The sequence below is a fragment of the Ferdinandcohnia sp. QZ13 genome (assembly GCF_031324165.1).
GTDB lineage: Bacteria > Bacillota > Bacilli > Bacillales > Bacillaceae_L > Ferdinandcohnia.
Window position 1 is genome coordinate 1,672,475 of record NZ_JAVIVW010000001.1, and the last position, 57,671, is coordinate 1,730,145.

Genomic DNA, 57,671 nt, shown 5'->3' on the forward strand with positions numbered 1-57,671 from the left:
GTTACGTAACGAAAATGTAGCAGATCTTGATAAATATTTAAAAACACATGATGTGAATGAAGATATATATGACCAAAGTTTATTATATTGGGCAGTTTATGAAAATAGTTATGCTTTTACACAAAGGCTAATACAACATGGAGTCAATGTTAATAAAAAAGATAAACTAAATAGAACAGTACTTCACATTGCCTGTTATTTCGGATTTTATAATATTGCTAAACTTCTATTACAAAATGGTGCAATAAGGGATACCACCTGTTTTGAAAGGGCATTGAGCGGCTGGGATGGTCATTATCAATCAGAAATAATTGATTTGCTTAGGAAATATGCTCCTTAACAATTAACTTCTATAGTTACCGATATGAAAATATACTAAAAATGTAGCGGGTAAAACATTTACTACTTTTATAGGAGAGAAAGGTGGACCATTATGAGTAGAACTAACGATAACAAGGAGTTTTGCCCACACTGTGGTGTTAATCTTAAAGTTCCTATACCTGAAGAATTACAACATCATTATAACGGAGCAACTCACGGCTCAAGAAAAATTGGCATTTCTAGCATGGAGTTTGATAGGGTGATCAAATGGCAATGTCCAGATTGCAAAGGGGAATGGGAGCGGGAATGAAAAGATACGTTGTTATAGGTTATGATAATAGAGGACATTATGTAATTGGTAAGGTCTTTGAGGATATAGATACAGCAAAAGAATATTATCGGTATTTAGATCATGAATTAACAGGAAAATTAATTGGAGAAGAACTCCGAAGTTTAGATTATATAGAATTATACGAAATGGATTATGTACCCAGCAAACCTTAATTAGCAAATGAGAATGACGGATCTTACTTGCTGATTTTCATAGTTGAACGGCTTCAGCTAATACATTTTGTCTAATACTCCAATGAATATCATTTTCTGTGACGACATCAACGCTTACACCAAGCAAATCCTCAAGTTCATGTTTAAATCGAATCAGATCAAATAAACTTCTTTCTGCATTAATTTCGACAAGTAGGTCAAGATCACTATTCGGTTTATCTTCAAGCCTCGCAACGGATCCAAATACTCGTATATTTTCAATTCCGTGCTTGTATCCAATTTTTAATATTATATTACGCTTTTCTTTAAGAACATTACACAACATGGTATAGCCCTCACATTCACTAAGCTTCTTCTTCTAACTATACAAAAGTTAAAGAGGTCATTAATCATCTGTTGCCCGATTATCAACTAACTTTTGCAGGAATTCTTCCCACTTGTCGTCCTCTAGGTAGAATAAGTCCAAATAAGAAGATTCTGCTTCATCACCTAATGATCCTTTCTCTTTCATCATTCTTTGACCATATCCTTCGTTTTGTGAGGAATACATATGCTGCAGATTAGAGATTAATTGGTTAAATCTCACATCAGGCTGCTGCTCCCAAATCCTTTGTAAAAGTGACATAATTCTATTTATTCGTTCCTTCTCCCGCATATTCTCACCTCTATTTTCTTTGGTATTTATTATCTCAATTGTACCATCATAATGCTCCTTAACCCACCCAGCCTCTGTGTTATATACAATAGCGGTCTTATGGACTTTAGCATCAATTCTTGCGCGTTCACCTGTCATCTTCGCCCACTTATCAACCCATTCGAACTTCCTCTTATTTTCTGTCATAAAATAACTCTATCCCTTCCTACTTTGAAACTATATTACGTTATTTCTTAAAGCAACTGTAACACATTTTCAATACGTCTTCTCTTATTTGAATACAAGCTTCTGGAAATTATACAAAAAGAATAATACTATAATGATAAAAAATGGAGGTGAAAGTATGTTATCGAAACAGGAAATCCTTGAGGAACTGTCAAAAAACTTGAACACATGGAAATTAAAATATGGAGTCAAGCGAATTGGTGTATTCGGTTCATATGTACATGAAGAACAAAAAGAAAATAGCGACATTGATTTGTTAGTTGAATTCAACGATTCGCACCTATCTTTTGATAATTATATAGAATTAAAGCTTGAACTTGAAGACCATTTTCAAAAGTCGATTGATTTGGTTATAGTAGATGATATTAAACCTGCTTTAAAACCAAGTATTTTAGGAAGTGCAAAATTTGTAACTAGTAATTAGGTTTAAGAGTAAACGTTAAATCATAAATAAAGGGTCCAAAAACATTGTTATAACAATAAAAAGCGAGAGACACCAATCCATATTTGAATTATGTCCCCAGTTAATCTGTTATTTATAGTTTTCTCCCTGTCAGCCGAACCAGTTAAGCTTGAGCTATTACTTTTTATTATTGACCATTTTCGTTAATTTTCGCATCGCTAGGATTAGATAACCGAATAGAGCCACTAATTCACTTAAAAACAGGATGATTAAAACCACTTTTGTAAGTGAATCATTATATGTGTTTGGAGGATAAGGCAATAATGTTACTGGATAAGCGATACCTACAATACCACTGTATATGAGGACAGCTAAACCACTCCAGACCCCATTAGGATTTCCATATTCGGTTAAAATCTTATCCTGTTCCATTTTATGAAGCTTTAAGACTGCTAGTTCCGTTTCGAGCTGTTCCTTTATTTTTACTTGTTCGCGATAATAATGATTCACTTGAGGTACTGTTTTATGTAGATTTGATAAAGATGAAATATCTGGAAGAAAAGGGTGATTCGAGTTCTTACTAGGCAATGATTCATAAATAAAATCATATGCTACTTCATACCAATCTAGTTTTTCAGGTTTGGAAACTTCAGTGGTTAATCTTTTTTTAAACTTATAAAAATCACTTAGAACTGAACCGAATTGCCTTACAAGGTCTTTTACCTCATTAAAAATAGATTTATATTCTCTAATATAAGGCTCCAGCTGTTCCAAACTTAATTCTGTAAATCGATCTTCTTTATGTATTTCTTCCAATGATTCTTTACCTATTGATAGTTCCTCAACATTATCTCTTATAAAATCAAATGCAGCTTCACCTATAATATATTCCTTCACTTGGGATAGCGTATCTTCTTTTGAAGTGATTTCATTATTTATTTCTCTTAGTTTTCTATTGATTCCATTTTGTTCACTGGAAAGTGTAATGACCCTACTAACTAGAAATCCTCCGATGATGGCAATTAATGCAGCTGTAGAAGTCACAATTGTTGAGATTAAAATTTCTAAATTCATATGGTCCTCCTTTCGATTACTTATTACGAAATCGAACTATTGTTAGACATTAAACCTTGCTTCTTTCCGCTTTCCCAAAATTATGTTTATATAAATTGTGTTGTACTTCACCATATTTTTCAATACCCTTTGTGTTAAAGAACATGACGGCTTTTCATCCAGTTATAAGTCGTTTATATATAATTATTATTTTATAATCAAAGCCATTTTGTTTCTTGTTTTTTAATCACAGTTTTTAGAAATCACGCCCATTTACTTTTATTTTTTTGGGCGTTCTTTTTAAGGAACCATCTTTTGCCTTCATATTATGTATTAGGTGAAATTTTTTGTCATGACAGTATATTTGGCGATTAGATTGATAAACCTGTAAGGAGTTATAATATATAACATTTTGAACATCTTTCATTGGAACAAAGGAATTTTCCAGCTCCAAATAATCCTTATGATAGGTTCGTTCATACATGATTAAAATATGCTTTTGTGAAATAGGTAGTGCGATTTCAATTCCTTTAGAATTGTATCCTTCGTATGACATTATTGGATGACGTTTATGAGCAACTTTAATTACAGGATTATCAGATGTATAAAATGGCATTGTGGTTTGGTTTACCCCTACTATCCAACAATGATTAGCCAAAGACTGCGCTAACATGAATGGAAAATCCCCTAATATAAACTGAGCATGTTCAACACTAGGAAATTCATGCTCTCTTTCTACGGTCATACTCCCATACTCATAGTCTTTATCGTGCATTTTTGCGAGTCTATCAACCATTGCTTGTAATGCCCCGTTTTGGGTTTCAATTAGGCTTTCACGGAATTCTTTAGATCTAACAATTTGATATGCAATAAGTAGTGATAGAGGATGACGTTCTTCTAAAGTTAGTGCTTCTGAAAATAACGGATTAGGATTTAATGTATACCGACTTCTAATATTTTCTAATAAGCTCTTATAAGGACCTTCAATTTCCGTAGAGAAAAAATCCTCAATTCCTTGTTCAATCGTTTTATAGCCATCTTGTTTTGTATCGAAACCCAATTTTGATAGCTCTTCTTCAAGTTTTTTCTTCTCATCTTCGGATATAACCTCAAATATCTCGTCAAAGGGAATATCATAAAAATACCTTTGCGATGCAATATTAGTAATATTACTAGAAAAAACAGCATCCGTTTCTTTATCGTAAACCCATAACTGACCTTTTTCATTTGAAAAGTACTTCAAGTACGACCTAGGTACATAGTGTTGATTTTTAACTTTTCCCATTAGTTGTCCCCCTTCCCGAACTGCCTATCTATTACTTCTCTCATAATATATTTTTCCGATTCATTATGTATAAATAATTATCTCATAAAGTTAGGTACAACGTTTGATATTTATGTTTTATTATAAATCAGGAACACATCCAAGAGTTTTTGTATGCTAAATATACCAGAGTTAATCCAGTTGTGATTCGGTATGGTATTTATGTTGATATTTAATATTTTCTCCGCATTATGTCTTCTTTAACTCTAGTACCCGATTTTACTGTATGCTCAGCCGGAAATTATTTCTAGTTGTTCTTTTTTATATCGAGATATGATAACGGTAGCTGGATAGAAGTGAGACCCACGTGGGACTTGTTTCCGTCAACTAAACAATTCACCCCTTCAGGTGATCAGATATAAACATTCGAAACACATTCTTCCGAACAAAATAAAGAGAGCAGCTACAACTGCAATTGACTCTTCGATTTTTTTACCAATTATTATAATAACGTTTAGATTAAAAAATGATTTCCCTACTTCTGCCAAAAGTCAGCCATAAATTCAATCGTTAATTTTTGTATTCAAAAACATAATAACTTCTAATACAAGAAAAGTAGCATTAAATGTCTTGTATAATAAGCTTCCAAATTCTATTAAGTATAAATCCCATTGCTTACTTCTATCCTTAAATCTTATTAATTGTAAATCAGAAATATATGTGTACGAATGATGGCCAATACTATTCCTGATTGAGTTATCTAATATAAAGGGAATATCAAAAATTTCATCAAAAGCATTTTCATCCTCAAAGAACTTTACTTTATTTCCTTTATTTTGTACCTTTTTATCATAGTCCTGAATATTTTTAATCTTTTTAAATTTACTTTGTGTTTCTTCATTAAATTTATTTCTATCCCCTCTATTAATAATGTTTTGCAATCCCATAAAAATTGGCAATACAGAGGACAAGATTTCAAATGCCTCAACATAATAATTTTTCAGCATTTCAAAGTTGGTTGTCAATACACCTTTTTTCTCTTTTATATCATCTATATTATGAGTTCCATATATCTCGGATAAAATAACTGGCCAAATAAGACGATAATATTCATTAAAGTTACCTAATAAATGAATAATGTCCTCATCTGAATTTAGTATTAATTCCTGTAAATCTTTTTTTAATTCTCTTACCTCTGTCGGGTAAAGTTTATTTGCTTTCTCTAACATACTTCTTAGAGTAATAATATCTTGTATTTGTCCACTTTCTGTCAGGAAAATTATAAATGGATTATATAACACTTCCATTATTTTCTTAGGGTAATCTATATTTAATACTGCTCCCATCACTACTGGCTCAACAAATTTATGTCTTAATAGTTGCCTATTCAAATAAACATAACTTTTATTTTTGTAGAGTTCCCATAACCTTAAAGTTACTGTAAATTGTTCCTCAAACTCTTCAGTTATATATTTTACAAAACTAGTTTTACTTTGTTTTATGTCAAAACTTGATTCATCCATCATAAATGGTGAAAACAACATTGTAGGATCTGAAATGTCAAATTTCTTTATTTTATCAGTAAAAAATTCTGTTGCTAATTGTAGCAAATGACTTTCAGTACCTTCACTTTCTGTAATATTAGCATTATTACATTTAAACTCTTTAATAAATCCATTTTCTATGTTTTCATTCCAGATTAAATGACCTTGAATGGTAATTTTACATTCAGGGCAGCTAAATGCAAATGGATTTTCAAGTTCATAACCTCCGTATACTTTTAGACGTACAACATTTCCACATACCTTACATTTCAGATTCAAATTATAGTTCATTTACTTTTGCATTTCCTTTCCATTAAGCACTGTTAATCAAGCATGGTTGCATCAGTTATGAGATAGTTGATTAAAAGCCGTGAATTAAAACCTTGGCATCGCTTCAACCGCATCTGCTAAATCAGTATATGAATCTTTTAAATACCTGCTGGTGGTAGCAATATTACTATGCCCAGCTAACCTTCTTACTTTCTCAATATCATTGTTAGTTGCTTTAAGCATCCATTTGCAAAACGTATGACGAAACATTAATAATAAAGTTCATAATAAATATAGTAATAGAATACATAGTATAATTAATTAGCAATAAAATACTCATTAGAAATTTTCTTTTAAAACCTTTACGTACCAAGGCTTTGCAGACACTATTATAATGAGGGGTCACCAATACTTTTCTCATCTAATATAAAATGATTCCTTGATAAAATACTATTTCTCTTTATAAATAAAAATATTCCCTTATAAGATAATTATTTCAAGGATAATATAAACCATATTTTGCAATGGAAATTTAAAGCTTCTTAACAGTTTATTGCACATATTAGGGTACTATTTACTTGTCAACAACTCTAATTGAAATTCCTAAACTAGAAAGGAAGATAATCCTATGAAATTAAGAGAACTTATTCCGAATGAAAATAAATTAATCGGACTACTCAAATTTTCAGATAAAAAATATTTAGAAGATTTATCGAGTGGGTTGCTTTATATGAATCAGTTTAAATTTTTCAAAGAACAAGAAGAAAAAGAAGGAAATCGAGGGCAAGGAGATAAGAACGAGTTAGCACTAATTTTAAATGATGTTGATTGGAAGTTAACGCCAATTGGTAGTGATGAAGTTGTTTTACAGGGGAAAGCTTCTGAATCAGTATTAAGAAGTGATGATGACCTTCAAAATCACCTGTATTGTGCAACAGCAATCACACCTGATGTCTTAGAAGTAATGAGCCTCAATAAAAAAACAGGGATTGCAAAAGTAAAACTCGTATTACCAGATGAAATGGTAGAAAAGGCAGAAAATGAGTTTGGTGACCACGTAGCACTAATTAATGTTGGAAAATTTTTCGAACGAGTAGATGAAGCTGCAAATAAAAAAGGAGTTTATATAGCATCGAACATTGTAAGATATGAAGATCAATCCATTAACCGTACAGAACGAATTAACGCTTTTAATAAAGGAAGTTTAGATCTTTACTTTGAAAAAGACATCTTCTTTAAATATCAGAATGAATATCGTTTAGTTGCCTTTGGAGGAGAACCATCTGGTCCTCTTCAACTTGAACTTGGAGATATTAGCGAGGATGTCTCGATTATTGAAACGAAACAATTACTAGAGAATGAATTGATTTTCACAGTTATCTTAGAAGAGTTGGAGGAGTAGAGAACCATTGGTACTTAAACGAACTGGTGCTTTAATTTAATAATCGTTTCAATGTAGTAAAAAAGGTTGGGGTCCAAATATAATGCCCCAACCTTTTCCATGCTAAATTTATTGTTATAATTACCGATATATTTAGATGAAATAAAATTTCACTTTATTCCTCTAACCAATTATAAAAAAGAATATCATTTTCTGGTTTTTTAGACACATATCTCTGTTTTTGAATACTTTTATCTTCTGACTGCCGACTCTTATTTGTAAGCAAACTTTGTTTTGCTAAATACAATACCCGATCTGAATCATTATCGTATGCTTCCTTCTCATAGTTATAAATTTGTTCAACTTTAAATCTAAACAGATACCAACTTCGATTCACTTTAGAAATTTTATTGTACAAATCATAATCCATAGCTTTTAAGTCATCGTCGAGCAAAATAATCCTATCCAAATATGCGTAATTAATAAAATATGATAAGTAAGGATTACTTTCTTGTAATATTGTAATTGCATGATCAGAATCAAATTTATCATTAGGAGATACAATACATTCTTTTTTAACCTGACTAAAAATACCTTTAATTTTCTTTTCAATACGAGGTATAACATAATAGTTTTTTAGGACATTTGGAAATTCCTCGTTTTTCATTAAACTTTCAAATGAATATGCTTTATTATCAAAGAAGTCGATTAAAGCATCCCTGTATATTCGAATTCCATCGATTTCAAGCTCTTTGTACAGCGCATCCTTAGTTGCATGGATTTTTTTCAAAACATCTTCACCATATATATCTATACTACAGCCATATTCCATAGCAATAGATTTCAAATCTAACAAAGTTGATAAACGAGTTGAATCAAATATATCCATGATTTGATCCTTGGATACCAGATCCTTAGATATACGAATATGGATGATTTTATTATTCTCTTCCTTTAAACTCATACGTTGTTTTCTTTGGCCTTTGTTTTTTCCAGCATAAACATTAATTTTTTCTTTAATGTCTTTTGTTTTATTATCAAGATACAATTTACTGTTACCAAGCCGCACTTCAAAAAATCCATCTTCAATTAATATAACAAGATTTTTCAGCATATCTTTATAACTAATAAATAGCGGTAATTTCACATTTCTTTGGTTTGTACGATTATTATATAAATGCTCAAGTGCAATTGAATGTTCTGTTCCCGGCATTTTAGCACTAAGAATATAATATAGAAAAATTAATTGACGTTTGTGCAATCCCAAAAAGTTTTCATTAGTGAAGAATTTATATAAATTGATATAATGGTAGTCTTTTCTAGATTCCTCTGAATTCACATTAAAAGTACTATAATAATAATCTTCCTCACTGTAAATCCATTTTTCTTTTTCTAAATTGTATAAAGCATCTTTAACTACTTTCTTAGACATTATTCCAGCATTTTCAATTTCACTAATTGTGATATTAATTCTACCATCTATGTCAGTTTTCGACGCTAATAATGGTAGTAGTCTCAATGAAACGGTAGGTAACTTACATAAATTATCTATTTGCATTAACATTTTTCTATTTATTTTTGTCATTTTTCAAATCCCCATTTCAATTTTAAAAACTAAAAAACCCCAAAACTACTGGTCTATATAAGACCTAGTAGTTTTGGGGTTTTCCCTTTTTTAATATTTAGTTAATACTAGACTATTGTATAATTAAAATTCAATAGCAAGCAGAATTCTAATTTATAATCTCATCGTCAGTCAGATTATAAAATTCAAGTCCTCTGGTAAGCAATACGTGAATTAGGACACTTATCTTTAGAGATTTTCTCTTACTGATGCTCTTAATTAGATCATAAATATCTTCTGAAAAGAAAATAGTTTTCTTCGTTTCTATTTTCTCTTGACTTCCAGATAAATAATCCTTATACAATATATAATCTGAATCGCATGATGGACTGCTCTGCTTATTGTTTATCTCATTTCTTTTAACAAAAGGCTTATCAATTGCTAATAGTTTAATGGTTTTGGTTATATCTCTATTTAAAGATATTTCTTTATTTGGACCAATATACTTCCATACTTTAGTATCAGCATCAAACTCAATAGCTGCGTTATTTAATTTTGTTTTTAGTAACTTTGCAGAAATACCTAGCTCAGATGCCAATTCTAATATTGGCTTTCCATTATTTAATTCTTCTATTACTCTGATTATTTTCATACAAGATTCCTCCTAAATGTTTTAAACATTATAATCGGAATCAAATCATATTCGAATAGGGATTTGTAAAAATATTTTTCTAAACTTATACTGATAAATTTCATAATCAGCAATGATATATACCAGATACTAACTCGTATCAAAATTGATATTACTTTTGGGACACCTATACACGTTAAGTTAACTAATTCCTGTTACAAGTATGGTATTTCAATTAGTTTCATACCTATAATTGGGTACGTTTTAAACATACCCAATTATAGGTATGCACGACGGCATAACCCTAAAGCCTATAAACCCTTGATACAAATGGATTTTTTCAGTCTATAAATTCAACTCCGACGTGACTATTATATAACTGCAGGTCCTAATCTGACCTAATTTCCTAATGCCCATGATCTATTCAAATTTAGGTCTTTCATTGTTTCTAATATAGCAAGTAAACGCGTCATATAGTGGCCCCACGTATATTACTTTGCGACAAGACTATAAACAAACATTTCATTTATTAGAATAATACTACGCGTTCGGTCGTTGCTCTAAATGATTGGATTACCACAGGATTCCATAGTTAATCGTCTGAATACAGAACTGTAGGTTAATGGACTACTTTCTGTTGCTAGCATAATATGAGTATTACTTATGTAAATATTAACATTAAGCATTTTAATACAAACAAAACCCCTGAAATGTTAAATCAACATTTCAGGGGTTTTTCGCTTTTATTTAGTTTGCAAATTAAACCAATATAATGAACTGATTTGGAACCAACTGGGGCCAAAAAATAATAGCACGGGGGAAGGAATAAAAAGATAGAAAAAAACACTACTTGAATAGTTTGCTAATTGAATAAAGGGAAAAATATATAAAGTGTATTAAAAAATCCAATACAGAATAACTAATTTTAATTAGGCCATTAAAAACACTTTCCCTTTATGTTTTTTATTCTCAACCTCTTCAATAGCATCTTTAATATCAAACAAAGGATACTTAGAACCAATTATATTTAAACGCAATTTATTCTGATTAACCAAATTAATTAAATGAATAAAAGTTTCTTGCCATTTTTCTACTGAAACATTGTTATTCCAATTCCGTAAATGGAATATATTCGCATTCACCTTTGCTTTATTTACAATAGCCGCCCAATTTACTTGTATCCCGGATAAAAGACCGATGGTAATAAAGTTACCATTAGGACGGACACTGAAAGCCAAATCGTTTCCAGACGATCCTCCAACAGAATCAATAGCAGCATCTGCACCCTTTCCATTTGTTAATTCCATTACTGTTTTGTGGAGTGGAGATTTAGAAGTATCTATCACATAAGATGCACCGAGATGAAGTAAATCTTCTGTATATTTATTATTTCTCGTCACTGCAATTAATCGAAAACCTAAAATCTTCGATAATTGAGCAAAAATATGCCCAATAGCAGATCCGCACGCATTAACCAATAAAACATCATCTGGTTTTAATTTTAATACTTCTGTACAAACCACCCACGCTGTAATTGGATTTATATACATTTGTGCTGCCGTAAAATCATCAATAGTATCAGGTATGCAAATTACATATTCTGCAGATGTTTTAACAAATTCTTGCCATGTACCTTCCCCACGGAGAGGTAACACACGTTTACCAATAAGACTTTTAGAAACTAAAGGGCCTACCTCTTCTACAATACCTACTCCCTCATAACCCGGAATATTTGGTAAAGAAATGCGGTGAGCATAAGATCCTCTAATTGGTATTAAGTCAGAGGGATTTATTGGGCGAGTTAACATACGAACAAGAACTTCATTATCTTTTGGTGGTTCAATGGTTTTATACTCAACTCTTAGAACATCTCTAGGACTTCCGAATTCATAGAATTTAATAATTTTTGCATCCAAAACTGTTAGTCTCCTTCAACAAAGTAATTTTATTATATCACTTTCAGCTAACGACCATCACCTTTACTTATTCAATGGCCCTAAAATTTAAAATGGGCGCTTACCCTTGCTCTACGGTTAAGCACCCAATTTAAAATATATAAATCTTACTCATGATAAGCAACCCTTCAACAATCTGCCTTTACGCTTCACCCATTCTACTAAGTAGAAGAATATATCCTATTGTGATAAGTGCAATACATTAAGTATTTTTTAAAGCCATTTAACAATACCATATTTTCCTTTTACCAAAAATAAAGCTCCTAATGATGGAATTTAAACAACATTAGGTGGATTTTCAAAGCTCTAGGCTATTGGTGTACCATTTTTAACTAGTTCATCTGGCTTCAAAAGTACCACATCACCTTCTTCTGGGACTCCTCCAATTACTAATACCTCCGATTTAAAACCTGCGATACGTCTTGGAGGAAAGTTTACTACTGCAACCACCTGACTTCCAATAAGTTGCTCTGGTTCATATCTCCGGGTAATTTGAGCTGAAGAATGTTTAATGCCGACTTCACCAAAATCAATTTCTAATTTTATTGCAGGTTTTCGTGCTTCTGGAAATGGTTCTGCTTTAATGACAGTACCAATTCTAATATCTAACCTCATAAAATCTTCCATTGTAGCCATGATTAATTCCTCCTATATAATAATTTCTAAATTCATTTCATACTAACTTACACGTTAATTAACTGCCTAAAACTTTTACTATAAAAGATTCAGTATTTATTTGATATTTCTACTAGTCTCAGAACTAACCCTCCTATTTCCTTTTAGAAACTTTTTAATAAAATAAATTTCTATATTTCCTGAAAGGAATAATCCAACTATCACCAAAAAAGTTGCTGTAATATCAAATACATTAATTGGTTCGTTTAAAAAAATGTTGGCTAATATATATCCAAAAACTGGTGTCATGAATAACCAATTGTTTGCTTTTACCGTATCTTGCTTCAATAAATAGAACCAAAGTATCATTGTCCCTATCGAAATAACAAACACTAACCATATTAGTGATCCATATAAATAAAAGTCTAAATTCAAAAAGTAAACATTCTTCTCCAGAATATAGGTTACAGGAATTAATAGGATTCCACCAATTAACACTTGCCAAGTATTAATAACGATGCTTGGTAACTTTAAATTCACTTTTTTGAAATAAACGCTCCCGGTTGCCATTGATGTCATTCCAATTCCTAAAATAACGAATCCATGTAAATTATTGTCACCGCCTGTAATTGTTGGCCATGTTGCTATTACCAATCCCATAGCAGCAATAATCATGCCCATCAATTCCCGAAAATAAATACTTCTCTTCAACCAGATAAATGACAGAAAGGCGACTATAAAAGGGTTTGTCGTGACAAATAAATTAAATATTCCGGCGGAAACATAATTTAATGCCCAAAAGGTTGCGCCTAGATAAATGGTTGTATTTAGTAATCCTAATATGATAAGTGACCGCCATTCTTTTAACTTTGGCCAAGGGTATTTATTCTGAAGTATATAAACGTAAAGAAATAGTAGTCCCCCAGCTATCAAAAAGCGAGTTGTAGCCAATACCAAAGGGGTAGTGGAGTTTAACCCAAATTTGGTAGCTATAGCCGCTGATGACCATAAAAATGTAAAAAACAAACCTAATAGTGTTTTCATTAATTTACTCCTAATAATAAATTAAAAAACACAACTGTGACTTGGACAAATCACAGTTATTAGGAAACACGTTCTCAATTACATTATATATTTATTATTTCAGATTTTTTTACCTATAATCGGGTTCTTTTTAACCAAATAACATTACGTTATTAGTTTTATTGTTTATTATTCGAACGACTTTTGAAAGCTCGCATAATAAAATAATCTAAACCGCCCCAAAGAAAAACAATACTGAAAGTCATCATCAATATGGCTCCCAATGTCATCAAATCATCCCCTTTACAAGTTTGATTTGATTTTATTGGAAATTAAAAATGATAGTTTTACCGGTAGGTGGGACTTACTTATCTTAAACGCTGTTTTCGGAATTGACTGGGTGTAATACCCTCGTGTTTTAAGAATAACCGAGTCAATGATGATTGATATTCTAAACCCACTTGGATAGCTATATGTAATAAAGACAAATTTGTATGAAGCAGCAAATCTTTTGCTTTATTCATACGAACTTCTTGTATATATGCAAATGGGGTTTTTCCAGTTTCTTTTTGAAACCACTCTGAATAATAAGAACGATTATAGTGTTCAAGCGATGCGAGCATTTCAATTGTTAATTTTTCACCATAATTTTCATGTATGTACTTAATGGATGTGGGCTGATATTCTTGAAGTAAATAATATGAAATGTACGGATAAAGCTCCTTTAGTGCTGTTGAATTTATTGGTTTTTGATTTATTTCGTTCTGGATTAAATACCTTATACCTTTCCATTGATCGTTAAACTCACAGGAAATAACCTTATTCTGAAATTCTCTTTTACTTAACATGAAATCGGGGATATCTAAAACCAAAAACTCATTTCGCTTAATTGAATGAAAGGTATGAGTATGTCTTGGAGGTATAAAAAGTACCATTTCATCATTTAACCGGAATTCATTTTCCCCCACCCGAATGGAAAGTCTTCCGTGCTGAGGTAAGATTAACTGGGCATAATAATGGGAATGAGTATCTTGATTTTGACCGTAAGTTCTTCTTTCTGCAAAAATGCTATTGATTAATTCCACCCTTTATCACTCCCTGTGTACATTCTAAAGGATAATCTGATTCAGGAACTAAAAACAGAATATCCCCCATCGGGTTTGTTTAAGTTTATCTAATAATACTATACAATTACTTTGTTAAAATTCCAAAAATCGTAGTTACATCAAAAATAGCAGAAGAATTCCAATTCAATCCTCTGCTATTTTTACTGTAATTTTGATGTTTAGTATTTATTAACTCTCACACCTTTTGGTTCAATAATATCTGAAATTAGAGTATAAACATTAGGTGGATATTCTGCAATGCGATGAACTAAATATAAGTACCATTCCGTACCATATGTAACATATACTTTGGATCGAACATCATCTTCCTTCAAAGTTTTTAACAAGTCTGGTCGAACGCCATCCAACATTTCCACTTCAACATTCTGACTTTGTAAATATCCCTGTGTCTTTAGTTCCATCAATAAGTTTTCATCATGAGTAGCAATGGAAAGTGGATGGTCACTTTCTACACACATTGAAACAAATTCAATGTACCGTTTATTTAATTCTTCGGATCTTGGTATAAATATACCTTCAGGTTCTTGATAAGCTCCCTTTACTAAACGGATTCTACCCGGCATCTGTAATAACTCATTAAGGTCCGTTAATGACCGATTTAGGTGGACTTGTAATGTTATTCCCACATTAGCATATATTTTTGAAACATCTCTATATATAGATAATATCTTATCCGTTTTTTGAGACTCCTCCATGCTAATCATTAATTGAATATCATTTTCTTGTGCTACTTTTGCTAATTCTTCCAGTTGGCTATAGGCTAATAAATCGGAAATCATCATGCCTATATGAGAAAGGTCAAAAGATACGGTTCCCTTGATTTTATTAGCCCCAAGATCCTTAATTAATTCCTCAAACTCTTTTTTTGCAAGCCTGCATTCATCCTCAGATGTAGTATTTTCACCTATGAATTCTAATGAAATTTGATACCCTTTGTTATACAAATAAATAGCCCGTACCATTCCTTCAGAGCGTGTTGTTCCAGCCACGAACAGGTTGGCACCTTTCATTAAAAGTGTAAAAAGTTCTTTTGAGTTCTGAAGATAAGCTTTTATTTCTTGGTTTCTTGCAATTGATTTTAATGCGTTGTAAAATCGTATTTCTTCAGTAAGCATAAAAAATCACATCCCCTTTCTAAGTAAAAATTACCATGTTAAAATGGTCTAAAGTAGAACCAATTATATGAATGTTTTATAGTACCAATTTTTACAAGGAGATTAAAAAGATGACATGGCTAACGGTTGATAGATCTCAAAAAGCACCATTAATACGACAAATCTATAAACAATTGAGAACAAAAATACTAAATGGTGAGCTTTCAGCAGGGTATCGTCTCCCTTCCACCCGGCAATTAGCAGAAGAACTGGAAGTTTCTCGTAACGTTGTTTTGGAAGCCTATGATCAATTACTAGCAGAAGGTTTTTTAGAAGGGCGTCTTGGGGCAGGCACATTTGTAGCTGAAGGAGCTTATTTAAAGAAGACTGAATCGAATACTTCTTATATGTTAGAAGGTAGCTTTTCAAAGGACAATAACACCATTATTGATTTTCGTTCCGGAATTCCAGCATTAGACCTATTCCCAAGAAAACAGTGGGGGCAACTAGCTAAACGTGTAAGTATTGAAACGGACCATTCTCTATTTGGCTATGATTCTCCAGAAGGTCGCATAGAATTAAGAACCGTATTATCAGACTATTTACTTAGAACAAGAGGTGTTGAATGCCATCCCGAACAATTAGTCATTACAACTGGAGCTACTCAAGCATTGACGTTAATTGCTAAATTGCTTATTTCAGCAAATGACAAAGTAATTATTGAGGATCCAATTACACATGAAATCCAAACGATTTTTCAATCTTATGGGGCTACCCTTCTTCCTATCCGAGTTGATAAAAATGGAATGGTTATAAGCCAAATACCTTACGGAATAAAACCAGCGTTTATCTTTGTTACACCATCTCATCAATTTCCCATTGGAGGAACTTTACCGATCCAAAGGAGGATTCAACTGATCGAATATGCTAGAAAAGTGGACAGCTATATCGTTGAAGATGATTATGATAGTGAATTTCGATACGAAGGGCCTTCTATCAGTTCATTGCAGGGGCTAGACCCTAATCGTACAATATACATTGGTACGTTCAGTAAAATACTCTCACCCGCATTACGGTTAGGATACTTAATACTTCCTCCGGAACTAGTTGAGCGTGGCCGTACACTAAAATATTTTAGTGACTTACATACACCATCTTTGGAACAACTTACACTTGCCCTGTTTATTAAAGAAGGTCACTTGGAAAAACATATATTCCGTATGAAGAAAATTTATCGAAAAAGAAGAGATTTTCTAAAAGAGCAGCTTTTTAACGAATTTGGGGATACTGTTAAGATACATGGTGATTCAACTGGACTACATCTAGTTGCAGAACTTGATGGGGTTCATTTTACGGATAATCTCCTATCAAAATTACATGATCATGGCATAAAAGTGTACCCTGTGGAACTGCATACGATTAACGAAGGTTTTTATTCAAATTATATTATTTTAGGCTTTGGAAATTTAGATGAAGTTAAAATAGCAGAAGGAGTAACAAAATTTAATAGAATCTTGCTAAAATAACAGAAATCAACTCAGTAGCTTTGAGTTGTTTTCTGTTTTGTTATTCCGTTTCCTAACTAAAGCTACCCGTTCGCTTAATAAGATTTTTTCTTTTTTTCCAGCTTATCACTTAATTGTTCAAAGTTTCCTACTGCATCAGGTAATGATAATTGCTTTGCTAATGTAATTCCTTTCTGTATAGAATTCCTAGCTTTTCAAATAAATTTGCCTTTATTTGAGCATCTGCAAGTGTATACCAATAGAACCACGCATCCATTTTTGATATTTTATCGTTATAAAATTTTTCAATTACAGGATAGTAACTAGAGTATAGTTCTTCATCTAGAACTAATTTTCCTCCATTCCATTTTAAAACATCTACAAAATATGTATCTGCAATGTATCTTTGCCAAACAGCTATACCAACTTTCTTATTACTTAATAGCTCCATCATATGATACGGAACTTCTGCTATCATCTTTAAAGAATTATTATTCCATTTAAAAATTTCTAGTTTATTTCCTGCTGAAGCACCAATTGTGACACCAAAGAGATACTCTTTAATACCATCACCAGTAATATCAGCAACACCTGAATAATCTAATCCTACCCCCTGTGTTTGGGTCTCCCAAGTCTTTTCCCATCTTTCATTTTCTTTTCTTAATACTATTACGCCATATTGTGAAGGATTTGGTTGTTTTTTTGCCTTTATTTCAAAAGTAATAATAATCTCTTCTAGTCCATCTTGGTTAAAGTCATAAAACAGATATGGTTTAGTCGATTTAGGTTCTTCAGGACTTACCAGTATTGAGTTTGGTGGTACAAACAAATTGATAATTTTCATTAGGTCTTTATTTAATTTTTCTTCAGCGTGAGTAAAAATGGGTGAAAGATTTAACAATATTGATACCCATATGGTAATTAATAAAATTTTTCTCATCAACAATCCCCTTTATTTAGCTAATATTAGAGATTATTGTTCCCTGATGTCCCCCTCAATATCAGTAACCTTTAGCAACTAGATTGCTATATAGCGAAATGGTACAATCCTTATTCAAGATAAGCACCCGTTGAATTTCAACGATATGTTTTTATGTGCTTATAGCTAATTAATTTACCCCTAGTATCTACAACAATTTCATCTTCCCCATAACTCATATGAGCGCGATAATAGGGATAAACTTTTAGCGTTATCTCGTATACACCGCCAACTCCATTAAGTTGCTTAATTTTGAGTATTTCTGTATCATACGAAGCCCAAGTAAGACCTTCTGGTGCATTCTTATCCTCTTTATAAATTTCAGCAATTGCTTTATCTACTGGTTGTCTAAGAGTATTTATAAGTGCATATTTAAGCGTTTCACAAAGTTCTGTATCAGCTTCATTTATTGTTTTTGCATTTACCGTTGTATTAGAGATTACCAATAGCATTCCAAACATTAGTATAGCTACAATTTTTTTCATCACTTTCACCTCATTTTAGTTTCCTAAGAACCAAATGATTTATTCAATCATAGCCAACTTTTTAAATGATATAAAAATATTACTTTACTTATTCCCTTTTATAAGTTCTGAAAGCCGTTTAAGTCCTTTTTCAAGTTCCTCTAAAGATGCATAGGAATACGACAAGCGAAGATGTTCTTGATTGTTTTTATCGTAGACACTTCCGGGATTTAGTAGAATTCCTTCCTGCAAAGCTGCTTCAAATAATTTCCGTGTGGAAATGTCCGTTTGTAATTGAAGCCATATATAAAATCCCCCACTCGGAATATTCCATGTGGCAATATCAGAGAAATATGTATTTAAAATATTAATCATAAAGTCTCTTCTACATTTTAATTCTACTCGTACTTGATTTAAATAATCCTCATACAATCCACTTTTTATCCACTTATTTACAACATATTGTGATATAGAACTTGACCCGTAATCTGTTTGCATTTTTATATCGGCAAGTCGATTAATTACAGGTTCAGGTCCAACAATCCATCCGATTCGAAGTCCCGGACTTAATGACTTTGAGACACTTCCAATGTAAAGTACATTTCCTTGTTTATCATTTGCTTTTATTGGTTTTGGTGGCGGATCATCAAACCATAATTCACCATATACATCATCCTCAATAATAGGAAGTGCTTCTTTTTTACAAATCTCTAAGACCTGTTTTCTCCTTCTCTCAGACATTAACGTGCCTGTAGGATTATTGAACGATGGAATTGTGTAAAGTAACGCTGCATGGTGCTGTCGTTTTATACGACCAATGGATTCATGTTTAATCCCCTCTTTATCTAAAGGAATTCCTAATAAATTCATGCCAGCTGATTGAAAGACATGAACTGAATTTAGGTATGAAGGTGATTCATGAAGGATAACCGAACCACGTTTTAATAAACCAATTGAAATCAATTGCAGTGCTTGAAGACCCCCAGAAACGATTAATATGGATGCAGGAGATGCCTCAATGCCTTTCCTTTTTAAATAATGGCTAATTGTTTTCCTCAAATCTAGGTTTCCTTTTGGCTCTTCATAACCTAGAGATAGCGTATCCTCCATATCAATCTGTAAAAACTTCTTCATTTGCTCATTAGGTAGTAAATCAGGTGAAAGTTCTCCTGTACCCAATCGGATAATATTAGGATCTGCTTCTGCTTCGTTAATTTTTTGAATGATATTGATATTAGGCTCATGAATACCAGAACGAACATAACTAATCCAATCAGGAGGTGGCGTTGAAGCAAGCAGACTCCAAGTGTTATTTACCACTCTTGTACCACTTCCCACTTTTGATTCAATCAACCCATCTGCGGCCAATTCTTCAAGTGCAGTGACAATTGTACTTCGATTGACTTCAAATTGTTTAGCTAAAGTTCTTTGTGAAGGTATTTTGGTGCCGACTGTCCATTCCCCATTTAATATTTTCTTTTTCATATAATTGGAGATTTGTAGATGTAAAGGTAATGATACAGATTTATACGGTTTCCATTCTATTTTAGACATTTTCCAACCCCGTCCTTTTAATTTATTGTATCAAAATGGTTGGTATTGTTTCCATCCAATTGGTTGGAGACAAATGGATGAACCTTCGTTAATCTAAATATACTATACGAGGAGGGAAAAATAATGGAACCATTAATTCACGGAATGATACTTGCTTTCGGATTAATTTTACCTTTAGGTGTACAAAATGTTTTTATTTTTAATCAGGGGGCAACACATAAAAAATTCAGGCACGCTTTGCCAGCTGTCATTACAGCTGGAATTTGTGATACATTATTAATTTCTTTGGCTGTGGCTGGTGTATCTATTATTATTTTAAGCTTCGAGTGGCTGAGAACCTTCATGTTTTTGATTGGGTTTCTCTTCTTAGCATATATGGGATGGCTAATGTGGAAAGACACATCTGAAGTAAAGAAAAATAAAGAATCCAATCCCTTTTCCGCAAAACGTCAGATTATTTTTGCTGCATCCGTTTCCTTGTTGAATCCTCATGCTATATTAGACACAATAGGAGTGATTGGAACAAGCTCTTTAGTCTATTCAGGATATGATAAGTGGATCTTTACAATAGCCTGCATCCTGATTTCTTGGATGTGGTTCTTCTCATTAGCTATTACCGGAAAAAAGATCGGCCAAATTGATACAAACGGAAAACTGTTAAAGCGTATGAATCAGATTTCTGCGCTTATTATTTGGGTAATGGCAGTTTATATGGGTTCTCAGTTATTTATAACTGGAGAATAATTAGATAAGTACATAATACCTTTACATATAAATACTTAATGTCTGCTTTATTTCCTGACATAATTTCTTCCATAAGGTAGAGTTTAAATACGTCTTTTCATAAAACAACGAAGGGACTGACGTGACCATAAACTATTTTCACTCTAACTTAATAAGAAGTGATGCTAGTATATATTTTGAACTAAACCGTAATGGAACAAAGATATCTATAAGAGAATAAACCTAAACTTTCTCCTAGGCGTAAAATATAATTATTTTTTTAAGACTTAATTTCAAAATAAAAATTAGTTACTAATATAGGTAACCAATACTAGTTACCAGTCCTATATTTTCTTTGGTTTCATAACTACAAGTGGGTATATTTAAAACATACCCACTTATACCTATGAACGACTTCATAGGTCTGATACCGCAAAACCCTTGATACAGCTTGATTTTCTCAACCGAATATTCCTTCTCCGACGTGACTATTATATAACGGTAGCCCCTAATTCTACCCAATTTTCTAAAGCTTAAATTCTACCCATTTTAAGGGCCACAATATGATAATTTTTTATAAACTATCTGCATTTGCAGAACTTGATTTGTCAATTAACAATTGTTAGTATTTTATTGTTTCTGAATTTCTGGTGTTACTAAATCAGATCGCTAAAGAAACTGAACTATCTACTATTTTCTACTTCTCCATTTTGAGCAAGTAAAAATATTACAGGAATATCTACCCTTACAATCGTTGTTTCCCTTTATTCTCTTATCTGGAGCATCTAAACTATTACCCAAAGATGCATTTTAAGGAAGTTGATCAGATAGATACGTTAAACCTGCATGGAAAAGAAATATAACAAATATGGTCGATATAATAACCTTGCCTGCTGAACAAGGAATATATAAACTAGTTAAATAGCGATTTAAGAATCTAAAGAAGAGTTAAAATTAAATATAAACATTTACAACAAGAATATAACCAAGGTACTGTTATCCGTTACCATTTATGGTTACCATTCCTTAATGCAGTAGTACCAACCCTTTTCATAATCAAACAAGATATTTTATCCTCTTGAATTCGCAATTCGTGACGATTAATAGTTACTATAATGGGAAACTAAAGTACTTTTCACGTGGTAAATATGACAAAATATTACCTATCCCAATAGAATAGTAACTACTAATAGATACCATTACGAACCCTTCTAAAACCTGTATTCAGTTGTCTTTTAATTCGTATTTTTTATTTAGTATCTACTATTAGTTACCTTTAATAGTAACCAAAAGTAAAAATGTATCATCCGGTAAAATTATTTATATACAACCTATCATACTCTATTTTTCGATTCATATATTTATTATAGAAAATAAAATTAAAGGGGTGAACTAAATGCTACGGGGTATTTTTAGAAAAAAGAAAATTACTGAGGTAGACATCGCGAGACTTTTTATAAAGGCTGCAAGAAAAGAAGCAAAAAAAACCGGAGCGAAAACGGTAGGTATAAGAAAAGTATATTAAAATGAGCGCTATGAACTTCGTATGATTGTTCATAGCGTTTTTTGAATTCTTTTATTATATATTAGATCAATTTACATTACTACAACTTATCCTCAATTTTACGTTTCCTAGATCCAACTCAAAACAACAAAAGCCAGCACTTCTATATTGCTGGCTTTTGTTGCAATTCATAAGACAACTAATTAACGATTCAATATATATTATAACCTTATTAATAAAAAAATAAAACATTTCATTTAATTTTTTAGCCCATTGATCTCCAGCATCAACTCCTCCATAACCATAGAAGACTACTAATTACATAATTTAAACGAAATAGAATAACCGTCTATTAGGGCCAAAGGTGTCAAGTAAATAGAGAGTATATTTATAATCACATTTATTTCATTTCCACCCAACCTTTTGTAAAATATTAGTATAGTATGCAATATTATATTGCTTTTCAACATGAAAGGATTATATAGATGAAATCTATTAACTTAATTTCGTTACTTAACGCAAAAAAGGATTTATCACGGCCAGTATTTGAATTATATCTTAATAATTATGGCATCAATATAAGAGATAATGAACTCCACGATTTATATTCTTTAGTTACTCTAATAGAAAGTAAGACTCAAGAATTAGGCATTCTCGATGAATTTTATGTTGGTTATACAATTCCGCAAATTAGTAAAGAGTTCGATTTATTAAGATTTGGAAAGGACAAAATTATTAATATCGAACTAAAAACAAAAAATACTGGTAATAAAATCAAAAATCAACTTATCAAAAATAGGTACTACCTCAGCTTCCTAGCAAAAGAATTACTTAATTTTACCTATGTAGTTGAGGATCAAGAATTATATTACCTAGATAATGATGGAGAATTAATAGAAACCGAGATTACTCATCTTATCTCAGTATTAAATGAACAATCGTTGGAAAGTATTGAGGATATAAATAAATTGTTTAATCCATCCAATTATTTAGTTTCCCCCTTTAATTCAACAGAAGCCTTTATTGAAGGTGAGTATTTTTTAACCGATCACCAAGAAAATATCAAGAAGGAAATACTTGAATTAAAAAGTGTAAGTGGTCCTTGTTTTATAACTTTAGAAGGGGCTGCCGGAACCGGAAAAACACTCTTAACCTATGATATAGCAAAGGAATTTATAAACAGTTCAAAAAATGTTATCATTTTCCATTGTGGTTCCTTAAATAACGGTCATTTAAAACTTCGACATAATTATTCATGGTCCATAACCTCAGTTAAACACTATGAATCTTATGATTTGAAGAAATACGACCTAATAATATTGGATGAAACACAGAGAATATACACTCACCAATTGGAAGACCTTATAAATAACATAATGGAAACAAATGTAAAGTGTATTTTCTCATTTGATCCGAGGCAATGTCTTGCCAGTTGGGAAATAAAAAGAAATATCCCCCAATATATTAAAAATAAAGTATCGCCAAAACAATTTAGATTAACAGAAAAGATTAGAACTAACCAAGAAATTGGATCTTTCATTAAGAATTTGTTTAATTTATCTAACGTAAATCCAAACCAAGAATATTCTAATATTGGTGTACAATATTTCTCAACTGTTAATGATGCTAGGGAATACATGGATTTACTTAAAAGTGAAGGTTGGAAGATAATAAATTATACACCTTCTAGGTATAATCGTTTTCCTTACGATAGATACCATGATAGTCGGGAAGAAACAGCTCATAATGTTATTGGACAAGAGTTCGACAATGTTATCGCTGTATTAGATAAGTATTTTTATTATACTAAGGAGGGCAAACTTTCTACCCGTGGTTGGCCATCGAAACCTTATTATCATCCAACACAAATGCTATTTCAAATAGTTACAAGAACAAGAAAAAAACTCAATATAATAATTATTAATAACGAGCCTGTACTTTACCAATGTTTGAAAATTCTAGGTTTAAAATAGTGAACAAAGATAGTAAAGAATTAAATACTTTACTATCTTTTACTTTACTTAAATATATAATTTTATATCACTTTGACGGCTTGCTTATTTTGATATTATAAAGCTGCCGTTGCCGGTTCATTTACATAAACTATTTCCCACCCATTTTTATTTAAATCATCAATATCTGATTGTAGTAATCCTTCAGAATTCATTGCAAGACATAGGAGGTGTGTAGGCCTACTCATTCCTACATATGCAACTTTTAGAGCTTCTTTGGCCGTCTTCTGATTAACTATTTTTTTGTCAAATCGCCCTTTTAGAAAAGGTAATATTTTCCTCAAATCATGAATCTTATTATAATAAGTTTCTAGGTATAGGGTCGCCTTATGTGTTTCACCTTTTACCCCGTGTACCGTATCAACCTTCACTTCTATTTCAGGGTGAGTAGGTGATATATATAAGTTAGAAATTACTGAGTCTGAATCAATCTGTTCGATGGTTTTATCTTCGAAAAATTTCTTTACTTTATGTAATTTAATACTCGGAAATATAACCTTTAGGTCATGTATTAAATAACTTTTCATCATCTCAAAAACTTTTGAATTATATTGTTCTTGTTCATGATGAACACAATTTATCCATTCACTTATCTGCTTCTTTAATTGTAGGTATTCTTTATTATAATGATCTTTTAAATAATAAAGAAATGAATTTTTAGTGAAGTACCTTCCAACCTGTGTTTCTTTATCATTTTTAATTCCTGCTAAGTAAAGGAAACGGATAATAGCATTTATTATAGAATCATAATAAATTTTGACTCCATGATCTTCTAATTCTTCTTTTGACCTCTTTTTTATATACGAGGTCAAATTATTAAAGTGAACGGATTTACTATTAATTGTACTTTTGTTATAGTTTGGAAAATATGAAGATAGACACAATTTATTGATATTGTCCCCTGTATCGTTACCACGCCAACCAATTGCCTTAAATTCATTTACTTTGTTGTTTTCCTCTGGGGATTGTAGATTATACCGTTCGATAAGCTCCACGAATTTTTCTAATACACGTGTAGTATCTTGGTTGTTAAATAAAATGATATGGGATTTTAATGATTTCACTTCATTACTACCGTCTATTTGATGATTTTGTTCTGCACTAATTGTAGCTAAACTTTTGGAAATAGTTTGTCCAAATCTTTGACTTTGGGAAATCTCTAAACATGAACTACCACTTGGATTCCAGATTAAATCTTTATTGAAGTTCCCACTTTCAAAAATAGCCTGATTAGGATCTCCAAATTTTTGAATTATTACTCGATCATCAAACAATTTTTGAATTACCAAATTCTGATGAGAGTATGTATCTTGGGCTTCATCGATAAATACATATTTAAATCTATTAGAAAACATTTCTCTTAATTGGTTCTCAAATTTATTAATGTATATTTCGGCTAAATAATAAGCATCATCATAACATAAGATTCCATCTTTTAGTAATTTGAGTTTCAGTGACTCTATCCATTTATAAATATCCATTTTTTCTTCAGCAGAGAAGTCTCCATGTTTGGATATACTTCTTGAGGGGCGCTTTATAACTACTTCTTTACCATATATCCCATCAGTTAGAATATTTTTATCATCAACCTTACGAAGTCTTACATTTTTTAATAGCTCGCCTCTACTCTTCAAAAAGTATCTAGAATTAGTTTGAGTATCATTATCGAAGCCTTTTAGACCATAAATTAATTGTTTGTTTATCTGCTCCTCATAATATTTTTGATTGATTATGATAGATTTATTTCTTCTTCTTAAAGCATAGTATGGAATAGCCAGATACTTATCAATAAAAGATTGAAATGTACCAAAAAAGTTGGGATAAGAAAATAAAATGTCTGCTTTAGACCCTAATCGTGATTTAATCTCATCAATTGCAACATTTGTATGAGTTAGGACACAAATCCCTTTTCTATCCTTAAAAGGCATTCTTTGTGCCAAAATAAATAACTTAGCAAGTAATACGGTGGTTTTACCACTTCCCGGAACGGCCTTAACATCTATAGTATCCATTGATTTAATTATTTCCTGCCTTTGATAATCAAACACAGCCCCTTTTGGTAGAAAAATACTTTCAGCCCTCATGATCTCTTCATTAGTTATAGGAGTGTCCAACATAACCATTAACTACTCCCCCTTAGTCACATACTCAATTGCTTGAGCCAAGTATTTTATGTTTGGATCACTAATCAATTTTGATTTATCTACTTTTTCTTTAACTAATTTTTGCGCAAAATATTGGGCAGTTATTGCTTTTGAAGCTTGTCCATTCAACAAATATTTATAAATCTCGTAAGCTACCTTTTCATCAGAATATCTTTGCTGACTCCAATAAGTTTTGAGATTTTTTATCTCATCTTCAATCAGATCATCAAAAATATCATCATTGACTACTACACCCTTGTTGGCTTCTATTTTTGCAGATAAAATTGATCCTAATATGTAATCTTTTAATTCACTTAAAGCAAAATCATATTCTAATGTCCAATTCGACGAAACAAATACCTTTACATTATCTTCTGAAAGACTTCCTTCCTTTTTTTTGTATTTTTTTGTTTTCAACATTTCAATAAAATCAGGACCTAGTTTAAATTTAGAAAACTTCTCATACTGATCCTTAAAACCATTTGGCAATCTGCCTTTTTTGTTAACACTTCTTATAGCTTCTTCAAAACTAGTCTTACTTTCAAATACTACATTCTTTATTTTGTGGAACTCTATATCCTGACTTAATTCTTTAAACTGATCAATGTTCGAATCTGTGATACAGAAAATATCTGTAGTTAGTTCTTTATCATTATAGTATTCTATTGGTCGTACATCTAAATCAGTAATAATTGCAACAGGAATATTCATTTTTTTCTCATCTTTTCGCATAAAAATCTTAGCGTATCTTAAAAATGCCGTACTTCCAACGTTTACAATGGATATCCCATATTTATGTAGAGGCTTCTCTATTATTTTTGCAATTGTAGGAAGTAAAAGGTTTTCAGCGTCTCCTTCAACTAACATTACTCCTCTTGCAAAAAACAAGTTTGATTTAGTTGCATCTAAAAACCTCTCTAAGAAACTATAATCATCCTCAGCCAATTGTGTATATTCTGGACCCATTGGATAAACTTGATTATCCCTACAGATGATTAAGTTTTTAAGATTAATAGAAGATGCTAACGTAGTACTGTGAGTGGTTAAAATAAACTGACCCTTCGTTTTAATATTTTGAAGAAAGTCAATTAGTCTTAGCTGTGCTTGTGGGTGTAGATGTGCCTCTATTTCTTCAATTAATGCTAATTTTAAGCCATTCATTGAATTATCTTGAAGCAGTAATAGCTCCGTAGCAATAAATAAAAGATTTAAAGAACCTAATCCAGAAGTATTATCATCTATTATTAAACTTAATTTTTTTAGAACATCCGTAAGCTCTACATCAGATATGCTAAAAACAGCTTTAGATTGTTCTCCTTCTGGAAAAAATTCTTTTAAAAATTGATTCAAAGTAACACTTATTTTACTCCCTGTTGAAGTAATAACCTGCTGTTCATTTGAATCCTCTATAATAATCTTATCCTTAGAGAAATAATCATTAATTTGCTCATTTGCTTTTTTAAAAAAATATACTAACGGATGGTTATCATCTTCTTTAACTTGGAATAAGTCGTGGCTTTTTAAAATTTGTGCTAGTCTTGAACGATACCCCGGAGTTAACTCATGTTCAGCATCTCTTAATGGTTTTAAATACGTAGTTCTCAATAATTCCCTAGCAGCTCCATCAAGCTGAATGTCAGCCCCTTCTATGCCCGCTCTAATATCTACGGTAATCCTGTTTCCAACAAACTTTGCTTTTAGTCTGATTTGTAATTCATATTTATCCTCTTCATCAAAATTTAGCCACTCTATAAAATTACCTGCCTCCATTGGAGAGAAGTCTTTAAAAATACATTCAATTTTTAATTCTGTAGTTCTTTTCCCCCCTACAGGCTTATAGAAGTCCTTTTCACTAATTCGTTGAAAATCATTACTTTGGGTTCCCAATATATACTTAATAGCGTCTATTATTGCAGATTTACCAGAATCATTTTCTCCAACTAACAAATTTAGTCCATTATTAAACGGAACTATTAATCCGGGACCATCATTTATACTTCCATACTTTCTAAAATTCCATAATCTAAGTTCACTCAAATACAAAATTATCACTCTCTCATTTTTCCAAACTAGTTTTTATATTGTTCCAGATAATCTCTGCTTAGTGCTTACTAGATAGGGACCGTATTTCCTTTTTCAATAAATACTTTAGACAGTACCTTAATCTATTAAATTCCAACCTTCTTTCAGAAAATCAATATGTAGACAAAAATAATCAATCAAAATTATTAATATCCGAATGATATTCACATAAACTTAATCCATCTTCATACTCCTGTCCTTCCCAATCCACATCGAATTGAATCCCGCACACATCACAAGTCCCTATTCTATGTTCATGTCCACAATATGCACAGTGTCCATATGGAGCCAGATCTTCATCTAACGATATTCCCTCACGCTCACACTCATGACAGTTCCATTCAGCAACTACAGGTGTCCCCCCATCTTTTACAGAGGAAAAATTAAGAAGAGAAATTTCAGATTCAATTGCAGCATACATACGTTCTTGAAGAACTTCTCCATAATCCAAATCACGAATTTTTTTATGGTAAAATTTAAATACATCTTCTTCAATCAAGTCCTGTAAGTCCATCTCTAATTCATTTTCAAGAAATCTTGCAATATAATGCATCAAAAATATAATATTATGTTCACGATCTTTACCATAAGAGAATGTGGAATGAGTAGCTGAATTACGTAGTATCTTCAATATATCATATGCCTTAAATTCTTCTTCCGTAATCTGATCAACTTCCCCCTTTATAAGTCGATATGCTTTTTCCGCTTTAATTGTTTGCCTATAGCCAATACCGTATTTATCATGTTTCTCATTTTCGTATATTAGTTTTTCGTCCTTCTGTCTGACCTTTTCTAGTATGAACAGGTCAATAGCATTAACCAAGTTCATAATACCTTGTTTAATGTCTGAAATATCCCGTTTTTCCTCATAATCAATAATGTGGGCTAAGCCATGCTTTAATGAATCTATGGCGTTATCGAGTAAACTAAGTTCATCAAATACGATTGACAATTAAATCACCTCTACACACTGGATATTACAATTGTTTATATCTGCTTTAACCAATGTACCTTCTCTCAGTAGTCTCTATTATAAATTTCCATTTCACTCCTATACTCAGCTTCCATTTCAGCTAACCATTCATTATGAGCAGACATCATCATACACACACCGCTTAAAAAATTAGCTAATTCACCAAAAAAATTTACTACATTTTCTATATCCAATTTCTTAGAAGTTTTAAAGTGTAAATTCATATATTTATCTGTTGGATACCGAAACTTGTCTGCTTGTCCATCAATTTTATGAAGTTGTTTAATATACTTTTCTACATTAGCTAACGTCGTATCTTCTTTTGGAGCCTGAGCATGTTTTATAATATCCTCTTTTATTGAATTCCATAAACCTAAAATACTATGTTTCCTCTTATTCATTAATCCTACTGCTTTTTGAAAGCTATATGAACACTCTTCAAATAAGATTTCCTTCATCGCAAGTTCAATTGCGTTTCTATAAAGATAGCACATTGGAATAAAAAGCAACTCATTTAGTTTTCTATCTTTTATCATACATTCATAAAGAAAATCAGCTGATTCAGTATAGGCTTTCACATATGGGTAAAATTTTTCTTTATTATATGAATAACCAATTACACTTTGGTAATAATAGTCTCCACCTTCTTCTAAAAATACTGGTTTATATTCTTTAAACAACTCATTTTTTAGATCTATCTCCAGCAAATAACTCTCTAAAATTTCAAATGCTATCTCCATCTTATTAGCAAAGGCGAATAAATTAATATGTGTCTGCTTTTCAAAAAACGATTTAATACCAAAATGCTTTTGGTTGCCAAAGGGTTCTCTTTTTATTGTTATTCCAAATGGATATCTAAACGAATCCGATTCCTTATCAATATCATTCATTTTTTCGAAAAATGCTTCAAGCCATTGAAAAGCCTCATAATTTCTTAATACATTATCTTCTATGTGTGGATGCACTGCTTCAAGAAGCGATGATAAATTATGAAACGTTTCTTTTATAAAGTCTTTTCTGTTCTCTATATCCAAAATGTATTTAAACCCTATTGCTTTAAGAAGTAGCTCAAGGCTATGCCGGTAAAGATATGCTAGAGAAAAGAAATATGTATCCAATTTACTAACATCTGCCTTTGCAAAAATATGTTCAGTAATCAGATGCGCAGACTCTTTAAACATTACGGCATATTTTGTAAATTCCTCTTTTATATCACTGTTACCTTTCAAAACTATTAATCCATCTAGCTTATTTTTCTTAAAAAAATCAGGATTTTCTTTTACCCATTTTCCATTCACTCATACTTCCCCCTAAGTTTAAAATAATCTCAGAAATCATTTCGATATATTAATCCCTTGCAATAAGTATTCTCCGGTGGTTGACCTTACTTGTCTCATTATCATAGCCCTTATTGATACATCCCAATGTTTCCTCAGACTTCTAATATAAATGTTAATATTATTATAAACTAATCAATATAATAAAATATGCATTAATCTCTCTTCGAATATAAAACATTTGAAAGTATAATATTTCAAAATTTGAAGGGATGTTAACAACGATGGTATTAGATAATGGTCATTATGAAGCACTTTATGAAGAAATGATGGATTTAAACGAAGAAAATATTGATGGTATATTTTTTGTAAATACAATCACTGAGCTTAAAGAACAGGCAGTAAATTATTTAAAGGATGAATATTTTGATAAAGTGACTTTAGATATTTACAAAGAAGAGGGAACAGATATTTCTTCATTATTAGATATTAAGTGGAAAGGTAAAGGTCTTTATGTTTTTGTAGGCCTGCACTGGACTGCCGGTTATCATTTATATCATATAACTGAAGTTTTTGAACTTGAAACGGAAGTGGATCCGCTTATCTTTTTAGGAGATAAAGAAGCAGCAGAAAAGGAGAAAAAGAAATGGCTTGAACATGACAAGTATATTTATATTGTTTGGAATTACAATTCTAATATAGAAAAAGTTTACTATAGTAATGAACCAGAAGATTACGATGATATTTTAAAATCTGTAATATTATCAAATAAAGAATCCTATATTGATTATGATAACACCGACTGTTAAATCAGTGATTATGAATTGGAAAAATATAGAGGGATTTACTTCATATCGGAATTACGTCAACTAGATAACAAGGAATTTTACAAATTTCTTAGAAAGTATGTCAAATAGCAACATTTACTTTAACGCCAAAGCCGTAGCTAGAAGTAATTTATATGGTTACGGTTAAGTCCAAGTAACTATAAAAGGATATATTTGATTCCTTAATTCTACATTAGTGTCAGTATAGGTTTTAGAATTTTTTTGCTTTCTCCTTGCAAAAACCAAAATTATGTATTAATATGTTAATAACTTAATAAAAACTAAGGGAAAACCCCAATGTTGCTAGATTCATATAACTGGTATGAATCTACTCATTGGGGTTTTTTTGTTTTATTAAAATTCACTAATAATAATGGAGGCTATAAAAAATGCAACAATTATCAGTTACATTAAACATTCCAGTACCGGAGGATTCAATCATTATCAAAAAAGTGGAGTATGAAGAATTAAAACAAAATGAGCTGCAAGGTGTGTATTGGAATATGAAAGATCTAGAAGGTAAAATAAATCGAAAACACGAGTGGATTAAAGAAAATATACTATATCCAAGTAGATTTCGTAAGATTTTAGATGTTGAGTATGGTGGATTTGTGTTTTATCCCAAGGCAAAAGGACAAATATGGACTTTTAAAGCAACAGACATGGCAAAATTTCTTGATGAATACTTTGAAGAAATTTTTTCATAAAAATGATTAACCTTTCATTTTACATCAAAACTAAAATTTTGAGAAATAGACTTTTACAGACATGGTGTATCAAAATCTTATTTCTACAAATGTAAAAGATAAATTAAACTTAAATTATAAACGAAAGGAGGATTCATACAAATACCTTTAACAGATTCACAGTTGGAAGAAGAATAGACGAAATTATTAATATACGAGGTGATCAAAGAGTGGCATATTTAAAAAAACGCGGAGACAAATGGCAATATACAATTAGTTGCACAATTGAAGGTAAAAGAAAACTTATTAGAAAAGGTGGTTTTCTTTCCAAGAAAGAAGCAAAAGCCGAAGCAACAAAACATGAAGCGAAAGTTAAAAAACAAAATAGAAAACCAAATATTGCTACACGAAAAAAATTATTGAACGAAGAGGAATATGAAAAATTATATAAAGAGTTATTTAATAATCTTGATAAAGGATTAGGATATTATATATTATTACTAATCCTTACTACAGGTATTCGATATTCAGAGGCTGTAGCACTCACTTCCGAAGACTTTGATTTTAATAATAACACCATTAATATATATAAATCATATCATCCTGATGGCACTATATTTCCCATAAGAAGTTTATCAGGTAATCGGATTATTAAAGGCGATAAAATTATAATGAGTAGATTTAAAGAACTATTCAAAACAAATAAATCAAATAACAAGGATTTAATATTCCGCTATCCCAAAAACAAATACAAAGTTATTAATAAACAAGCAATTGATATTTTATTAAAGAAAGTTCTATTAAACCTTGATATTGAACCTGTAAATGTAAACGATCTAAGACGAACTCACGCAAGTATTTTACTCACCAAGGGGTTATCGTTAAAATACATTTCTGAACGTCTAGGTCATAGTAGCACTATAACAACTAAAAATATATTACACCCTTAATAATTAAAAAATAGAGAGAGAAAAAATACAAGATATACACCCTTTCATTAAAATGAAAGTGAGATGAAAGGTTTGGCATCAATACAAAAAAGAGGAAAAAAATTTCAATACACTATTAGTCACACTGTTAATGGAAAAACACAACTAATCCGAAAAGGCGGATTTAGCAGCGCAAAAGAAGCAAGTGTTGCTGCAGCAGAAATTGAAGTGAAGTTAGCAAAAGGAATTGTACCTTATTTAACACCAGTTCCATTTGACAACTATTTTAAACAGTGGGTTGATCTTTATAAAAAGAAGGTAGCTCACTCAACTAGATTACACTATAATTATACCGCTAGAGCTATTAAAGAATATTTTGGAAGTACACCTTTACAAAAAATTACTCATAACCACTATCAAGAATTTTTAAATGAATTTGGTGAAGGTAAATCGAAACAAACTGTTGAAAAAGTAAATTCACATATACGTTCCTGTCTTAAATATGCAGTAAGAGATCAAATTATCCCGTACAATTTTACTGAAGGCACAATATTATATTTTACAACTCAAGCAAAAAAAGCTAATGACAAATATCTGGACGTAAAAGAAAGCGAAATTCTATTTAATGAACTTTTAAAGAAACTCAGCAGTGGTCTGGGTTATTATATACTATTATTAGCATTAACATCAGGATTACGTTATGAAGAATTAGTAGGTCTTACTGTTAATGATTTTGATTTTAACTCAAATACGATTAATATTAATAAAACTTGGGGTTATAATAACCGGATGCCAAAAGGATTTGGCCCTACAAAAAATGAGAGTTCAAATCGTACAATAAGTATTGATGAAATTACAATGAATGAATTTAAAAAACTTCTCAAGACATTAAAACCTAATTCAGATAAATTGGTTTTCTTTAGTCCAAGTTCTAAATATAAAGTAATTAGCAACACCTTGGCCAATAAATTATTAAAGAAAACTTTAACCAATCTAGGACTTAATCCAATTACGGTTCATGGTTTAAGACATACCCATGCCAGTGTATTACTATCTCATGGTGTCTCTATCTACTATGTTAGTAAGCGTTTAGGGCATAAAGATGTTGAAACAACTCATAAACACTATACCCATTTGACTAAAGAATTACATGAAAAAGATTCAAAAAATACTGTAGCAATATTTAATAATATGAAAGATAATCAATAGACATAAGAGCATCTAATTTTACTCGATTAGATGCTCTTTTTAATTGGGTAATTACAACTATTTATCACGCCATTACGGGCAGTAACCCCCTACCTCAAGATCCGTGAGTACACAAGGAAGCTAGGTGGGGCATCAACTACACGTAAAGGCCCGATTGGTTCAATTAGCCATCAGTGGAGGATGAGGAGAACATCGACTGGTAGAAGTTTCACTTTATTAATAAAATCAATTCAATTATAGCTAGTGATTGTGTAAAAAGGATCCTATAAATCATAAGTTCGAGCTAAAATAATTAATAACAAAATTGCTGCATAGCTTGATAAAACAAGATGAATCTACATTTAAATTATAAATAACTTTATTAATAAAGCGGTGCAAAATGGTGTAAAAAATGGTGTAAAATTAAATGAAATTGTTTCGAATTGTATCTTTGACAAATTATATAAAAAAGCTCAAGAACATTGGTATATCAACGTTCTTGAGCTTTTATCATATCTTTCATACTTAATCAAAATCATTCAAAGATACCGGTGGTCGGGGTCGAACCGACACTCCAGAAGGAACACGATTTTGAGTCGTGCGCGTCTGCCAATTCCGCCACACCGGCGTATATAGAAAGAAAAAAGACATCTGAAGATGCCGAGGACCGGAATCGAACCGGTACGGTAGTCACCTACCGCAGGATTTTAAGTCCTGTGCGTCTGCCAGTTCCGCCACCCCGGCAATATATAGAAAAGCACTTACATACATTTTAAAATAATGGAGGCGGCAACCGGATTCGAACCGGTGGTAAAGGTTTTGCAGACCTCTGCCTTACCACTTGGCTATGCCGCCATTGGAGCGGAAGACGGGATTCGAACCCGCGACCCCCACCTTGGCAAGGTGGTGTTCTACCACTGAACTACTTCCGCATAATATATGTTCTAATAAAGAAAATGGCTGGGCTAGCAGGATTCGAACCTACGAATGACGGAGTCAAAGTCCGTTGCCTTACCGCTTGGCTATAGCCCAATAACGAAGCTACATAACATGAAAACTTTGTTATAAAACAAAGGGGCGGCTGATGGGAATCGAACCCACGAATGTCGGAACCACAATCCGATGCGTTAACCACTTCGCCACAGCCGCCATAATTAAGTTGGCAGGGGTAGTAGGAATCGAACCCACACCAAAGGTTTTGGAGACCTTCGTTCTACCTTTAAACTATACCCCTACACTATAAATTGTTACAATTATTTTTAAAATGGTGGAGGGGGACGGATTCGAACCGCCGAACCCGGAGGGAGCGGATTTACAGTCCGCCGCGTTTAGCCACTTCGCTACCCCTCCACTATTAAAATAAAAATGGTGCCGGCGATAGGAGTCGAACCCACGACCTACTGATTACAAGTCAGTTGCTCTACCAACTGAGCTACACCGGCATAAATATGGTGGCTCAGGACGGAATCGAACCGCCGACACAAGGATTTTCAGTCCTTTGCTCTACCGACTGAGCTACTGAGCCACATATGTATTATAATGGCGGTCCCGACCGGGATCGAACCGGCGATCTCCTGCGTGACAGGCAGGCATGTTAACCGCTACACCACGGGACCATTATTAGGAAATTAGATTAAATATTTCGTCTTTTATTTCAAGACAAATATTATCTTACTATATCTTTTTAATCTAGTCAACAACTTTTTCAGTTGTTTTTTTGGTTGCGGGGGCAGGATTTGAACCTACGACCTTCGGGTTATGAGCCCGACGAGCTACCAGACTGCTCCACCCCGCGATAATAGAAAACATTTATTTAAATGGTGGAGGATGACGGGATCGAACCGCCGACCCCCTGCTTGTAAGGCAGGTGCTCTCCCAGCTGAGCTAATCCTCCAATATGGTGACCCGTACGGGATTCGAACCCGTGTTACCGCCGTGAAAGGGCGGTGTCTTAACCGCTTGACCAACGGGCCAACTTGCCTTTTTAAAACATACATTTAAAAGTAATGGCGGAGAGCAAGGGATTTGAACCCTTGAGACAGTGTTGACCGCCTACACGATTTCCAATCGTGCTCCTTCGACCACTCGGACAGCTCTCCAAATGGCTCCGCAGGTAGGATTCGAACCTACGACCGATCGGTTAACAGCCGATAGCTCTACCACTGAGCTACTGCGGAATGTTACAAAACCTAGCGACGTCCTACTCTCACAGGGACAAAGTCCCAACTACCATCGGCGCTGAGAAGCTTAACTTCCGTGTTCGGTATGGGAACGGGTGTGACCTTCTCGCCATCGTCACTAGATAAAGTAAAGACAAGTATTATTATACTATCTTTAGAAGATAATTCAAGAAGAAAATTTCATTCCTTCAAAACTAGATAACGCTCAACATTCATGATTTTGGTTAAGTCCTCGATCGATTAGTATCAGTCAGCTGCACATGTCACCATGCTTCCACCTCTGACCTATCAACCTCGTCATCTTCGAGGGATCTTACTAGTTTAACACTATGGGAAATCTCATCTTGAGGGGGGCTTCATGCTTAGATGCTTTCAGCACTTATCCCTTCCACACATAGCTACCCAGCTATGCCCTTGGCAGGACAACTGGTACACCAGCGGTGTGTCCATCCCGGTCCTCTCGTACTAAGGACAGCTCCTCTCAAATTTCCTACGCCCACGACGGATAGGGACCGAACTGTCTCACGACGTTCTGAACCCAGCTCGCGTACCGCTTTAATGGGCGAACAGCCCAACCCTTGGGACCGACTACAGCCCCAGGATGCGATGAGCCGACATCGAGGTGCCAAACCTCCCCGTCGATGTGGACTCTTGGGGGAGATAAGCCTGTTATCCCCGGGGTAGCTTTTATCCGTTGAGCGATGGCCCTTCCATGCGGAACCACCGGATCACTAAGCCCGACTTTCGTCCCTGCTCGACTTGTAGGTCTCGCAGTCAAGCTCCCTTGTGCCTTTACACTCTACGAATGATTTCCAACCATTCTGAGGGAACCTTTGGGCGCCTCCGTTACTTTTTAGGAGGCGACCGCCCCAGTCAAACTGCCCACCTGACACTGTCTCCAAGGCCGATAAGGCCTTCGGGTTAGAATTTCAATACAGCCAGGGTAGTATCCCACCGACGCCTCCACCGAAGCTGGCGCTCCGGCTTCCAAGGCTCCTACCTATCCTGTACAAGCTGTACCAAAATTCAATATCAGGTTGCAGTAAAGCTCCACGGGGTCTTTCCGTCCTGTCGCGGGTAACCTGCATCTTCACAGGTACTATAATTTCACCGAGTCTCTCGTTGAGACAGTGCCCAGATCGTTACACCTTTCGTGCGGGTCAGAACTTACCTGACAAGGAATTTCGCTACCTTAGGACCGTTATAGTTACGGCCGCCGTTTACTGGGGCTTCGATTCAGAGCTTCGCTTGCGCTAACCCCTCCTCTTAACCTTCCAGCACCGGGCAGGTGTCAGCCCCTATACTTCGCCTTGCGGCTTCGCAGAGACCTGTGTTTTTGCTAAACAGTCGCCTGGGCCTATTCACTGCGGCTTTTCAGGGCTATTCACCCTAAAAAGCACCCCTTCTCCCGAAGTTACGGGGTCATTTTGCCGAGTTCCTTAACGAGAGTTCTCTCGATCACCTTAGGATTCTCTCCTCGCCTACCTGTGTCGGTTTGCGGTACGGGCACCTTCTACCTCGCTAGAAGCTTTTCTTGGCAGTGTGGAATCAGGAACTTCGGTACTATATTTCCCTCGCCATCACAGCTCAACCTTACGGTAAGCGGATTTGCCTACTTACCAGTCTAACTGCTTGGACGCGCATATCCAACAGCGCGCTTACCCTATCCTCCTGCGTCCCTCCATTGCTCAAACGGTAATGAGGTGGTACAGGAATTTCAACCTGTTGTCCATCGCCTACGCTTTTCAGCCTCGGCTTAGGTCCCGACTAACCCTGAGCGGACGAGCCTTCCTCAGGAAACCTTAGGCATTCGGTGGAGGGGATTCTCACCCCTCTTTCGCTACTCATACCGGCATTCTCACTTCTAAGCGCTCCACCAGTCCTCTCGGTCTGACTTCGCTGCACTTAGAACGCTCTCCTACCATTGTTCGTAAGAACAATCCACAGCTTCGGTGATACGTTTAGCCCCGGTACATTTTCGGCGCAGAGTCACTCGACCAGTGAGCTATTACGCACTCTTTAAATGGTGGCTGCTTCTAAGCCAACATCCTGGTTGTCTAAGCAACTCCACATCCTTTTCCACTTAACGTATACTTTGGGACCTTAGCTGGTGGTCTGGGCTGTTTCCCTCTTGACTACGGATCTTATCACTCGCAGTCTGACTCCCGAGAATCAAGTCTTTGGCATTCGGAGTTTGACTGAATTCGGTAACCCGATGAGGGCCCCTAGTCCAATCAGTGCTCTACCTCCAAGACTCTATACTCGAGGCTAGCCCTAAAGCTATTTCGGAGAGAACCAGCTATCTCCAAGTTCGATTGGAATTTCTCCGCTACCCACACCTCATCCCCGCACTTTTCAACGTGCGTGGGTTCGGGCCTCCATTCAGTGTTACCTGAACTTCACCCTGGACATGGGTAGATCACCTGGTTTCGGGTCTACGACCACGTACTATATCGCCCTATTCAGACTCGCTTTCGCTGCGGCTCCGTCTCTTCAACTTAACCTTGCACGGGATCGTAACTCGCCGGTTCATTCTACAAAAGGCACGCCATCACACATAAATGTGCTTTGACTACTTGTAGGCACACGGTTTCAGGTTCTATTTCACTCCCCTCCCGGGGTGCTTTTCACCTTTCCCTCACGGTACTGGTTCACTATCGGTCACTAGGGAGTATTTAGCCTTGGGAGATGGTCCTCCCAGCTTCCGACGGGATTTCACGTGTCCCGCCGTACTCAGGATCCACTCAAGAGAGAACGAAGTTTCGACTACAGGGTTGTTACCTTCTCTGACGGACCTTTCCAGGTCGCTTCGTCTACTTCGCTCTTTTGTAACTCCGTATAGAGTGTCCTACAACCCCAAGAGGCAAGCCTCTTGGTTTGGGCTATCTTCCGTTTCGCTCGCCGCTACTCAGGAAATCGCGTTTGCTTTCTCTTCCTCCGGGTACTAAGATGTTTCAGTTCCCCGGGTCTACCTTCTCTTACCCTATGTATTCAGGTAAGGATACTGCCCCATTACGAGCAGTGGGTTTCCCCATTCGGAAATCTTCGGATCAATGCTTACTTACAGCTCCCCGAAGCATATCGGTGTTAGTACCGTCCTTCATCGGCTCCTAGTGCCAAGGCATCCACCGTGCGCCCTTCATAACTTAACCTAAGTTAATTATAAAAGAACTATTACTACTTCAATGAATGTTTTGTTACGTTATCTAGTTTTCAAAGAACGAATCTGAAAGTACAAAAGCACTCTCAAAACTGACCACAATACAAAGCGTCTTTTTATGAAGTTCGTAGAACTTCAGTTTCCTTAGAAAGGAGGTGATCCAGCCGCACCTTCCGATACGGCTACCTTGTTACGACTTCACCCCAATCATCTGTCCCACCTTAGGCGGCTGGCTCCTTACGGTTACCCCACCGACTTCGGGTGTTACAAACTCTCGTGGTGTGACGGGCGGTGTGTACAAGGCCCGGGAACGTATTCACCGCGGCATGCTGATCCGCGATTACTAGCGATTCCGGCTTCATGCAGGCGAGTTGCAGCCTGCAATCCGAACTGAGAATGGTTTTATGGGATTGGCTTAACCTCGCGGTTTTGCTGCCCTTTGTACCATCCATTGTAGCACGTGTGTAGCCCAGGTCATAAGGGGCATGATGATTTGACGTCATCCCCACCTTCCTCCGGTTTGTCACCGGCAGTCACCTTAGAGTGCCCAACTAAATGCTGGCAACTAAGATCAAGGGTTGCGCTCGTTGCGGGACTTAACCCAACATCTCACGACACGAGCTGACGACAACCATGCACCACCTGTCACTCTGTCCCCCGAAGGGGAAAGTCCTATCTCTAGGAGTGTCAGAGGATGTCAAGACCTGGTAAGGTTCTTCGCGTTGCTTCGAATTAAACCACATGCTCCACCGCTTGTGCGGGCCCCCGTCAATTCCTTTGAGTTTCAGTCTTGCGACCGTACTCCCCAGGCGGAGTGCTTAATGCGTTTGCTGCAGCACTAAAGGGCGGAAACCCTCTAACACTTAGCACTCATCGTTTACGGCGTGGACTACCAGGGTATCTAATCCTGTTCGCTCCCCACGCTTTCGCGCCTCAGCGTCAGTTACAGACCAGAGAGCCGCCTTCGCCACTGGTGTTCCTCCACATCTCTACGCATTTCACCGCTACACGTGGAATTCCGCTCTCCTCTTCTGCACTCAAGTCCCCCAGTTTCCAATGACCCTCCACGGTTGAGCCGTGGGCTTTCACATCAGACTTAAAGGACCGCCTGCGCGCGCTTTACGCCCAATAATTCCGGATAACGCTTGCCACCTACGTATTACCGCGGCTGCTGGCACGTAGTTAGCCGTGGCTTTCTGGTTAGGTACCGTCAAGGTACCGCCCTATTCGAACGATACTTGTTCTTCCCTAACAACAGAGCTTTACGATCCGAAGACCTTCTTCGCTCACGCGGCGTTGCTCCGTCAGACTTTCGTCCATTGCGGAAGATTCCCTACTGCTGCCTCCCGTAGGAGTCTGGGCCGTGTCTCAGTCCCAGTGTGGCCGATCACCCTCTCAGGTCGGCTACGCATCGTCGCCTTGGTGAGCCGTTACCTCACCAACTAGCTAATGCGCCGCGGGCCCATCTGTAAGTGATAGCTAAAAGCCATCTTTTAATACGAGACCATGTGGTCTCATATGTTATCCGGTATTAGCTCCGGTTTCCCGAAGTTATCCCAGTCTTACAGGCAGGTTGCCCACGTGTTACTCACCCGTCCGCCGCTAATCTTTGGGAGCAAGCTCCCTCAGATTCGCTCGACTTGCATGTATTAGGCACGCCGCCAGCGTTCATCCTGAGCCAGGATCAAACTCTCCAATAAGAGTATTGATTGCTCAATAAGTTTTGTTACTTAGAATTAACGTTGACGCTTGTATTGTGTTCAGTTTTCAAAGAACTTTTTTTGACTCGCCTCTCAGAAGCGACTTTATTAATATATCATGGTGATTTATTAATGTCAATAATATTTTTCAAAAGTTTTACCGGCTGATTTCTCTTTTTCAGCGGCGAAATCTAATATAACACGGGGATCGATTGTCCGTCAACACCAAATGCAAATATTTTATTAAAATAATAAAAACCCCTTCAATAGGATGAAGGAGCTTTGGGACTTTACTTGTTTACACTATAGGTTCTATGGTAGATACCTTTTCCTTTTGTTTCGAGTTTTTCTACACTAATAAAGTGTTTATCTACAAGGAATTCGAGATATACTTCAAGATCCACTGAGTATACTTTTAACTCGGGAATTTCCATCATCTCCCCGAATGTCCAAGAACCACTTCTTTGAGATAGAACATTTAATATATGGTTAGCTCCACGTTTTGCTCTAGAATGAATGAGAAATTCACTTGCAAGGAAGAGAAGCTCCAAACGTTTTTCAAGTGTCTCTTCACTTTCTAAGAGTTCAATATATAATTTATAAATTTGTGGATCAATTTGTTTTACTTGGGTCCAGACGGTTATTTCAGGATGAAAGCCATTTTCAATAATAGCTAGCCGTGCTAGATGATGAAGTGCATGAATGACATAATTATAGGCATCTAAATGTTGGTTTGCATTAAAAAATGCCTTACCGTCCTGGTACCGACGAATTAGTTTGGCAAATTCGATTCCCATTTTAATTTGTCGTTCCACTGCCGGAAATTCATGCAGCTTGTTCCTCAAGTCAGTAATATATTCATTTCGATCAAATAGAACTTTTCCGTTAATAATCCAGTCTACGATTTTTCGATTAGAACCGAATAAAAGCCATTCTTTTAATTGACTTTCTTTTACTGTATACAAAGTTGCTTTGTTTTTATTGTAGTCATAATGTTTAATAAACACATTTTTCTCTGCCTCTTTAACGATTACGAGTAAGGCTAAGTCAAAGTGATCCGTATGTGTAAAAGCATCCTTCCCCTTTTCGATCAGAATAATCCCTAGCGTATTGGGTTGGCTTGCTCTTTCTTGGTAAAGAGGTCGAAGTAAATCCTCCATTTTTGATTTCCTCCATTCAAATCCATTGCTAATATATTTCGACGCACCAAAAATAAAACCCTGCACATTTTATGTAGAATCTTTTTTTATTTTTATCTTTCTTTTTTTATTGTATAGTATAGAAAGGAGGTTAGATTAACAATGGGTGTAAAATATTCAAGTAAAATTAATAAAATTCGTTCTTTTGCTCTTGCTCTGATCTTTGCAGGATTTATTGTCATGTACGGGGGAATCTTCTTTAGAGAAAATGTTGTCTTAATGACAATCTTTATGATTCTTGGTCTCATTTTTATTTTAGCAAGTACCGTGGTATATTTCTGGATCGGCATGCTTTCAACTCGAACCATCCAGGTGGTCTGTCCTTCTTGCCAAAAGCCAACTAAAATGTTAGGCCGTGTGGATGTGTGTATGTACTGTAAAGAACCATTAACTCTTGATCCAGAGCTTGAAGGAAAAGAGTTTGATGAGAAATACAATAGTAAAAAATATCAAAAAGTAGAAAAAAGCTGACAGGATGACCTGATCAGCTTTTTTTAGTGTGCTGCTTTCTTTTGACATTCTTGACACGAGCCGTAAATTTCCATTCTATGATGACTAACTTTAAAGCCAGTTACATGTGCAGCCAACGCTTCCACTTCATCTAAACCTGGGTAATGGAAGTCCACAATTTTACCACACTCTTCACAAATCACATGATAGTGTTGTGTCGTGATAAAATCAAAACGGCTCGATGAATCTCCGTAAGGTAATTCCTTTACTAAACCAACTTCACGGAATACACGAAGATTGTTGTACACAGTAGCGACACTCATGTTAGGGAACTTTCCTTCAAGTGCTTTATAAATATCATCTGCAGTCGGGTGACTCATTGAATGAATTAGATACTCTAATATCGCATGACGTTGCGGAGTGATTCGAACTCCGGATCCTTTCAACGTATCAAGCGCTTCTTTCAAATGATTGTCTGACACCGCCATGCACCTCTTTTCTAGTAAACATTATTACTTTATAATCCTTATAATTAGTGTATCTTGCTTACACTACTTTTGTCAACATATCTACCATTACTATATGACTAATCCCATTAAAATACGCTTATTTTACTGATTATTTCATTGATGGAGTGTAGGTTCACCATGGCCAAGATTATGGTTAACATAACGCGCGGCAACAAATAGAAAATCTGATAAGCGGTTTAAGTAAGAATTCACCAATGGATTTACATCTTCCCCAATAGCTAAAGCGTTTCTTTCAGCTCTTCTCACTATTGTTCTTGCAACATGAAGGGCTGCTCCCGCTTGACTACCACCAGGTAAAACAAAGTTTGTAAGCGGAGGATTCTCAGCATCCCATTTATCAATTGTTTCTTCCAATAAGGTAATGTCCTCTTCGGATACCTTCCACTTTACTTCCTTCCCTGCAGGTGTCGCTAACTCTGCACCGACGTGAAACAAGGTCGTTTGGACTTTTTTAAAAACCTGCTCAAGCTCTTCTTTGCCTTCGAATTGAAGTTCATGAAGGTGACTTAAGGCTAATCCAATCATGGAATTTGCCTCATCACATGTTCCATACGCTTCAACACGTAAATCTGTTTTTGAAACCCGCTGCCCATATACCAATGAGGTTGTCCCTTTATCCCCTGTTTTTGTATAGATTTTCATCTTAATACCCCCGGTTCAAGTCAATTTTATTGATAAATTCACTGCCACCTTGCTTAAATATATGAAGGTTTTTTTCAAAAATTTCAAAGGATCTTGGTTGATAAAACTTAGACTTACTTGAAATATGCGGGGTAACGGTCACATTTTCAAGTGTCCAAAATGGATGATCACTTGGAAGTGGTTCCTGTTCAAATACATCTAAGACTGCATGTGCAATCTTATTGGACTGTATCGCTCGTAGTATAACCTCATCTTTGACTAAATCACCGCGTCCAATATTAATGAAAACGGATTCCTTTTTCATTCGGTCAAAATGGGTATCGTTCAGAATATATTTTGTTTCGTTCGTGCTTGGCAGAACCGACACTAGATAGTCGGCTTTCTCGCAAATATAATTAAGCTTATCGAATTGGACCATTTCATCTATGTATTCATGCTTGTTTCCACTACGATTTACTCCGATCGTTTTCATGTTAAAAGCTTTCGCTAATCGTGCAATTTCGCCGCCGATGGCACCAACACCTAGGATTCCAATTGTTTTCCCATGAAGCTCGCCAACTGGAAAATGAGTAAGTCGATCCCAGCTTTTACTCTTTTGTTGCTCAACAATGATCATATTCTTCTTTGTGACATGTAGCATCATCGAAAGCGTGTATTCAGCCATCGGAATTTTGTGAATGCCTCTTACGTTTGTAACGAGGATTCCTTTTTCCTTAATCGCTTGAAAAGGCATAAGCTCAAGTCCCGCTGAAATCACCATGATCCATTTTAAGTTATTGGCCATTTCAATATGCTCTGGGGTTAAGTCTTCCCCATATGTAAGTAAGATGTCTGCGTTATGTAGTTCAGGTAAGGCTTTTTCAATATCCTCACAATAGATAAATTCTTCATCCGGAAACGCCTTATTCATGTTTTCAGTAACTTCCTCGATTGGAATAAATGTTGATAAAATTCGCATAATTACGCCTCCTTCCTTACTATAGTATCAAGTTTGGTGAAAAGGTGGAAGCAAAAAAAGGTGCGAGATTTCTCTCGCACGAAAATACGCTAACATCTGAGGAGGTATGCCCTACACTTATAAGATACGTACATTATATGGAAAGTGTATGGACGTTTGACACTACCTTTAAAAAATAGGCGTTAATCGGTCCACTTGAAGTATTTTAATCCAATAACTGTGGATACAACTAAAATCCCTAATAAGATTCCGATATCAAGAAATGCATCTGTTGTGAAAAGTGTTCCATTCCAGCCATCCCTTAAAACATTCACGACATATGTGAGTGGTACGATGGTAGCAATTTTTTGAAGAACCTCTGGATACGTTTCTACCGGGATGGTTGCACCGGATAAAAACATCATCGGATACATCGCAATCATGGCGACTCCTAATGCTGTTTGCATCCGCTTTGTCACACTTGAAACGATAAAGCCGATTGAGAAAAATGTGATGGAACTAAATGTTAAGGCTACAAAAAATTCAAGAGGATGTACGGTTAACTCTGATCCAAATCCAAACTTTGCGATTAATAAGATTTCAATTGCGCCAACATAGATGGCAATAAATCCTTTTAAAATTGTTGCCGTAAAAATGGCATTTTGGTTAATGGGTGTTCCTTTTAAACGTTTGTAAACTCCTTTTTCACGGTCAATTACGATTTGAAGCCCCATTGAGAAGAAGGCTGTTGTGAAAATAATGATGGCAATCATGCTTGGAATATAAGCTTGAAAGTAGTTAAGTCCTTCGTAAGTGTTTGATTCAAACATGAGTCCAAATACGATAAAGCTGACAGCTGGCACGATAAAGGTAAACAGTAAAGCTAATGTCTCGCGAAAAAATAACCTTAATTCCATTTGTGTATGAGTAAGAATTGGTTGCATGTGTTTTTCCTCCCTATTATGAAACAGCATATTTTAAATAAACATCTTCCATCGTTCCTGCACCTTGCAAGTAAAAATCGATTAAATTCTGTGGTTGGTCACAGGCTACTAATTTTCCTTTTTTAATCATCGCAATTCGGTCACAGTGCCTTTGTGCTTCATCCATATAATGTGTGGATAAAAGGATCGTTTTTCCTTCATCACGATAGCGATTGATGCATGACCAGAGGTCGTGTCTTGCTTGTGGGTCTAAGCCGGTCGTCGGTTCATCGAGAAAGATGAGCTCTGGGTCGTTTACGAGTGCTAATGCTAAGGATGTGCGTTGCTGCCAACCACCTGATAGATTCTTAACATATTTGTTTAGATAAGGTTTAAGCCCGAGTGTTTCAATGATTTCCTGTAAGTCTCGCTTTTTATCGTAATAAGAGCTGAATAGTTTCAAAGCTTCCTTGACTTTGATTCGGTCATACAGGGCTGTTTGTTGAAGCTGGATTCCAATTTTTTGCTTAATTTCATTTGAGGCTTCTTCGACGTTCATGCCAAGGACTTTTACTGTTCCTGAATCTGGTTTGCGAATGCCCATCATAATTTCGAGGGTAGTTGATTTCCCGGCACCATTTGCACCGATGATTCCAAGTACCTCTCCTTTTTTAACTTGTAGTGTAATCCCGTCCACTGCTTTAACGTCTCCATAGCTTTTTGATATATTGGTAAGTTCAATCACATTCATGCTAAGGTCCTCCTTCTACTTTCACTTTGCTTTGTTATCCTTATCATAGACAGCGAACCTTAACTCAACCTTAAGTGAGTCTTATATCATTATTAAGATTAATGAAAAAAGCAAAAAGCTTGGATTATACATACAATCCAAGCTTTTTACGATATCTATGAAATTGTGAAAAAACACATCATATTCCGATTTCTAACATTTTCTCTGTAACTTCCTCAACTCTACGATCCATATCCGTCCCGTCAAACTTCGGAAGCTTCAACTCAGTCACAATACTTCCGTCTCTCATAAACAGAATACGTTCAGACCGTGCTGCAACCTTCACATCATGAGTGACAAGCGTAACCGCGGTGCCGTCTGCATTTATTTCGGAAAATAAGTCCATAATCTCCTGCGCAGATTTTGAGTTAAGCGCTCCAGTTGGCTCATCACCAAAGATAATGTCCGGACCATTCATAAGTGCACGACATATTCCTGCACGCTGAAGCTGTCCTCCCGAAACTTGGGTAATGTCCCGCTTTTCAAGCCCTGCAATTCCCACTCTCTTCATTAGTGAGCTAGCTTTCTCTGAAATCTTTGCAGCGTTTTTTCGATTATCACGCATAGATGGCAGAATGATATTGTCAATAATGTTTAAGTTTTTCAGCATCGTCGGCTGTTGAAAAACGAATCCCATTTTATTCCGACGTATATCCGAAAGCTCGTTCTCCGAGCACGCCGATAAATCCTTACCGTCAAAAAGGACCTTACCACCATTCACACGATCTGTTCCACTTAGTGCAAACAATAGCGTTGATTTTCCAGAACCTGAGGGTCCCATAATCGTAACAAACTCACCCTTGTTTATTTCAACAGATACCCCATCAAGAACATTACGCTGTTCATTTCCTTCACCGAACATTTTTACTATATGATCACCGATCAGAATCTTCTTCATTTGCCTACTCCTCCTATTCCTTAATATGTTCGGAAATTTTTATTTGTCCTGCATTCGATGTGCCGAACATTGTTGCAAAAAGAACCATGACTGCCATCATCAGCGGACTAAGCAGATAGGCTTGAATCGGATTAACCATAAAATCAAAAGACGATGCTCCAAACGAAGAGATAAGCAGGCCCGCAAAGACCTCTCCGAGTGTGTTCGCAAGAAGCGTTCCGAGTACAATTCCGACAATCAGTACAAAAAACGATCGTGAATAATACTGTACCTTAATATCCGAATTGCTAAAACCGAGGGCCTTCAATACGGCAATGGAATACCTGTCCTTTGCAATCAGCATCTTCATGAACAACAGTGTAACCAGTATCGTGATCACCAGCGCAACTGCAATCGCCGAGTATGCAGCCATTTCGACCGCACTGATTGTCGATCCTAGAGTTTGAGTAACAAATTCATCGATGTCTGAAGTCTTCGCAAAATCGAACTCGTCCGAGTATGCCGAAACCTTGCTGTCTACAAGTGAAATATCTGAGAGTTTGACGCAGATGATGGTCCACATGATGTTTGCTGAACTGTCGGAGAATACTGCCTTTGCAGTTTTACCACCATTGGTAACGTCCGAATATATGCCAGTTACCGTAAGTGCTTTTTCATTTCCCTCACTCAAGAGCGTAATGATATCCCCGACTTTTTTCCCCATCTCTTCAGCATTTATAGATGAAACGGCGATTTCATTATCACGGACAGGTTCTCTACCTTCAGCATACTCGATAGGAAATACCGAATGGTCACCGAGCTCAACTTTTATATTTTCCTCTGTTCCGTTATTTGTTTTTACTTTGAAAGTCTTGGTTGTCATAACAGCATACTTTGAAACGGAATTGTCGTGCTCTACCATATTTACGATTTCGTCCGTTTTATCAGAATTATTGGTCTGAATGCGGAGATCATAGCCTCCAATTCCCATATATTGAATGAAGCCTTTTGATGATATCGTGTTGTACAGGTTCTGCGGAACAATAATGATAAATGACGCAATTACAAGAACTATCAACATTGTTGTGTAAAGTCCCTTTCGCGCGAGAACATCCTTAATTCCAAGGAATATATTCGTGTTGAACCATCTGTTTTGATATAAAGAAAAACGCTTTGCGCTAGCTTTCTTTTCCTGAGAAGTCCCAAAGCGGATGGCCTGTGCAGCGGATATTTTTCGGAATTTCTTCAATACAAAGTTTACATAAGCCACAATTGCTAGAAATACAATCAGAATGCCAATGATTCCTAGAACTATTGCATAAGAAGTATTTTCACTTTCCCCCATATACAGCCGAATATTTTCAAGAAGTTTGCCTTTTAATAAAAGTGAGAGAATAAACCCAAGAATACTACCAACCGCAGCTATGCTTACGTATTTTGCCATATAAATTTTCTTTATGTCAGATAGGCGAAGCCCTATTGCTTTCATCACTCCAATTTCACGGTAGTCATCTTCGATTTTTGCAAGTAGCGTAAAGCGTATGCTCATAAATGCGATGGCAACAACTAGTGCGCTTATCAGAAGGATTACAGCAATCATCATCCCATCAGAAATGGCGTTCATCATTTTAAATAGAGTATAAGTCACGGTTGGTCCATTCGCTTCAATTCCTGCAGATGCATATTCCGACTCAAATTCTCCTATTTTCGAGAAATCCTTTAATCTAAATTCAATCAGATACTCGATATTTCCAAGATCCTTTAGCTCTGCGTAATCCTGGTTGCTTACGAGAAATCGCTTGGATGCAGAGAGCGAGGAATTCATGGTCGAATCACGGAGAAATCCCGCTACGGTAAATTCCTTCCCGCTTATTACTGCCGTATCACCGATCTTTGTAGTGTTGTCCCTCATATAGGCAACTGGAACATAAATCTCTCCATCTGACACATTGATGATGTTCCCGTTAAGATCAAGAAGATAATCGAATTTTTCATTTTGGATGCTTAAGCCGTTATCCTGAACACTATTCGCAAGCGAGTTGTCTCCTAAAATGATCTGTGAACCATCCATACCTAGGAACTCCACAATCTGGTGTTCTTCGACAATATCATTTTCTTCTGCAAAAGAATGAAGTCGATTTCTATCTATTTCACCCGCATGCATTTGCATAAAATGTGGCGCTTCGGCTTTTGTCATTAGCGCATCTAGCGCACCTGTTAAATTAACGATGAGTATCGCCGCGAGTGAAACAAGCATGGATGCTGCAGCGACAAAAATCATAGTGGTAAATGTTATGACTTTGCTCTTTACTATGTCATTTCGAATTAGTCTAAAATACATATGTCACCTCTGTTTTAGCTTCTTGAGCAAAATTTATTTACTTTTCACGCTACCAAACATTTGCATAACGCTCATAAGGCTTCCACGTTTAGCACCGAGTAGCCTTTCTCCGTTGAATATTAACGCTTGTATCCGTGAGGCACGTTCCTCATTGGTCATCTCTACTAAATCATCATCCAAAACGATATTTGCATACGTAACAAGCATTTCCATACATTCATACGGATAAGGCGTGTTAAACAGTCCGGTTTCAATGCCCTCTTGGATGATACCTGTCAGGATGGGCGTTACTCCGTTGATGATGACTTTTTGTATTTTCTGATGCATAAGTGCGTTCTGTGGCTTGTGAATGTGATCCATCATTTCCTGATTGCTTCCACCACTTATATTCATTGATAAAACAACGCGTATCATACGCTCAATGACAGGAATACTCTTGTCTGCTGCTACTTCCTGTGCTGTGCTTATAAGTCGATTACTAAACCTGTCAATTAAAGCATCCATCACATCTTCCTTTGATTTGAAATGATAATAGAGTGTTCCCCGTGCAATTCCGACCTTTTTGAGAATATCGTTCGTACTCGTTCCATCAAACCCCTTTTGACTGAACAGCTCGTCAGCAGCATCCAGTATTTCGTTTCTACGTTCATCTGCTTCTTTTCTCAAGTTTAGTCCTCCTTTATAGACCGACTGTCTGTCTATTAAATGATAGCAATCTACTTTTAAGGATCTACCTGTTATGCGTTAAGGTTTTGTAAAGATTTGGGTATTTTTCCAAAATAAAAACAGACCAAATCTGTTGGTCTGTTCACGACAATTGAGCTATTTACTCAATGGGGAGTTCGATTATAAAATTTGTTTTACCTATCTTTGGTGAGGTGTCAACTTGAATGGTTCCGTCATGGAGTTCGATAATTTTTTTAGTGATGGCGAGGCCAAGGCCAGAGCCCCCATCATTCTTTCTGCTTTTATCCCCTCTTACAAATGGCTCAAATAAGATTTGGGCAATTTCATCACGGATGCCGACGCCTTTGTCACCGACTTCAATGAAGATACTAGTTTCTGTTCGATTTAATCGAAGGTAAATCTCAGTCCTCTCTGGATTGTATTTATTCGTATTTTGAAGGAGATTCGATATGGCTCTGTTGAGTAGTTTCGGGTCGAAACGAACCATTATTTTTTCATCAGGAATATCGATATCTAGCTCCATTTTCTTTTCTTCAAATAAATCAAAGTGCTCCACAATGACCCCACGGTAAAATTCACAAATGTCTTTAAGGTCTTTCTGAATGGGAACATCTGGGCTATCTAATTTAGAAAACATAAAGAGCTCATCAATTAAGGATGTGACCCGAATCGATTTGTCGTAAATGTATTTTAAGTACCTTTCCGTTTGGGCTTCATCAGATACTACACCTTCAAATAGCGCTCTGGAATATCCTTGAATCGTCGTAATTGGCGTTTTTAGATCATGAGAAATATCGGCAAGCATTTGCTTTTTGCTTTCTTCTAATCTCGTCATTTCACGATTTTTCTGCTCTAATTCTTCTGCCGTCCGTCTTAAGTTTTCACTCATTTCCTTGTATTTAATTGATCCCTTTATCATAAAAGGGAGAATGCTTCCACCAAATAGGGGTGGACCTAAATTTAGAATCGCGTAATACTCTCCGGAAAGGACAACCTGGTAGATAAGGATTATACCAAAAAACGTGAACAGGCCACATAAGACATACATCCATTGCATGGGTAGTCGCACGATCTGATACACAGGAATGAAAATCATGTAAATGTACAATGGATCATACATAAACCCAAATACTAGAATAATTGAAAGTTGGACAAGAACAAACGCAAGTATGTGCTGTGAGCTCCAGTACGCATGCCTGTATGCGACAACAAACGCCACCATTAATAACAAGCCAATTAGTAATTTCCCTTGTGATTCTTGAAATAGAAAGAAGAGTGGAAAGATCAAGTTGGCAATATATAAAAATGGTATGATCCCTTCTTTTTCAGGAAAAATCCGATTTAATAGTTTTTTCATGTATCTCTTCCTTATAGGAGTCTATTTTGGGTTGTCAAATTTATAGCCTAATCCTCTAATCGTTTTTATGTAGTTCGGTTGTTTCGGATTTTCCTCAAGCTTTTCTCGTAGCTTTGAGATATGGACATTGATTGTGTTGTCCTCCTCGCCACCCAAGTAATAATCATCCCATGCTCGCTCAAAGATTTGTTGTTTCGTATAAACCCTTCCAGGAGAACTCATTAATAATTCAAGGATGCGATATTCGATTTTGGTGAGCGTTATTGTGGTGTCTCCTTTAATAGCCGAAAACGAGCTTTCATCTAAAATGATATCACCTACTTTTAACTGAAGGCTTTCACTTGTGGGTGCAGCCTCCTGCTTGTAGCTATAACTTCTTCTAAGCTGAGCCTGGACCCGTGCAATCACTTCGAGTGGATTAAATGGCTTTGGAATGAAATCATCTGCTCCAAGTCCAAGTCCTAAAATTTTATCGTTATCGTCATTCTTTGCAGAAATAATGATGATGGGGATATGCAGGTCTTGTCTCACTTTTTTAATAAGTTGGTAGCCGTTAATGTATGGCATCATTAGGTCAACAAGCATGAGATCGATATTTTCAGTTTGAATGATTTGTAGCGCTTCTCGGCCGTCAAAAGCTTCTAGGATTCTATAATTCTCCTTTTCCAAATAGAGACTAAGCAGCTCTACAATCTCCGGCTGGTCATCCACGATTAAAATGGTACGAATCATCAGAGTACCCCCTTCTTCCATACAATTTCCATTTTTATTTTCAGTATAGCAAAAATTAATTGAATCTTGGTGAATTTTTTTGTGGGTTCGTTCATTTGTGACGCAATTAGCATGCTTATTACTTTGGCTGGTGCCGGAAGTACTCGCTTGCAGTACATGTTTTTCGGTTTTTCCACCTAGCATGTACCGTGTAACCCTTCTTGCGGGACATGTCTTTTGGGTTTTCCCCCTTGCATGTACCGTGTAACCCTTCTTGCGGGACATGCTTTTCGGTTATTCCACCTTTGCATGTACCGTGTAACCCTTCTTGCGGGACATGTCTTTCGGGTTTTCCCCCTTGCATGTACCGTGTAACCCTTCTTGCGGGACATGTTTTTCGGGTTTTCCCCCTTAGCATGTACCGTGTAACCCTTCTTGCGGGACATGCTTTTCAGATTTTCACCCTTTTATGTACCGTGAAACCATTCTTGCGATACATGATTTTCGGTTATTCCACCTTAGCATGTAACGCTAGATCCTTTTATCTCATGACATTTGGAATTTATTTGAAGAAACCATTTGATAAAAACACTTTATGCTATGACTTTTGGAGATTATTGTAAAATGCCACAGCATAACCGATTTATATCGCATTACCTTTGGAAATTACTTCAAAACCCCATGTCAAAACCTCACTATCCACCTCAAACACTAAAACACCACACCATATCCCCACCCAAACAAAAAAGCCGCCCAGATAATCAGTTTCCACTGACTTTCTGGACAGCTTTTGTCATGCTAGCTTATTTTAATTCAGCTAAGATTTCTTCGATTTTGGCAAGCTCAGATTGTAAGCCGCCACCGCTTAAGTACCATAGGACACCATCTAAATACACGATCTTTTTGTTTTGATATGCTTGTGTTTTTTGGATGATTTTATTTTCCATATCTTTATCGATATTTGATTGGCCGCCTACTGCTGCTGTACGGTCGATAACAAACAATACTTCTGGATCAAATTCAAGAATGGCTTCAAAACCGAAGTTAGATCCGTGAGAAGATGATGCGATATCATTTGTAACTGGCTTAAAGCCGTAAATATCATAAATATAACCAAAGCGAGAGTTTTGAGCGAAACCAGATAATTTCCCTTCATTGTACATCGTCACTAATGAAGTTTCATAGTTGGCAGATAAGGCTTTCACTTCTTCTAAAGCTGCATCAATTTTTGCAATTTGCTCTTTTGCTTCAGCTTCTTTATCAAACATCTTGGCAGCAACATTTACAGAAGCCAAGAATGTGTTCCAGTAGTCATCCTGAGAAGTTCCCACGAACACAACAGGAGCGATTTCATTCAACTCTTCGTAATAAGGTGCTTGTCGACTAGAAATGAAAATGACATCTGGGCCAATTTCGGCAATATCTTCAAGTAACGGTTCTTTTAACGTTCCTACATTTACATAATCATCGCTAGCATATTCTTCAAGACTAGCTGGTAAACTAGAATCTTGTGGAACCCCAACTACACCTTCAACGCCAAGCGCATCTAATGTATCTAAGAATCCATAATCAAAAACAACCATTTTTTCTGGCAAAGCATCAAATGTTACATCTTCAAAGTTGACAGTCCCTGCTTCTTCACTTTCAGCTGATGTGGTTGTTGGAGAAACTGTCATTGGATATTGACCTGGTGCTTTATTTGGTGTTTGTTCTCCTGCCACATTATCCTTTGTTTTTTCCTTTGTCGCCTCATCGTCATTCCCACATGCCGTAAGCGCTAACGACAGTGCTAAAACTGCACTTGCTACTTTCCATTTTTTCATGTATATACCTCTCCTTTTTATCCATTATGTATTTTAATCAGAAATGAGAATCATTATCATTGATAACAATTCTCATTATAAAAGCATATCGAACTTCCGTCAATACAAAATGAACAAATTCTTCAAAACTTTTATTCAGCACAAGAGCAAAGATTAAGAACACCACTTCCTCACCCTAAAAAAAGACCTAGAGACTTGATTCCCTAGATCTTATGCATGTGAATTGAAGTAAACGCAAATACGACAGCCATTTTGTTCTTGGATTGGAATATCCATGTCGTAGATTTCGCGTAAAGCATCTGAATTAATAATTTCATGGGTTGGCCCATTTTTAACCAACTTGCCGTTTTTCAATGCGACAATTCGATCTGAATACACAGATGCAAAATTAATATCATGTAAGACTATCACAACGGTTTTTCCAAGCTCATCCACGAGCTTACGCAAAATCTTCATAATTTGGACAGAGTGCTTCATGTCCAGGTTATTCAATGGCTCATCAAGCAACACATAGTCCGTGTCCTGTGCAATAACCATCGCGATAAATGCACGCTGTCTTTGTCCACCTGATAATTCATCCAAAAATGTATCTTGAATATCGAGTAAATTCATATATTCAAGAGCTTGGTTAATGAATTTTTCATCTTCATCAGTAAGGCGACCTTTTGAATAAGGATAACGCCCAAATGCAACAAGCTCACGAATCGTTAAACGTACATTTAAGTAGTTGGATTGCTTTAGAATTGAAACACGTTTTGCGAACTCAGATGACTTCCACTTTTTCACATTGTTTTTATCAAGTAAAACTTCACCCGTATCAGCATCTAATAATCGACTTACCATAGATAGAAGCGTGGATTTACCTGCACCGTTCGGACCAATGAACGATGTAATTGTACCCGGCTCAATGGTCACAGAGACATCTTCGACTACAGGCTTTTTTCCAAAATACTTCGATAATCCTTTGATTTCAATCATTGTGCTGACCTACTTTCTTTTAATAGTAAGAAAATGAAGTAAATACCACCAATAAAGTTAATGATGACACTTAATGTGGTACGTAATTCAAAAATATGTTCAACAAGGAACTGCCCACCCACAAGGGCGATGATACTCATTAAGCTTGCCCCTAAAATTAATACGGAGTGTTTATACGTCGTTAAAAATTGATAGGCTAGATTCGCTACAATTAAACCGAAAAATGTAATCGGACCAACTAGTGCAGTTGAGGTTGCAATTAATACCGATGACAGAATTAAAACGTTCATTACCATGCGGTCATAATTGACACCAAGGTTCATCGCATTTTCACGGCCAAGTGACATAACATCTAACTTATCCATAATAAGATAACCGTAAATAAAGGCAAGAAGTAAAATACCAATTGCAATATATAAAAGCTCCGCCTTTACATTTGTAAAGGTTGCGAATAAGCGACTTTGTAGACTTAAATATTCAACTGGGTCAATCATTACCTGTAAAAACGTAACGAGACTTCCTAATAGTGTTCCAATAATCATCCCAATTAATAGAAGTAAATAGATCGGATGCTTATCAGACCGGAATAAGAATCGGTACAGGATGAGTGCAAATAATACCATCGCGGTAATGGCTGCGCCAAAGTTTAAATACTTATTTAACACCCAAATCGACATTGAACCAGCAAAGAAATAGATTAAGGTTTGGACGACTTCATACATCGAGTCAAGCCCCATCATGGATGGAGTCAGAATTCGGTTTTGCGTAATCGTTTGGAATACAACCGTTGAATATGAAATTGCGATTCCGGTTACAATCATTGCCGTAACCCGAGTCATCCGTTTAGGGAAGGCATAATCAAATCCACCTTTTAAATCATAAAATCCATATAGCAAAACACAAATAATGGCAAGAACGGCTAAGAGAATCAATTTTTTACTATTTCGCATATGCTCTCCCCCTAAACAACATGATTAAGAAGATCGCACTGCCGATTACTGCAACCGTTACATTGACAGGAATCTCGTATGGATGGACAATGACTCTACCTAAAATATCGCAGATTAATAGAAATACAACCCCTAGTGCTGCTGTATGAGGAATCGTCTTCCGCAAATTATCTCCTAAATAAAGCGATACGATGTTCGGTACAATTAATCCTAAAAATGGAATGACTCCAACCGTTAATACAACAGTTGTCGAAATAATAGCTACGAGGACAAGACCAATATTTAAAACAACTTTATAGCTTAATCCAAGGTTTTTCGCAAAATCCTCGCCCATACCAGCAACTGTAAATTTATTCGCGAAAATATACGCCAGAATAACAGCTGGTATAGCAACATATAAAAGCTCATAACGACCTGCGATTACCAATGTGAAGCTTCCCATTAACCAGGATGAAATGTTTTGAATTAGGTCTGCTTCATATGCAAAAAATGTTGCAATGGATGATAAAATATTTCCGTACATAATCCCGATGAGCGGAACGAAAATGGCATCCTTGAATTTAATTTTATCTAATATTTGCATGAACAATAGTGTACCAACTAAAGCAAATATAAAGCTAAAAATAATTTGTTGTGTATAGGACACATTTGTAAAGAACAGCATTGAAAGTAAGATTCCAAGCTTTGCTGCATCTAATGTACCCGCAGTTGTTGGGGATACGAATTTATTTCTACTTAAGCTCTGCATAATTAATCCTGCAATACTCATCCCTGCTCCCGCTAAAATGATCGCCATTAAACGAGGAACTCGACTAATCAGGAAAATTTGTGTTTCATCTGATTCCCAATTGAGTAAATCCATCGGTGTGATATTAATAGCTCCAATAAATAACGAAATGAAGGAGAGAACAATGGCAGCGATTATTAACATCCATAGTCTCATTTAAAAATCCTCATAAC

The 57,671-nt window shown here is 35.4% G+C and carries 49 protein-coding genes, 16 tRNA genes, 3 rRNA genes and 1 pseudogene (1 of these 69 cut by a window edge); 14 read left to right on the forward strand and 55 right to left on the reverse strand.

Annotation, left to right across the window (positions count from 1 at the left end):
* From RGU12_RS08080 to RGU12_RS08090, 3 genes are all read left to right on the forward strand, one after another.
* Positions 1–340 carry the 3' portion of an ankyrin repeat domain-containing protein gene (locus tag RGU12_RS08080; protein ID WP_309535624.1) on the forward strand. The gene continues 17 nt to the left of window position 1, outside the view, so the window shows 340 of its 357 coding nt (coding positions 18–357); the start codon falls outside the window, past its left edge; it ends in the stop codon at positions 338–340.
* Positions 341–433: 93 nt separating this feature from the next.
* Positions 434–631 (forward strand): hypothetical protein, encoded by a 198-nt coding sequence (locus RGU12_RS08085; RefSeq protein ID WP_309535625.1) that lies wholly within the window; start codon positions 434–436, stop codon positions 629–631.
* Positions 595–825: a hypothetical protein gene (locus RGU12_RS08090; RefSeq protein WP_309535626.1), complete on the forward strand. Its 231-nt coding sequence runs from the start codon at positions 595–597 to the stop codon at positions 823–825. Before RGU12_RS08085 ends, RGU12_RS08090 begins: the two co-directional genes overlap by 37 nt.
* Positions 826–862: 37 nt before the next feature.
* Here RGU12_RS08090 and RGU12_RS08095 read toward each other — a convergent pair whose 3' ends face one another.
* Positions 863–1,150 carry a nucleotidyltransferase family protein gene (locus RGU12_RS08095; protein ID WP_309535627.1) on the reverse strand — a complete coding sequence of 96 codons (288 nt, stop codon included), beginning with the start codon at positions 1,148–1,150 and terminating at the stop codon, positions 863–865.
* Between the two features lie 60 nt (positions 1,151–1,210).
* Entirely contained in the window at positions 1,211–1,666 is a 456-nt protein-coding gene (locus tag RGU12_RS08100) for a hypothetical protein (RefSeq protein WP_309535628.1), read from the reverse strand.
* A 157-nt stretch (positions 1,667–1,823) separates the two neighbouring features.
* Between RGU12_RS08100 and RGU12_RS08105 the strand changes: the two genes are divergently transcribed.
* Positions 1,824–2,129 carry a nucleotidyltransferase family protein gene (locus RGU12_RS08105; RefSeq protein WP_309535629.1) on the forward strand — a complete coding sequence of 102 codons (306 nt, stop codon included), beginning with the start codon at positions 1,824–1,826 and terminating at the stop codon, positions 2,127–2,129.
* A 156-nt stretch (positions 2,130–2,285) separates the two neighbouring features.
* Here the strand turns inward: RGU12_RS08105 and RGU12_RS08110 are convergent, their stop codons facing one another.
* The 4 genes and pseudogenes from RGU12_RS08110 to RGU12_RS08125 all read right to left on the reverse strand — a co-directional run.
* Positions 2,286–3,182, reverse strand: coding sequence for a hypothetical protein (locus RGU12_RS08110; RefSeq protein ID WP_309535630.1), 897 nt, complete (start codon positions 3,180–3,182; stop codon positions 2,286–2,288).
* A gap of 235 nt (positions 3,183–3,417) precedes the next feature.
* A complete protein-coding gene (locus RGU12_RS08115; protein ID WP_309535631.1) occupies positions 3,418–4,446 on the reverse strand; it encodes a DUF4238 domain-containing protein in 1,029 nt (342 codons plus the stop codon).
* Between the two features lie 542 nt (positions 4,447–4,988).
* Positions 4,989–6,260: a hypothetical protein gene (locus RGU12_RS08120; RefSeq protein WP_309535632.1), complete on the reverse strand. Its 1,272-nt coding sequence runs from the start codon at positions 6,258–6,260 to the stop codon at positions 4,989–4,991.
* An 84-nt stretch (positions 6,261–6,344) separates the two neighbouring features.
* Positions 6,345–6,509: pseudogene (locus RGU12_RS08125) on the reverse strand (tyrosine-type recombinase/integrase); the annotation flags it as partial.
* A 358-nt stretch (positions 6,510–6,867) separates the two neighbouring features.
* On the opposite strand from RGU12_RS08125, the gene RGU12_RS08130 reads away from it, so the two are divergent.
* Complete coding sequence (locus RGU12_RS08130) at positions 6,868–7,641, forward strand: hypothetical protein (RefSeq protein WP_309535633.1); 774 nt, start codon at positions 6,868–6,870, stop codon at positions 7,639–7,641.
* Positions 7,642–7,795: 154 nt separating this feature from the next.
* Here the strand turns inward: RGU12_RS08130 and RGU12_RS08135 are convergent, their stop codons facing one another.
* The 8 genes from RGU12_RS08135 to RGU12_RS08165 form a co-directional block, all read right to left on the reverse strand.
* Positions 7,796–9,205, reverse strand: coding sequence for a hypothetical protein (locus RGU12_RS08135; RefSeq protein ID WP_309535634.1), 1,410 nt, complete (start codon positions 9,203–9,205; stop codon positions 7,796–7,798).
* A 148-nt stretch (positions 9,206–9,353) separates the two neighbouring features.
* Positions 9,354–9,836 (reverse strand): hypothetical protein, encoded by a 483-nt coding sequence (locus RGU12_RS08140; protein WP_309535635.1) that lies wholly within the window; start codon positions 9,834–9,836, stop codon positions 9,354–9,356.
* Between the two features lie 908 nt (positions 9,837–10,744).
* Entirely contained in the window at positions 10,745–11,731 is a 987-nt protein-coding gene (locus RGU12_RS08145) for a zinc-dependent alcohol dehydrogenase family protein (protein WP_309535636.1), read from the reverse strand.
* A gap of 345 nt (positions 11,732–12,076) precedes the next feature.
* On the reverse strand, positions 12,077–12,406 hold the full coding sequence (csaA, locus tag RGU12_RS08150; RefSeq protein ID WP_309535637.1) for a chaperone CsaA: 330 nt from the start codon (positions 12,404–12,406) through the stop codon (positions 12,077–12,079).
* 96 nt (positions 12,407–12,502) lie between these two features.
* Positions 12,503–13,429 (reverse strand): DMT family transporter, encoded by a 927-nt coding sequence (locus tag RGU12_RS08155; protein WP_309535638.1) that lies wholly within the window; start codon positions 13,427–13,429, stop codon positions 12,503–12,505.
* Positions 13,430–13,587: 158 nt separating this feature from the next.
* A complete protein-coding gene (locus tag RGU12_RS23760) occupies positions 13,588–13,698 on the reverse strand; it encodes a MetS family NSS transporter small subunit (protein WP_396232313.1) in 111 nt (36 codons plus the stop codon).
* A gap of 78 nt (positions 13,699–13,776) precedes the next feature.
* Positions 13,777–14,493, reverse strand: coding sequence for a helix-turn-helix transcriptional regulator (locus RGU12_RS08160; protein ID WP_309535639.1), 717 nt, complete (start codon positions 14,491–14,493; stop codon positions 13,777–13,779).
* 200 nt (positions 14,494–14,693) lie between these two features.
* Positions 14,694–15,650, reverse strand: a complete 957-nt coding sequence (locus tag RGU12_RS08165) for a proline dehydrogenase family protein (RefSeq protein ID WP_309535640.1) — start codon at positions 15,648–15,650, stop codon at positions 14,694–14,696.
* 110 nt (positions 15,651–15,760) lie between these two features.
* On the opposite strand from RGU12_RS08165, the gene pdxR (RGU12_RS08170) reads away from it, so the two are divergent.
* Complete coding sequence (gene pdxR, locus RGU12_RS08170; protein WP_309535641.1) at positions 15,761–17,155, forward strand: MocR-like pyridoxine biosynthesis transcription factor PdxR; 1,395 nt, start codon at positions 15,761–15,763, stop codon at positions 17,153–17,155.
* 157 nt (positions 17,156–17,312) lie between these two features.
* Here the strand turns inward: pdxR (RGU12_RS08170) and RGU12_RS08175 are convergent, their stop codons facing one another.
* From RGU12_RS08175 to pdxR (RGU12_RS08185), 3 genes are all read right to left on the reverse strand, one after another.
* Positions 17,313–18,074: a hypothetical protein gene (locus RGU12_RS08175; protein WP_309535642.1), complete on the reverse strand. Its 762-nt coding sequence runs from the start codon at positions 18,072–18,074 to the stop codon at positions 17,313–17,315.
* A gap of 137 nt (positions 18,075–18,211) precedes the next feature.
* Positions 18,212–18,598 (reverse strand): DUF3888 domain-containing protein, encoded by a 387-nt coding sequence (locus RGU12_RS08180; RefSeq protein WP_309535643.1) that lies wholly within the window; start codon positions 18,596–18,598, stop codon positions 18,212–18,214.
* An 84-nt stretch (positions 18,599–18,682) separates the two neighbouring features.
* Positions 18,683–20,131 carry a MocR-like pyridoxine biosynthesis transcription factor PdxR gene (pdxR, locus tag RGU12_RS08185; RefSeq protein WP_309535644.1) on the reverse strand — a complete coding sequence of 483 codons (1,449 nt, stop codon included), beginning with the start codon at positions 20,129–20,131 and terminating at the stop codon, positions 18,683–18,685.
* Positions 20,132–20,254: 123 nt separating this feature from the next.
* Here pdxR (RGU12_RS08185) and RGU12_RS08190 point away from each other — a divergent pair, with 123 nt between their 5' ends.
* The 3 genes from RGU12_RS08190 to RGU12_RS08200 all read left to right on the forward strand — a co-directional run bounded on the left by RGU12_RS08190 (position 20,255) and on the right by RGU12_RS08200 (position 24,331).
* On the forward strand, positions 20,255–20,875 hold the full coding sequence (locus tag RGU12_RS08190) for a LysE/ArgO family amino acid transporter (protein WP_309535645.1): 621 nt from the start codon (positions 20,255–20,257) through the stop codon (positions 20,873–20,875).
* Positions 20,876–22,250: 1,375 nt separating this feature from the next.
* Complete coding sequence (locus tag RGU12_RS08195) at positions 22,251–22,379, forward strand: hypothetical protein (protein WP_309535646.1); 129 nt, start codon at positions 22,251–22,253, stop codon at positions 22,377–22,379.
* Positions 22,380–22,843: 464 nt separating this feature from the next.
* Positions 22,844–24,331, forward strand: a complete 1,488-nt coding sequence (locus RGU12_RS08200) for an ATP-binding protein (protein WP_309535647.1) — start codon at positions 22,844–22,846, stop codon at positions 24,329–24,331.
* 95 nt (positions 24,332–24,426) lie between these two features.
* Here the strand turns inward: RGU12_RS08200 and RGU12_RS08205 are convergent, their stop codons facing one another.
* The 4 genes from RGU12_RS08205 to RGU12_RS08220 all read right to left on the reverse strand — a co-directional run bounded on the left by RGU12_RS08205 (position 24,427) and on the right by RGU12_RS08220 (position 30,867).
* A complete protein-coding gene (locus RGU12_RS08205) occupies positions 24,427–26,493 on the reverse strand; it encodes a UvrD-helicase domain-containing protein (protein ID WP_309535648.1) in 2,067 nt (688 codons plus the stop codon).
* Between the two features lie 3 nt (positions 26,494–26,496).
* Entirely contained in the window at positions 26,497–28,557 is a 2,061-nt protein-coding gene (locus RGU12_RS08210) for an ATP-dependent nuclease (protein ID WP_309535649.1), read from the reverse strand.
* A gap of 172 nt (positions 28,558–28,729) precedes the next feature.
* Complete coding sequence (locus tag RGU12_RS08215; protein ID WP_309535650.1) at positions 28,730–29,548, reverse strand: hypothetical protein; 819 nt, start codon at positions 29,546–29,548, stop codon at positions 28,730–28,732.
* 65 nt (positions 29,549–29,613) lie between these two features.
* Positions 29,614–30,867 (reverse strand): hypothetical protein, encoded by a 1,254-nt coding sequence (locus RGU12_RS08220; protein WP_309535651.1) that lies wholly within the window; start codon positions 30,865–30,867, stop codon positions 29,614–29,616.
* A gap of 263 nt (positions 30,868–31,130) precedes the next feature.
* On the opposite strand from RGU12_RS08220, the gene RGU12_RS08225 reads away from it, so the two are divergent.
* The 4 genes from RGU12_RS08225 (at position 31,131) to RGU12_RS08240 (ending at position 34,497) form a co-directional block, all read left to right on the forward strand.
* Entirely contained in the window at positions 31,131–31,655 is a 525-nt protein-coding gene (locus RGU12_RS08225) for a hypothetical protein (protein WP_309535652.1), read from the forward strand.
* 407 nt (positions 31,656–32,062) lie between these two features.
* On the forward strand, positions 32,063–32,380 hold the full coding sequence (locus RGU12_RS08230; protein WP_309535653.1) for a DUF771 domain-containing protein: 318 nt from the start codon (positions 32,063–32,065) through the stop codon (positions 32,378–32,380).
* Between the two features lie 209 nt (positions 32,381–32,589).
* On the forward strand, positions 32,590–33,309 hold the full coding sequence (locus RGU12_RS08235) for a site-specific integrase (protein ID WP_309535654.1): 720 nt from the start codon (positions 32,590–32,592) through the stop codon (positions 33,307–33,309).
* Positions 33,310–33,381: 72 nt separating this feature from the next.
* Positions 33,382–34,497, forward strand: coding sequence for a site-specific integrase (locus RGU12_RS08240; protein WP_309535655.1), 1,116 nt, complete (start codon positions 33,382–33,384; stop codon positions 34,495–34,497).
* A 525-nt stretch (positions 34,498–35,022) separates the two neighbouring features.
* Here the strand turns inward: RGU12_RS08240 and RGU12_RS08245 are convergent.
* The 20 genes from RGU12_RS08245 to RGU12_RS08340 form a co-directional block, all read right to left on the reverse strand.
* Positions 35,023–35,104: transfer RNA gene (locus RGU12_RS08245), tRNA-Leu, on the reverse strand.
* 30 nt (positions 35,105–35,134) lie between these two features.
* Positions 35,135–35,220, reverse strand: a tRNA-Leu gene (locus RGU12_RS08250).
* 37 nt (positions 35,221–35,257) lie between these two features.
* Positions 35,258–35,331 (reverse strand) — tRNA-Cys (locus tag RGU12_RS08255).
* 2 nt (positions 35,332–35,333) lie between these two features.
* A tRNA-Gly gene (locus tag RGU12_RS08260) sits at positions 35,334–35,408 on the reverse strand.
* Positions 35,409–35,433: 25 nt separating this feature from the next.
* Positions 35,434–35,508, reverse strand: a tRNA-Gln gene (locus tag RGU12_RS08265).
* A 44-nt stretch (positions 35,509–35,552) separates the two neighbouring features.
* Positions 35,553–35,625: transfer RNA gene (locus RGU12_RS08270), tRNA-His, on the reverse strand.
* Positions 35,626–35,636: 11 nt separating this feature from the next.
* A tRNA-Trp gene (locus tag RGU12_RS08275) sits at positions 35,637–35,710 on the reverse strand.
* A 31-nt stretch (positions 35,711–35,741) separates the two neighbouring features.
* A tRNA-Tyr gene (locus tag RGU12_RS08280) sits at positions 35,742–35,826 on the reverse strand.
* Between the two features lie 16 nt (positions 35,827–35,842).
* Positions 35,843–35,918 (reverse strand) — tRNA-Thr (locus RGU12_RS08285).
* A gap of 7 nt (positions 35,919–35,925) precedes the next feature.
* Positions 35,926–36,001, reverse strand: a tRNA-Phe gene (locus RGU12_RS08290).
* Between the two features lie 15 nt (positions 36,002–36,016).
* Positions 36,017–36,092: transfer RNA gene (locus RGU12_RS08295), tRNA-Asp, on the reverse strand.
* Between the two features lie 102 nt (positions 36,093–36,194).
* Positions 36,195–36,271 (reverse strand) — tRNA-Met (locus tag RGU12_RS08300).
* Positions 36,272–36,294: 23 nt separating this feature from the next.
* Positions 36,295–36,370 (reverse strand) — tRNA-Val (locus tag RGU12_RS08305).
* A gap of 4 nt (positions 36,371–36,374) precedes the next feature.
* A tRNA-Glu gene (locus RGU12_RS08310) sits at positions 36,375–36,449 on the reverse strand.
* A 34-nt stretch (positions 36,450–36,483) separates the two neighbouring features.
* A tRNA-Ser gene (locus RGU12_RS08315) sits at positions 36,484–36,575 on the reverse strand.
* Positions 36,576–36,578: 3 nt separating this feature from the next.
* A tRNA-Asn gene (locus tag RGU12_RS08320) sits at positions 36,579–36,653 on the reverse strand.
* Between the two features lie 10 nt (positions 36,654–36,663).
* Positions 36,664–36,779, reverse strand: a 5S ribosomal RNA gene (gene rrf, locus RGU12_RS08325).
* A 97-nt stretch (positions 36,780–36,876) separates the two neighbouring features.
* Positions 36,877–39,808, reverse strand: a 23S ribosomal RNA gene (locus RGU12_RS08330).
* A gap of 156 nt (positions 39,809–39,964) precedes the next feature.
* Positions 39,965–41,516, reverse strand: a 16S ribosomal RNA gene (locus tag RGU12_RS08335).
* The 16S, 23S and 5S rRNA genes sit together here with 16 tRNA genes alongside, the layout of an rRNA operon.
* Before the next feature lie 290 nt (positions 41,517–41,806).
* Positions 41,807–42,676 (reverse strand): nucleotidyltransferase-like protein, encoded by an 870-nt coding sequence (locus RGU12_RS08340; RefSeq protein WP_309535656.1) that lies wholly within the window; start codon positions 42,674–42,676, stop codon positions 41,807–41,809.
* Between the two features lie 141 nt (positions 42,677–42,817).
* Between RGU12_RS08340 and RGU12_RS08345 the strand changes: the two genes are divergently transcribed.
* Positions 42,818–43,186, forward strand: coding sequence for a YgzB family protein (locus tag RGU12_RS08345; protein ID WP_309535657.1), 369 nt, complete (start codon positions 42,818–42,820; stop codon positions 43,184–43,186).
* Positions 43,187–43,209: 23 nt separating this feature from the next.
* Here the strand turns inward: RGU12_RS08345 and perR are convergent, their stop codons facing one another.
* The 14 genes from perR to RGU12_RS08415 form a co-directional block, all read right to left on the reverse strand.
* Positions 43,210–43,653 (reverse strand): peroxide-responsive transcriptional repressor PerR, encoded by a 444-nt coding sequence (gene perR / locus RGU12_RS08350; RefSeq protein WP_396232315.1) that lies wholly within the window; start codon positions 43,651–43,653, stop codon positions 43,210–43,212.
* A 135-nt stretch (positions 43,654–43,788) separates the two neighbouring features.
* The gene (locus RGU12_RS08355) at positions 43,789–44,337 is read right to left on the reverse strand and encodes a cob(I)yrinic acid a,c-diamide adenosyltransferase (protein ID WP_309535659.1); all 549 of its coding nucleotides are present in this window, start codon (positions 44,335–44,337) and stop codon (positions 43,789–43,791) included.
* A 1-nt stretch (position 44,338) separates the two neighbouring features.
* Positions 44,339–45,295 carry a D-2-hydroxyacid dehydrogenase gene (locus tag RGU12_RS08360; protein ID WP_309535660.1) on the reverse strand — a complete coding sequence of 319 codons (957 nt, stop codon included), beginning with the start codon at positions 45,293–45,295 and terminating at the stop codon, positions 44,339–44,341.
* A gap of 182 nt (positions 45,296–45,477) precedes the next feature.
* Positions 45,478–46,218 (reverse strand): ABC transporter permease, encoded by a 741-nt coding sequence (locus RGU12_RS08365; protein WP_309535661.1) that lies wholly within the window; start codon positions 46,216–46,218, stop codon positions 45,478–45,480.
* A 16-nt stretch (positions 46,219–46,234) separates the two neighbouring features.
* Positions 46,235–46,948: an ABC transporter ATP-binding protein gene (locus RGU12_RS08370; protein WP_309535662.1), complete on the reverse strand. Its 714-nt coding sequence runs from the start codon at positions 46,946–46,948 to the stop codon at positions 46,235–46,237.
* 178 nt (positions 46,949–47,126) lie between these two features.
* Complete coding sequence (locus RGU12_RS08375) at positions 47,127–47,885, reverse strand: ABC transporter ATP-binding protein (protein WP_309535663.1); 759 nt, start codon at positions 47,883–47,885, stop codon at positions 47,127–47,129.
* Between the two features lie 13 nt (positions 47,886–47,898).
* Positions 47,899–50,205 (reverse strand): ABC transporter permease, encoded by a 2,307-nt coding sequence (locus tag RGU12_RS08380; protein ID WP_309535664.1) that lies wholly within the window; start codon positions 50,203–50,205, stop codon positions 47,899–47,901.
* Positions 50,206–50,238: 33 nt separating this feature from the next.
* Positions 50,239–50,871: a TetR/AcrR family transcriptional regulator gene (locus tag RGU12_RS08385; protein WP_309535665.1), complete on the reverse strand. Its 633-nt coding sequence runs from the start codon at positions 50,869–50,871 to the stop codon at positions 50,239–50,241.
* Positions 50,872–51,031: 160 nt separating this feature from the next.
* Entirely contained in the window at positions 51,032–52,249 is a 1,218-nt protein-coding gene (locus RGU12_RS08390) for a sensor histidine kinase (RefSeq protein ID WP_309535666.1), read from the reverse strand.
* Between the two features lie 21 nt (positions 52,250–52,270).
* Positions 52,271–52,981, reverse strand: a complete 711-nt coding sequence (locus tag RGU12_RS08395) for a response regulator transcription factor (RefSeq protein ID WP_309535667.1) — start codon at positions 52,979–52,981, stop codon at positions 52,271–52,273.
* Between the two features lie 782 nt (positions 52,982–53,763).
* The gene (locus RGU12_RS08400; RefSeq protein WP_309535668.1) at positions 53,764–54,783 is read right to left on the reverse strand and encodes a siderophore ABC transporter substrate-binding protein; all 1,020 of its coding nucleotides are present in this window, start codon (positions 54,781–54,783) and stop codon (positions 53,764–53,766) included.
* A 210-nt stretch (positions 54,784–54,993) separates the two neighbouring features.
* Positions 54,994–55,761 (reverse strand): iron ABC transporter ATP-binding protein, encoded by a 768-nt coding sequence (locus RGU12_RS08405; RefSeq protein ID WP_309535669.1) that lies wholly within the window; start codon positions 55,759–55,761, stop codon positions 54,994–54,996.
* Complete coding sequence (locus RGU12_RS08410; protein WP_309535670.1) at positions 55,758–56,711, reverse strand: iron chelate uptake ABC transporter family permease subunit; 954 nt, start codon at positions 56,709–56,711, stop codon at positions 55,758–55,760. The genes RGU12_RS08405 and RGU12_RS08410 overlap by 4 nt, the downstream gene beginning before the upstream one ends.
* On the reverse strand, positions 56,701–57,654 hold the full coding sequence (locus RGU12_RS08415) for an ABC transporter permease (protein ID WP_309535671.1): 954 nt from the start codon (positions 57,652–57,654) through the stop codon (positions 56,701–56,703). The genes RGU12_RS08410 and RGU12_RS08415 overlap by 11 nt, the downstream gene beginning before the upstream one ends.
* Between the last annotated feature and the right edge of the window lie 17 nt (positions 57,655–57,671).

Coding starts and splice junctions, on each gene's coding strand:
- RGU12_RS08085 (WP_309535625.1), top strand. CDS start 434: ATGAGTAGAACTAACGATAACAAGGAGTTTTGCCCACACTGTGGTGTT.
- RGU12_RS08090 (WP_309535626.1), top strand. CDS start 595: ATGTCCAGATTGCAAAGGGGAATGGGAGCGGGAATGAAAAGATACGTT.
- RGU12_RS08095 (WP_309535627.1), bottom strand. CDS start 1,150: ATGTTGTGTAATGTTCTTAAAGAAAAGCGTAATATAATATTAAAAATT.
- RGU12_RS08100 (WP_309535628.1), bottom strand. CDS start 1,666: ATGACAGAAAATAAGAGGAAGTTCGAATGGGTTGATAAGTGGGCGAAG.
- RGU12_RS08105 (WP_309535629.1), top strand. CDS start 1,824: ATGTTATCGAAACAGGAAATCCTTGAGGAACTGTCAAAAAACTTGAAC.
- RGU12_RS08110 (WP_309535630.1), bottom strand. CDS start 3,182: ATGAATTTAGAAATTTTAATCTCAACAATTGTGACTTCTACAGCTGCA.
- RGU12_RS08115 (WP_309535631.1), bottom strand. CDS start 4,446: ATGGGAAAAGTTAAAAATCAACACTATGTACCTAGGTCGTACTTGAAG.
- RGU12_RS08120 (WP_309535632.1), bottom strand. CDS start 6,260: ATGAACTATAATTTGAATCTGAAATGTAAGGTATGTGGAAATGTTGTA.
- RGU12_RS08130 (WP_309535633.1), top strand. CDS start 6,868: ATGAAATTAAGAGAACTTATTCCGAATGAAAATAAATTAATCGGACTA.
- RGU12_RS08135 (WP_309535634.1), bottom strand. CDS start 9,205: ATGACAAAAATAAATAGAAAAATGTTAATGCAAATAGATAATTTATGT.
- RGU12_RS08140 (WP_309535635.1), bottom strand. CDS start 9,836: ATGAAAATAATCAGAGTAATAGAAGAATTAAATAATGGAAAGCCAATA.
- csaA (WP_309535637.1), bottom strand. CDS start 12,406: ATGGCTACAATGGAAGATTTTATGAGGTTAGATATTAGAATTGGTACT.
- RGU12_RS08155 (WP_309535638.1), bottom strand. CDS start 13,429: ATGAAAACACTATTAGGTTTGTTTTTTACATTTTTATGGTCATCAGCG.
- RGU12_RS23760 (WP_396232313.1), bottom strand. CDS start 13,698: ATGACATTGGGAGCCATATTGATGATGACTTTCAGTATTGTTTTTCTT.
- RGU12_RS08165 (WP_309535640.1), bottom strand. CDS start 15,650: ATGCTTACTGAAGAAATACGATTTTACAACGCATTAAAATCAATTGCA.
- pdxR (WP_309535641.1), top strand. CDS start 15,761: ATGACATGGCTAACGGTTGATAGATCTCAAAAAGCACCATTAATACGA.
- RGU12_RS08175 (WP_309535642.1), bottom strand. CDS start 18,074: ATGAGAAAAATTTTATTAATTACCATATGGGTATCAATATTGTTAAAT.
- RGU12_RS08180 (WP_309535643.1), bottom strand. CDS start 18,598: ATGAAAAAAATTGTAGCTATACTAATGTTTGGAATGCTATTGGTAATC.
- pdxR (WP_309535644.1), bottom strand. CDS start 20,131: ATGTCTAAAATAGAATGGAAACCGTATAAATCTGTATCATTACCTTTA.
- RGU12_RS08190 (WP_309535645.1), top strand. CDS start 20,255: ATGGAACCATTAATTCACGGAATGATACTTGCTTTCGGATTAATTTTA.
- RGU12_RS08195 (WP_309535646.1), top strand. CDS start 22,251: ATGCTACGGGGTATTTTTAGAAAAAAGAAAATTACTGAGGTAGACATC.
- RGU12_RS08200 (WP_309535647.1), top strand. CDS start 22,844: ATGAAATCTATTAACTTAATTTCGTTACTTAACGCAAAAAAGGATTTA.
- RGU12_RS08205 (WP_309535648.1), bottom strand. CDS start 26,493: ATGGTTATGTTGGACACTCCTATAACTAATGAAGAGATCATGAGGGCT.
- RGU12_RS08225 (WP_309535652.1), top strand. CDS start 31,131: ATGGTATTAGATAATGGTCATTATGAAGCACTTTATGAAGAAATGATG.
- RGU12_RS08230 (WP_309535653.1), top strand. CDS start 32,063: ATGCAACAATTATCAGTTACATTAAACATTCCAGTACCGGAGGATTCA.
- RGU12_RS08340 (WP_309535656.1), bottom strand. CDS start 42,676: ATGGAGGATTTACTTCGACCTCTTTACCAAGAAAGAGCAAGCCAACCC.
- RGU12_RS08345 (WP_309535657.1), top strand. CDS start 42,818: ATGGGTGTAAAATATTCAAGTAAAATTAATAAAATTCGTTCTTTTGCT.
- perR (WP_396232315.1), bottom strand. CDS start 43,653: ATGGCGGTGTCAGACAATCATTTGAAAGAAGCGCTTGATACGTTGAAA.
- RGU12_RS08355 (WP_309535659.1), bottom strand. CDS start 44,337: ATGAAAATCTATACAAAAACAGGGGATAAAGGGACAACCTCATTGGTA.
- RGU12_RS08360 (WP_309535660.1), bottom strand. CDS start 45,295: ATGCGAATTTTATCAACATTTATTCCAATCGAGGAAGTTACTGAAAAC.
- RGU12_RS08365 (WP_309535661.1), bottom strand. CDS start 46,218: ATGCAACCAATTCTTACTCATACACAAATGGAATTAAGGTTATTTTTT.
- RGU12_RS08370 (WP_309535662.1), bottom strand. CDS start 46,948: ATGAATGTGATTGAACTTACCAATATATCAAAAAGCTATGGAGACGTT.
- RGU12_RS08375 (WP_309535663.1), bottom strand. CDS start 47,885: ATGAAGAAGATTCTGATCGGTGATCATATAGTAAAAATGTTCGGTGAA.
- RGU12_RS08380 (WP_309535664.1), bottom strand. CDS start 50,205: ATGTATTTTAGACTAATTCGAAATGACATAGTAAAGAGCAAAGTCATA.
- RGU12_RS08390 (WP_309535666.1), bottom strand. CDS start 52,249: ATGAAAAAACTATTAAATCGGATTTTTCCTGAAAAAGAAGGGATCATA.
- RGU12_RS08395 (WP_309535667.1), bottom strand. CDS start 52,981: ATGATTCGTACCATTTTAATCGTGGATGACCAGCCGGAGATTGTAGAG.
- RGU12_RS08400 (WP_309535668.1), bottom strand. CDS start 54,783: ATGAAAAAATGGAAAGTAGCAAGTGCAGTTTTAGCACTGTCGTTAGCG.
- RGU12_RS08405 (WP_309535669.1), bottom strand. CDS start 55,761: ATGATTGAAATCAAAGGATTATCGAAGTATTTTGGAAAAAAGCCTGTA.
- RGU12_RS08410 (WP_309535670.1), bottom strand. CDS start 56,711: ATGCGAAATAGTAAAAAATTGATTCTCTTAGCCGTTCTTGCCATTATT.
- RGU12_RS08415 (WP_309535671.1), bottom strand. CDS start 57,654: ATGAGACTATGGATGTTAATAATCGCTGCCATTGTTCTCTCCTTCATT.